This window comes from Lysobacter sp. CCNWLW3 (genome assembly GCF_036697405.1).
In the GTDB taxonomy this organism is placed as follows: domain Bacteria; phylum Pseudomonadota; class Gammaproteobacteria; order Xanthomonadales; family Xanthomonadaceae; genus Lysobacter.
The window spans coordinates 57672-115092 of record NZ_JBAHWA010000010.1; the positions used below are offsets into that span (position 1 = coordinate 57672).

General features: G+C 68.2%; 49 protein-coding genes (2 of these 49 only partly in view). 35 read left to right on the forward strand and 14 right to left on the reverse strand.

Annotated features, from left to right (window positions below; genetic code table 11):
• Positions 1-749: the 3' portion of an MFS transporter gene (locus tag V1318_RS15470; protein ID WP_332940615.1), read on the forward strand. Its footprint begins 1057 nt before the window's first position; the window shows 749 of its 1806 coding nt (coding positions 1058-1806); its start codon lies beyond the left edge, outside the window; it ends in the stop codon at positions 747-749.
• 43 nt (positions 750-792) lie between these two features.
• On the opposite strand, the gene V1318_RS15475 is transcribed toward V1318_RS15470, so the two are convergent.
• Together V1318_RS15475 and V1318_RS15480 are read right to left on the reverse strand one after the other, a co-directional pair.
• Complete coding sequence (locus V1318_RS15475; RefSeq protein WP_332940616.1) at positions 793-1323, reverse strand: MarR family transcriptional regulator; 531 nt, start codon at positions 1321-1323, stop codon at positions 793-795.
• Positions 1324-1462: 139 nt separating this feature from the next.
• Positions 1463-2488 (reverse strand): DUF5694 domain-containing protein, encoded by a 1026-nt coding sequence (locus V1318_RS15480; RefSeq protein ID WP_332940682.1) that lies wholly within the window; start codon positions 2486-2488, stop codon positions 1463-1465.
• Between the two features lie 307 nt (positions 2489-2795).
• Here V1318_RS15480 and V1318_RS15485 point away from each other — a divergent pair, with 307 nt between their 5' ends.
• The 14 genes from V1318_RS15485 to V1318_RS15550 all read left to right on the forward strand — a co-directional run bounded on the left by V1318_RS15485 (position 2796) and on the right by V1318_RS15550 (position 20289).
• Positions 2796-3227, forward strand: coding sequence for a low molecular weight protein-tyrosine-phosphatase (locus V1318_RS15485; protein ID WP_332940617.1), 432 nt, complete (start codon positions 2796-2798; stop codon positions 3225-3227).
• Between the two features lie 270 nt (positions 3228-3497).
• Positions 3498-5288, forward strand: coding sequence for a UDP-N-acetylglucosamine 2-epimerase (locus tag V1318_RS15490; RefSeq protein WP_332940618.1), 1791 nt, complete (start codon positions 3498-3500; stop codon positions 5286-5288).
• Positions 5289-5388: 100 nt separating this feature from the next.
• The gene (locus V1318_RS15495; RefSeq protein WP_332940619.1) at positions 5389-7650 is read left to right on the forward strand and encodes a polysaccharide biosynthesis tyrosine autokinase; all 2262 of its coding nucleotides are present in this window, start codon (positions 5389-5391) and stop codon (positions 7648-7650) included.
• A 2-nt stretch (positions 7651-7652) separates the two neighbouring features.
• Positions 7653-9086 carry an asparagine synthase-related protein gene (locus V1318_RS15500; RefSeq protein ID WP_332940620.1) on the forward strand — a complete coding sequence of 478 codons (1434 nt, stop codon included), beginning with the start codon at positions 7653-7655 and terminating at the stop codon, positions 9084-9086.
• Positions 9067-10164, forward strand: a complete 1098-nt coding sequence (locus V1318_RS15505; RefSeq protein ID WP_332940621.1) for a right-handed parallel beta-helix repeat-containing protein — start codon at positions 9067-9069, stop codon at positions 10162-10164. The genes V1318_RS15500 and V1318_RS15505 overlap by 20 nt, the downstream gene beginning before the upstream one ends.
• 259 nt (positions 10165-10423) lie before the next feature.
• Entirely contained in the window at positions 10424-11623 is a 1200-nt protein-coding gene (locus V1318_RS15510) for a right-handed parallel beta-helix repeat-containing protein (RefSeq protein WP_332940622.1), read from the forward strand.
• A 273-nt stretch (positions 11624-11896) separates the two neighbouring features.
• Positions 11897-13057, forward strand: coding sequence for a glycosyltransferase family 4 protein (locus V1318_RS15515; RefSeq protein ID WP_332940623.1), 1161 nt, complete (start codon positions 11897-11899; stop codon positions 13055-13057).
• 5 nt (positions 13058-13062) lie between these two features.
• Complete coding sequence (locus V1318_RS15520; RefSeq protein WP_332940624.1) at positions 13063-14358, forward strand: polysaccharide biosynthesis C-terminal domain-containing protein; 1296 nt, start codon at positions 13063-13065, stop codon at positions 14356-14358.
• On the forward strand, positions 14355-15512 hold the full coding sequence (locus V1318_RS15525; protein ID WP_332940625.1) for a polysaccharide pyruvyl transferase family protein: 1158 nt from the start codon (positions 14355-14357) through the stop codon (positions 15510-15512). Before V1318_RS15520 ends, V1318_RS15525 begins: the two co-directional genes overlap by 4 nt.
• Positions 15482-16354: a glycosyltransferase family 2 protein gene (locus V1318_RS15530; protein WP_332940626.1), complete on the forward strand. Its 873-nt coding sequence runs from the start codon at positions 15482-15484 to the stop codon at positions 16352-16354. Before V1318_RS15525 ends, V1318_RS15530 begins: the two co-directional genes overlap by 31 nt.
• Positions 16351-17412, forward strand: a complete 1062-nt coding sequence (locus V1318_RS15535; protein ID WP_332940627.1) for an EpsG family protein — start codon at positions 16351-16353, stop codon at positions 17410-17412. The genes V1318_RS15530 and V1318_RS15535 overlap by 4 nt, the downstream gene beginning before the upstream one ends.
• Before the next feature lie 6 nt (positions 17413-17418).
• Positions 17419-18177, forward strand: a complete 759-nt coding sequence (locus V1318_RS15540; RefSeq protein ID WP_332940628.1) for a YdcF family protein — start codon at positions 17419-17421, stop codon at positions 18175-18177.
• A gap of 316 nt (positions 18178-18493) precedes the next feature.
• Positions 18494-19516, forward strand: a complete 1023-nt coding sequence (locus V1318_RS15545; protein WP_332940629.1) for a polysaccharide biosynthesis/export family protein — start codon at positions 18494-18496, stop codon at positions 19514-19516.
• A gap of 143 nt (positions 19517-19659) precedes the next feature.
• On the forward strand, positions 19660-20289 hold the full coding sequence (locus V1318_RS15550; RefSeq protein ID WP_332940630.1) for an NAD-dependent dehydratase: 630 nt from the start codon (positions 19660-19662) through the stop codon (positions 20287-20289).
• Positions 20290-20320: 31 nt separating this feature from the next.
• On the opposite strand, the gene V1318_RS15555 is transcribed toward V1318_RS15550, so the two are convergent.
• Positions 20321-21403, reverse strand: a complete 1083-nt coding sequence (locus V1318_RS15555; RefSeq protein ID WP_332940683.1) for a serine hydrolase domain-containing protein — start codon at positions 21401-21403, stop codon at positions 20321-20323.
• A 66-nt stretch (positions 21404-21469) separates the two neighbouring features.
• Here V1318_RS15555 and V1318_RS15560 point away from each other — a divergent pair, with 66 nt between their 5' ends.
• From V1318_RS15560 to V1318_RS15580, 5 genes are all read left to right on the forward strand, one after another.
• Entirely contained in the window at positions 21470-23716 is a 2247-nt protein-coding gene (locus V1318_RS15560) for a M13 family metallopeptidase (RefSeq protein WP_332940631.1), read from the forward strand.
• Positions 23717-23948: 232 nt separating this feature from the next.
• Positions 23949-24662 (forward strand): DUF3348 domain-containing protein, encoded by a 714-nt coding sequence (locus tag V1318_RS15565; protein WP_332940632.1) that lies wholly within the window; start codon positions 23949-23951, stop codon positions 24660-24662.
• Entirely contained in the window at positions 24643-26739 is a 2097-nt protein-coding gene (locus tag V1318_RS15570) for a DUF802 domain-containing protein (protein WP_332940633.1), read from the forward strand. The genes V1318_RS15565 and V1318_RS15570 overlap by 20 nt, the downstream gene beginning before the upstream one ends.
• Positions 26736-27398 (forward strand): OmpA family protein, encoded by a 663-nt coding sequence (locus V1318_RS15575; protein ID WP_332940634.1) that lies wholly within the window; start codon positions 26736-26738, stop codon positions 27396-27398. The genes V1318_RS15570 and V1318_RS15575 overlap by 4 nt, the downstream gene beginning before the upstream one ends.
• Positions 27388-28035 carry a DUF2894 domain-containing protein gene (locus V1318_RS15580; RefSeq protein ID WP_332940635.1) on the forward strand — a complete coding sequence of 216 codons (648 nt, stop codon included), beginning with the start codon at positions 27388-27390 and terminating at the stop codon, positions 28033-28035. The genes V1318_RS15575 and V1318_RS15580 overlap by 11 nt, the downstream gene beginning before the upstream one ends.
• 42 nt (positions 28036-28077) lie before the next feature.
• On the opposite strand, the gene V1318_RS15585 is transcribed toward V1318_RS15580, so the two are convergent.
• Positions 28078-30942 carry a ThuA domain-containing protein gene (locus tag V1318_RS15585; RefSeq protein WP_332940636.1) on the reverse strand — a complete coding sequence of 955 codons (2865 nt, stop codon included), beginning with the start codon at positions 30940-30942 and terminating at the stop codon, positions 28078-28080.
• A gap of 299 nt (positions 30943-31241) precedes the next feature.
• On the opposite strand from V1318_RS15585, the gene V1318_RS15590 reads away from it, so the two are divergent.
• The 7 genes from V1318_RS15590 (at position 31242) to V1318_RS15620 (ending at position 39140) form a co-directional block, all read left to right on the forward strand.
• The gene (locus V1318_RS15590; protein WP_332940637.1) at positions 31242-31634 is read left to right on the forward strand and encodes a BlaI/MecI/CopY family transcriptional regulator; all 393 of its coding nucleotides are present in this window, start codon (positions 31242-31244) and stop codon (positions 31632-31634) included.
• The gene (locus V1318_RS15595; protein ID WP_332940638.1) at positions 31634-33037 is read left to right on the forward strand and encodes a M56 family metallopeptidase; all 1404 of its coding nucleotides are present in this window, start codon (positions 31634-31636) and stop codon (positions 33035-33037) included. Before V1318_RS15590 ends, V1318_RS15595 begins: the two co-directional genes overlap by 1 nt.
• A gap of 83 nt (positions 33038-33120) precedes the next feature.
• Entirely contained in the window at positions 33121-35151 is a 2031-nt protein-coding gene (locus tag V1318_RS15600) for a serine hydrolase domain-containing protein (protein WP_332940639.1), read from the forward strand.
• Between the two features lie 410 nt (positions 35152-35561).
• Entirely contained in the window at positions 35562-36347 is a 786-nt protein-coding gene (locus V1318_RS15605; protein WP_332940640.1) for a thioredoxin family protein, read from the forward strand.
• Positions 36348-36366: 19 nt separating this feature from the next.
• On the forward strand, positions 36367-37020 hold the full coding sequence (locus V1318_RS15610; RefSeq protein ID WP_332940641.1) for a hypothetical protein: 654 nt from the start codon (positions 36367-36369) through the stop codon (positions 37018-37020).
• Positions 37021-37766: 746 nt separating this feature from the next.
• Positions 37767-38762, forward strand: a complete 996-nt coding sequence (locus V1318_RS15615; protein WP_332940642.1) for a trypsin-like serine protease — start codon at positions 37767-37769, stop codon at positions 38760-38762.
• A gap of 99 nt (positions 38763-38861) precedes the next feature.
• Complete coding sequence (locus V1318_RS15620) at positions 38862-39140, forward strand: hypothetical protein (RefSeq protein ID WP_332940643.1); 279 nt, start codon at positions 38862-38864, stop codon at positions 39138-39140.
• A 34-nt stretch (positions 39141-39174) separates the two neighbouring features.
• Here V1318_RS15620 and V1318_RS15625 read toward each other — a convergent pair whose 3' ends face one another.
• Positions 39175-39687, reverse strand: coding sequence for a lipocalin-like domain-containing protein (locus V1318_RS15625; protein ID WP_332940644.1), 513 nt, complete (start codon positions 39685-39687; stop codon positions 39175-39177).
• A gap of 188 nt (positions 39688-39875) precedes the next feature.
• Complete coding sequence (gene ald / locus V1318_RS15630; RefSeq protein ID WP_332940645.1) at positions 39876-40994, reverse strand: alanine dehydrogenase; 1119 nt, start codon at positions 40992-40994, stop codon at positions 39876-39878.
• A gap of 160 nt (positions 40995-41154) precedes the next feature.
• Between ald and V1318_RS15635 the strand changes: the two genes are divergently transcribed.
• Positions 41155-41613 (forward strand): Lrp/AsnC family transcriptional regulator, encoded by a 459-nt coding sequence (locus tag V1318_RS15635; protein ID WP_332940646.1) that lies wholly within the window; start codon positions 41155-41157, stop codon positions 41611-41613.
• 66 nt (positions 41614-41679) lie between these two features.
• Here the strand turns inward: V1318_RS15635 and V1318_RS15640 are convergent, their stop codons facing one another.
• Positions 41680-43122: a hypothetical protein gene (locus tag V1318_RS15640; protein ID WP_332940647.1), complete on the reverse strand. Its 1443-nt coding sequence runs from the start codon at positions 43120-43122 to the stop codon at positions 41680-41682.
• Between the two features lie 370 nt (positions 43123-43492).
• Entirely contained in the window at positions 43493-44149 is a 657-nt protein-coding gene (locus tag V1318_RS15645) for an O-methyltransferase (protein WP_332940648.1), read from the reverse strand.
• Between the two features lie 89 nt (positions 44150-44238).
• On the opposite strand from V1318_RS15645, the gene V1318_RS15650 reads away from it, so the two are divergent.
• From V1318_RS15650 to V1318_RS15660, 3 genes are all read left to right on the forward strand, one after another.
• Entirely contained in the window at positions 44239-44541 is a 303-nt protein-coding gene (locus V1318_RS15650; RefSeq protein ID WP_332940649.1) for a hypothetical protein, read from the forward strand.
• A 58-nt stretch (positions 44542-44599) separates the two neighbouring features.
• Positions 44600-45232: a TetR family transcriptional regulator gene (locus V1318_RS15655; RefSeq protein WP_332940650.1), complete on the forward strand. Its 633-nt coding sequence runs from the start codon at positions 44600-44602 to the stop codon at positions 45230-45232.
• Between the two features lie 418 nt (positions 45233-45650).
• The gene (locus V1318_RS15660) at positions 45651-46184 is read left to right on the forward strand and encodes a hypothetical protein (RefSeq protein WP_332940651.1); all 534 of its coding nucleotides are present in this window, start codon (positions 45651-45653) and stop codon (positions 46182-46184) included.
• Positions 46185-46535: 351 nt separating this feature from the next.
• On the opposite strand, the gene V1318_RS15665 is transcribed toward V1318_RS15660, so the two are convergent.
• From V1318_RS15665 to V1318_RS15685, 5 genes are all read right to left on the reverse strand, one after another.
• A complete protein-coding gene (locus V1318_RS15665; protein WP_332940652.1) occupies positions 46536-47090 on the reverse strand; it encodes a DUF2058 domain-containing protein in 555 nt (184 codons plus the stop codon).
• Positions 47091-47388: 298 nt separating this feature from the next.
• Entirely contained in the window at positions 47389-48486 is a 1098-nt protein-coding gene (locus tag V1318_RS15670) for an efflux RND transporter periplasmic adaptor subunit (RefSeq protein ID WP_332940653.1), read from the reverse strand.
• A gap of 23 nt (positions 48487-48509) precedes the next feature.
• The gene (locus V1318_RS15675) at positions 48510-51605 is read right to left on the reverse strand and encodes an efflux RND transporter permease subunit (RefSeq protein ID WP_332940654.1); all 3096 of its coding nucleotides are present in this window, start codon (positions 51603-51605) and stop codon (positions 48510-48512) included.
• A gap of 283 nt (positions 51606-51888) precedes the next feature.
• Positions 51889-52746 (reverse strand): LytTR family DNA-binding domain-containing protein, encoded by an 858-nt coding sequence (locus V1318_RS15680; protein WP_332940655.1) that lies wholly within the window; start codon positions 52744-52746, stop codon positions 51889-51891.
• 2 nt (positions 52747-52748) lie between these two features.
• Positions 52749-53831 carry a histidine kinase gene (locus V1318_RS15685; RefSeq protein ID WP_332940656.1) on the reverse strand — a complete coding sequence of 361 codons (1083 nt, stop codon included), beginning with the start codon at positions 53829-53831 and terminating at the stop codon, positions 52749-52751.
• Between the two features lie 415 nt (positions 53832-54246).
• Between V1318_RS15685 and V1318_RS15690 the strand changes: the two genes are divergently transcribed.
• The 3 genes from V1318_RS15690 to V1318_RS15700 all read left to right on the forward strand — a co-directional run bounded on the left by V1318_RS15690 (position 54247) and on the right by V1318_RS15700 (position 55948).
• Complete coding sequence (locus tag V1318_RS15690) at positions 54247-54450, forward strand: hypothetical protein (protein ID WP_332940658.1); 204 nt, start codon at positions 54247-54249, stop codon at positions 54448-54450.
• 181 nt (positions 54451-54631) lie between these two features.
• Complete coding sequence (locus tag V1318_RS15695) at positions 54632-55447, forward strand: hypothetical protein (RefSeq protein ID WP_332940659.1); 816 nt, start codon at positions 54632-54634, stop codon at positions 55445-55447.
• A gap of 30 nt (positions 55448-55477) precedes the next feature.
• Positions 55478-55948 carry a hypothetical protein gene (locus V1318_RS15700; RefSeq protein WP_332940660.1) on the forward strand — a complete coding sequence of 157 codons (471 nt, stop codon included), beginning with the start codon at positions 55478-55480 and terminating at the stop codon, positions 55946-55948.
• A gap of 442 nt (positions 55949-56390) precedes the next feature.
• Here the strand turns inward: V1318_RS15700 and V1318_RS15705 are convergent, their stop codons facing one another.
• Complete coding sequence (locus tag V1318_RS15705) at positions 56391-57284, reverse strand: LysR family transcriptional regulator (RefSeq protein WP_332940661.1); 894 nt, start codon at positions 57282-57284, stop codon at positions 56391-56393.
• Between the two features lie 102 nt (positions 57285-57386).
• Between V1318_RS15705 and V1318_RS15710 the strand changes: the two genes are divergently transcribed.
• Positions 57387-57421, forward strand: the start of a protein-coding gene (locus tag V1318_RS15710; RefSeq protein ID WP_332940662.1) for a nuclear transport factor 2 family protein. 292 nt of this gene lie beyond the right edge of the window; the window shows 35 of its 327 coding nt (coding positions 1-35); the start codon lies at positions 57387-57389; its stop codon lies off the right edge, out of view.

Sequence of the window (57421 nt, forward strand, 5' to 3'; positions counted from 1 at the left end):
TCCTGCTCATGCTCGGCAGCGGCGGCATCGCGCTGTCCCTGCTGGCGGCGGCGCTGCTGTTCGTGCAGGCCGAGCGCGGCCTGCAGGACGTGCGCCAGCCCTTGCAGCAGCAGATCGCCGGCGATGCCTTGTCGCTGCGCTTGGACGCCGCCCAATGGCGGCGCCTGGGCGTGGACCCGGACCTCGAGCCGCAACAGCTGACCGTGGCCTATGCCTACGGCGGTTTCAGCAACGTGCGCTCGCTGCGCAGCGACGCGCTGGGCGACAGCGAGCTGTCGATCCGGCGCCAGGACAGCGTGCAGGCCGACAGCGTCATCGGCGCCTTCTTCCGCCGCATCCACCTCAACCCCTTCCCCGACCCGGCCGCGGCCGCGCAGGCGCCGCTGCGGATCGAACGCGCGAGCATCGGCGCGGTACCGCCGTCCGCGCACGGCTGGGCGGTCGCCGCCTGCATCCTGGTGTTCGTCGCCTTCTTCTCGGTCGGCCCCGGCGTGTGCGTATGGCTGGCACTGTCGGAGCTGATGCCCACGCGCATCCGCTCCAACGGCATGAGCATCGCCCTGCTGATCAACCAGTTCGTGTCCACCGTGATCGCGGCGATCTTCCTGCCCACGGTGGGCCACTACGGCTACGCCAGCATGTTCTTCTTCTGGGCCGGCTGCACCGTGGTCTATTTCCTGGTCGCCGCGTTCTTCCTGCCCGAAACCAAGGGCAAGTCGCTGGAGCAGATCGAAGCGCATTTCCGCTGAGGCGCGGCGCCTCCGGCTCGGGCGGGACGAATCGCCGGTCGCTTCAGCGGTCGTCGGGCATGCGCAGACGCAGCTTGCGCAGCAGCCGCGCGAGCTCGGCGCATTCGCTCTTGCTCAGGCCGGCGACGGCCTGGCTGGCCTGGGCGAAACGGGCCTCGATGGCCCGGTCGATCAGCTTGCGGCCCTTGGCGGTCAGCGCCGCCGCCAATGCGCGGCGGTCGTGCTCCTCCGGGCTGCGCACGATCAGCTCGCGCGCCTCCAGGCGGTTCAGGCAGGCGGTCATGGCGCCGGAGGTCAGCAACACCGAACGCCGCAGCAGGGTCGGGGTGAGCCGGTACGGCGCGCCCGAACGCCGGAGCGTGGCCAACACGTCCAGCTCGGTGTAGCTGAGCTCGGCCTCGCGCAGGCATTCGCCGGCGCCGGCTTCCAGCAAGCGTCCCAGGTGCAGGACACGGCCGACCACCGCCATCGCCGAGGCATCCAGGTCGGGCCGTTCGCGCCGCCAGTCGCGCAGCAACTGATCGACCACGTCTTCGTCGGGCTTGGCTTGCGGGTGCTGGGCGGGTCGCGGCATGCGCCGATTATATCCAGGCGAAGTATCTTTACCTGAAGCTATCAGGACGAAGCCGCCCGATGCGCGTCCGCGACGCTCCCGACGCGGGCGCGACCGGTTTCGGCCTGCGCCCGCGCTCGCGACCCGGGCCGCTGCCGCATCATTTCAGGATCTGCTCCGCGTCGACGATATCCACGCCTTGCATCTGCCCGAGCAGATCGTCGAACCAGGGCTTGTGCGAGCTGCCGACGACGGACAGCACGCGCGCGCCCGGACGTTCGCGGAAGGTCTCGCGGATGTTGGCCACCATGCGCAGGTTGCGGGCTTCCCAGCCGGCGACGTAGAGCCGGCCGTAGCGCTGCGGCGAAGGGTCCTTGAGCGCCGCGCCGAAATCGGCGGCTATCGCCACGCGCATCACATCGGGACGGTTGATGTAGCGATACAGTTCCAGCATGTCGCCGGACTTGCCGATCGCCTCTTCGCGATCGCGCATGGCCTGCGCCGCCGGCGCGCCGGCGCTCCAGGCCTGCTGGACCGCCTTGCCGTAGGCCTCGACGTCGCTCACGTCGACGTTGTCGCCGGTATGGTCGTCGACCGCGTGCACGCGCTGCAGGCCCAGTCGCGCCGCCAGCCGCGCCGCGATCGAGGCGTTCTCGTTGCTGCTTAGCGCCGCCTTCTCCAGCAGCGCCACCAGCGCCTCGTTCAAACCGTCGCCGGCGCGGCGCTCGGACGCGGGCAGCTGCCACCATTGCACCAGCGCCGAGTTACCGTCGCCGGCGGCCATGAACAAGGAGGCCAGGCGGCGCCGTTGCGCGGGCGCGGGCGCCGCGGGCCATTGTTTCAGGGTCTTGTGGACCTCGCCGATCGCCGTGGGCACGTCCAGCCCGGTCGCCGCCCTAACCGCATCCAGCTTGCGGCAGTACGAGCCCGGACCGTCCGGCCCGCCGTAGATCGCCGGGTGCCGCGCCACCAGATCGCATTGCTCGCCGGACAAGGCTTCGATGGTGATGATGTCCGGTTTGAACGCGGCCAGGCGCTCCAGCACCGGCGCCAACGACTCGCGGTCGAAGTTTTCCCGCCCCTGGTTCAGATGCACCGAGCCCAGCACCAGCACCTGCGTGCGCGGTCCCTGCATGCCCCGGTCGAGCGTGGACAGGTCCACCTGCGCCGCCGCCGGCCCCGCCATGCCCAGGCACAATCCCCATACCGCCAATGTTTTACGCACAGTCTTGCTCCTTGTGGCGCCGGCCCGGGAGCGGGCGCGGTGTTGTAGTGTCGTGACTGGCGGCGAGCTCGCCATTCCGGACCGTACGGCCGGTATCGCGCGCAAGCCCCATCGCTCGGATGCGCCGGGATCGCGAATGGATTAAAGCGTGTTCATGAAGATCAAGGCCGTTCGCATGTTCGCGACCGGTCTTTGTTCTCTAATTGGGAATGCGGCCGCCGAACGACCCTAGACCCGAAGCCGGGCGACGCCCGATGGGCCCTGCACCATGTCGCAACGCATCCTGATCGTATGCCGCGGAAATCTCTGCCGCAGCCCCATGGCCGAGGCGTTGATGCGCCACCGCGCATCGGCGCTGGCGGTGACGTCGGCGGGATTGGCCGCGATCGAGGGCAGCGACATGGACCCCGCCGCACGGCGCGCGCTGGCGGCGCATGGACTGGACGCGCAAGCGCACGTCGCGCGCCAGGTCACGCTGGCGGCCATCGAACGCGCCGACCTGGTGCTGGCGATGGAACAACGCCACATCGCCGCCCTGATCGCGCTGTCGCCGGCCGCGCGCGGCAAGGCCTGCCTGCTCTCGCGCTGGAGCGACAAGCTCGACATCGACGACCCCTACGGCCGCTCGCAGGATGCATTCGATCGTTGCTGCGCGATCATCGCATCGTCCGTGGATGCTTGGCTCGCGAAACTGATTTGATGTGATCGCGCTTGCAATTTCCGTTCCCGCAAATTCGACCGCGATCTCGTTCATTGAACTGAACTCAAGCCAAGCGAGCACGCAGATTCACGACGATGAATCTGCGGTCTTCATGAAATCATCAACTTTCGCCGAATAGATTTCGATGCGAATCGATATCGCTCGCGCGCTCTCGCGCTGAATGCGAAGTCGATCCGATGCGGTGGTTGTTGTAGGTGCGCATGCACACGGAACGCAACATCCCGGGACATTCCCATCCGAGGTGCGTGCATGAACGACCACAAGTTGGTAGCCGCCAGCGCCATCGCTTTGGCTGTCACTTTGTTCGCCATCTTCTCCATCCGCCCTTGGGCACGCAGGTTCGGCCTGGTCGACAAGCCCGACGAGCGCAAGCGCCATCGCGGGCATATTCCGTTGATAGGCGGGCTGTGCTTTTTCCTGGGCACGCTGATCGGCCTGGGCTATCTGGGCTATCTCGACCGCTTCGTCACCAGCCTGGTGATCGGCTCGGCGGCGATCGTGATCGCCGGCGCCCTGGACGACGCGCACGACCTCAGCGTGCGCTCGCGCCTGCTGATCGAGGCCGGAGCGACCTTGCTGGTGATCGGCCTGTCCGGCTTCTACGTGCGCGACCTGGGCGACTTCGCGGTGATGGGCGACACTTTCGGCCTCGGCCCCTTCGGCATCCCGTTCACGATCGTCGCCGTGATCGGGCTGATCAACGCCTTCAACATGCTCGACGGCATCGACGGCCTGGCCGCGACCATGGCCATGGCCTGCATCGCCGCGATCCTGCTGTTCAACGGCGCGCACTGGACGGTGCCGGGCGTGCTGGTCCTGCTGCAGGTGATGTTCGCCGCGCTCATTCCCTACCTGTTGGTCAACCTCGGCTGGCCGGACGGGCGCAAGGTGTTCATGGGCGACGCGGGCAGCACCCTGATCGGCTTCGTGCTGGCCTGGAGCCTGATCTACGTGAGCCATCCGCGCATCGCGCGACTGTCGCCGGTGGACGTGATGTGGTGCGCGTCCCTGCCGGTGATGGACACGCTCTCGGTCATGTTCCACCGCATGCGCGCCGGCCGATCGCCGTTCCGTCCCGACCGCCGCCACCTGCATCATCTGCTGATCGGCGCCGGTCTGCGGCCGCGCGCGGTGCTGGTCGCGATCCTGAGCCTGTACGGCGTGCTGGTGCTGCTGGGCTACAGCCTGCGCAAGGCGCCCGAGCCGATCAGCGGCGCGGTCTTCATCGTCTGCCTGATCGCCTACGTGCTCGGTCTGACCACGATCCTGAACCGGCTGCCGCAACGTTCGCCGGCGACCGCCGACACCGGCGCGATGGGCGCGACGGCGACAGCCGCGCCGGCCTCGCTGGCCGCGCCCAACGAGCTGCCCCAGGACCACGCGCCGCCGCTCAAGGCCTTGTGCGTGTTCGCCGATCCGCCCGAATCGGCGCAGATCGGCCCGATCGCGCAGCAACTCGCGCGCGACGAACGCTTCGAACCGACCGTCTGCGTGACCACGCCCGATCCGGCCGATGCGACCGCCCAGGTACTGGACGAGTTCGGCCTGATCGCCGACCTCGCGATCGATCTGCCCACGCCGGCGCGCGACGGTGCGGAGATCGCCGTGTCCGCGCTGGACGGTCTGCAGCGGGTCATGGACGAGGTACAGCCCGACATGGTCCTGGTACCGGGCGATACCTCGGCCTCGCTGTTCGCGACCCTGGCCGCGCATTACCACCACGTGCCCGTGGTGTGCGTGGATTCGGGCCAGTCGGCGCCGGAACTCGCCGCCGCCGACGATTCCGCCCGCGCCATCGCGCTGGCGCTGGCCACCCTGCATCTGGCCAGCGACGACGATGCCGGGCAACTGCTGGTCGAACGCGGCGTTCCTGCCGAACGCGTGCTGGTGACCGGCGATCCGGCCAACGATTTCGACGCGTGCGCGCGCGTCGTCGACGCATTGGCGGGCCTGCGCTCCGCAGCCCACACCGCACCGACCCCGACGTGGGGCGCGGGTTCGCCAATCCCGCCTGAGGCCGACACGGTACGGGCCTCATGAATCGCAATACCGCCACCGCGACCGGACGTGCACGCAGGCGGCGCTTGCCGCCTGCGTCTCCGGGCCGATGCCGGCGCGTCACTTTCAAGGGTGAACAGACATGGCAACGCAACTGATACCCCGAACCGAGCCCATCCAGGCGATTCCCACCATCGCGGCACGCGAGGACGACATCGACCTGCCCAACCTGGTCTCGACCTTGGCCGACCACAAATGGACGATCGCGTTCGGCACCCTGCTGTTCTTCCTGCTCAGCGCGGCCTACGCCATGCTGGCGACGCCCAAGTACGAGGCCAACGCCGTCGTGCAGGTCGAAAGCCGGCCGCCCACCGTGCCCGGCCTGAGCACCAGCAGCGCCTCGCCGATGCCGCCGGTGGTGGACGCGCCGGCCGCGACCGAATCGCAGCTGCTGACCTCGCGCCGCGTGCTGGGCGAGGCCATGACCGAACTGGATCTGGACGTGAGCGCCAAGCCGGTGCGCCTGCCGGTGATCGGCGATCTGATCGCGCGCGCGCAGCAGCGCTTGAATCCCGGCGTGCTGGCCACGCCCTGGCTGGACCTGAAGCAGTACGGCTGGGGCGGCGAGCGCATCGACGTCGCCCACCTGAAACTGCCCGACGAACTGATGGACGTGCCCTTGCAATTGCAGGCCGGCGAGCACGGCCGCTATGCCCTGTTCGGGCCTGACGGCCGCCAGCTGCTGGAAGGCACGGTCGGCAGAACCGCCAGCAACGGCCAGGGCGTGAGCGTAGATCTCAAGACCCTGGTCGCCCAGCCCGGCACCCGTTTCGAGTTGCGCAAGTTCAATCCGATGGCGGTGATCAGCGCGCTCAAGAACGACATCACCGTCGCCGAGCAGGGCCGCAGTTCCGGCGTGATCGCGCTGACCTACGCCCACGAAGACCCGATCCGCGCGCGCGAAGTGCTGGACAAGATCACCCAGGCCTACGTGCGCCAGAACGTCGCGCGCAATTCCGCCGAGGCCGCCAAGCGCCTGCAGTTCGTCAGCAAGCAGTTGCCCAACGTGCGCCGCGAACTGGCCAACGCGCAGGCGGCGTTGAACGCGTTCCAGACCCGTACCCGCACCCTCGATGTCGGCATGCAGAACCAGGCCCTGCTCAACCAGACCGTGGCCCTGGACACCAACATCCGCCAGCTGCAGGTGCAGCTGGCCGACGCCGGCAGCCGCTACACCCCGTCGCACCCCGTGTACGCGGCGCTGGCGCAGCAGATCGCCCGCTTCGAGGGCGAGAAAGGGCGCCTGCAGGGCCAGATCAGCCAGCTGCCGGACACCCAGCAGGGCCTGTTCCGTCTGAACCGCGATGTCGAGGTCATCAACCAGACCTATGCCAACCTGCTCGACCAGGAGCAACAGCTCAACATCGCGCGCGCCAGCGCGGTCGGCAACGCCCGCATCATCGACCCGGCCGACGTCAATCTGGACAGTCCGGCCTGGCCCAAGCCGATGCTGATCCTGGCCGCCGGCACCGCCCTGGGCGGCGTGCTGATGGTCGCGCTGGTGCTGCTGCGCCAGACCTTCCGGCGCGGCGTGGAGGACCCCATCGACATCGAGCTGCTGGGCCTGCCGGTGTACGCCTCGATTCCGTTCAGCGCGCGCGGCCGCCAGATCGCGACCCAGCCCGGCCGCAGCCGCCGCGACGGCCGCCAGCGCTTGCTCGCGCTGCGATCGCCGTCCGACCTGGCAATGGAGGCGCTGCGCACCCTGCGCACCAGCCTGCATTTCGCCCGCATGGAGATGAAGAACAACGTGCTGATGATCGCCGCGCCCAGTCCCGGCGTCGGCAAGACCTTCGTCTGCGCCAACCTCGCCGTCACCATGGCCCAGGCCGGCCAGAGCGTATTGCTGATCGACGCCGACATGCGCCGCGGCACCCTGCACCAGGCGGTGGGCGTGCGCTCCGAGGGCGGCCTGTCGGAGCTGATCTCCGGACAGATCACGCCCGAAGACGCGGTGCGCAAGGTGCCGGGCACCGAGCGCATGTCGTTCATTTCGCGCGGCGCGGTGCCGCCCAACCCTTCCGAACTGCTGATGCGGCCGCGTTTCGCCGAGTTGCTGAAGCAGATGGCGCGCGACTACGACGTGGTGGTGATCGATACCCCGCCGGTGCTGGCCGTGACCGACGCCGCGGTCATCGGCCACCACGTCGGCACCTGCCTGATGGTGGTGCGCTGGGGCCTCAACCAGCAGCGCGAGATCGCGCTGGCCAAGCAGCGCCTGGAGCAGAACGGCGTCGACGTGCGCGGCGCGATCTTCAACGCGGTCGAGAAGCGCGGTTCCGGGCAGTACGCCTACAGCTACTACGACTACCGCGCGGTGCACGAAGCGGCGGCGAGGCGCTGAGCATGCGTCTGCAGATCACCATGTCGCCCTACTACGGCACGCCCGATTTCTCGGCCCTGGCCGGCGCGGAGCCGGCGAGGCTGGACCCGGTGTCGGTGGCGGACCTGTTGCGCAACGCCTTCGTGTATCCGCCCTACTCGATCTACGAGGGCGTGCGCCTGGTCACCTTCGGCTTCTGTCCGCACGAGGACATGCATGCCGAACCGAACTTCCGCTTCAAGTTCCGCAATGCCGGCGAGGTGCCGGAGCGGGCGGGCGTCGAACAGGACTGGGTGGGCGTGTACCACCGCCTGCTGTGCCAGGCCGTAAGCCGGCGCTGCGCCGACATGCGCGCGCCCTGGCTGCTGCAAAGCGGCGGCAAGGACTCGACCACCCTGGCCATCGCGATCGCGCAGGCGCGTCCGGATACCGTATGCATCACCTATCTCGGCGGCCGCGAGGAGGACGAAGTCGCTTCGGCCGCGCAGGTGGCGCGTGCGCTGGGCCTGCGCCACCACGCCCTGGTCTGCGACCCCGGCCGCGCCTACGACCGCTATCTGGATCTGGTTCCGCGCATGCCGCTGCTGACGGCCGACTTCGCCCTGCTGTCTTATGCCGACCTGGGCACCGAGATCGCCGGCCTGGGCGGCGACGGCGTCATAGACGGCCTCGGCGCCGACAGCTATTTCGGCACCCCGATGAGTACGCGCCAACATCTGCTGTCCGGCCTGGCGCGGGAGTTGCGGCTGCCACCCGTACTGTCCGAACTGCCCCTGGTGTCCCGCAGTTTCCGCCTGTGCTATCTGCTCAGCACTCTGCAGATGAATCCGGTGGAACGGGTGTTTCCCGGCTCGCGCTTCAGCGACGAGGAGGTCGACGCCCTGTTCGGGCGCGAGGTCTCGCGGCAGTCGCGCGAACGCCTGCAGTTGTTCGCGCGCGAGATCGGCTCGGCCACCAGCGCCTGGGAGTGGCGCGACATGTCGACTTCGATCGCGGGCTCCGCCGGCGCCTTCGCCAAGGGCCTGTACGTGGCCGAGGCGCTGGGCCTGGGGGCCGCCTATCCGCTGTGCGATCGCGATCTGCGCGAATGGATCCACCATGAAGTGCCGCGCTATCAGAAGGTCGATCCGGCCACCCAGCTCAACAAGCTGCTGATCCGGCGCCATATCGCGACCCGCTTCCCGCAGCTGCCCTATGTCGAGCGCAAGGGCTCGTTCCGCTTCGACCTGCGCGGCCTGGCGCGCCAGCGCTACGACCGGGTGCGCGACTACGCCGAACGCGCGCGCGATTTTCTGCCCGGCGCGACGGCCTGGCTGGACCGCAACCGCGGCCGCCTCGGCAACAAGTACTACGCGTCCAAGTTCTATCTGCTGGCCGTGGTCCTGCCCTGGCTGGACCGGCACGCCGCCAGCGCCGCCGGCCAGCCGCGAGCGCGTCATGCGCCGGCGTGGAACTGAGCACGACGGCCGGCGCCGGGCGCTGCTGCGCGCCGGCCTGACCGCGCTGGTGGGCGCGATCGCGCCGCACGCGGGCGCGGTTGCGGCCCGCGGCGGCACGCGCATCGACGTGCGCGCGCACGGCGCGCGCGGCGACGGCCGCCACGACGACACCGCCGCCTTCCAGTCGGCGATCGACGCCCTGCCCGCAAGCGGCGGAACGGTGGTGGTGCCGGCCGGCGACTACCGCATCGATCCGCAACGCAGCGTCCGCCTGCGCAGCCGCATGCATCTGGCCATGGAAGCCGGAACGCGCCTGCTGGCGATCCCGAATGCCGCCGCGCGCGCCTACGTGCTCAGCCTGATCGGCATCGACGGGGTCGAGGTCTCCGGCGGCCGCATCGTCGGCGATCGCGACACCCATCTGGGCACTACCGGCGAATGGGGACATGGCGTGATGGTGCGCGGCTCGTCCTCGGTGACCCTGCGCGAACTGCACATCTCGCGCTGCTGGGGCGACGGCATCTCCATCGGCGGCGACAAGGCCGCCGGCGGGCGCATCACGCCCAGCAGCGACGTCCTGATCGCCAACGTGCGTTGCGTCGGCAACCGCCGCCAGGGCCTGACCATCGGCCGTTCGCGCCGGGTGCGGGTGCGCGACAGCGAGTTCGCCGACACCGGCGGCACCCTGCCCGGCTGCGGCATCGACATCGAACCCGACGCCGGCGACAGCGCCCGCGACGCGGTGATCAGCGGTTGTCTCATCCACGGCAACCAAGGGGCCGGCGTCCAGATCTACAAGCGCAGCGCCGGCATCGTCCTGCGCGGCTGCACCATCGAGGCCAATCGCGGCCACGGAGTGTTGGTCATAGGCGCCAGCGATTGCAGCGTCGTCGACAACCGCATCCGCCGCAACGCGCTGGGCGGGCTCAGCCTGCGCCCGGGCAGCAACGGCGTGGTGGTTAGCCTGAACGAGTTCGTCGCCAACGGGCCGGCGCGCGCGCACGCCGGCAAGGACGGCCCGCGCGCGCGCCAGCTGTCGGTGGCACCGGAAGCACGTGCGATCCGCATCGACGACGACAACCGCTATGCGGAATGAGCGCGATTCCGCGCAAACGCCCGTATGCACCGGCGCGGCGATCCACAGTCATAAACTTGAATGCGCGGCAGCCTGAACGATTCATCGCTCAATGTTTGCGCGCGCGCACAGATAGCGAAATTCACGATTCCGGTTCAGACGCGCTGCGCTAGATTTGCGCCAGTCACGAACATGATCGTGACGTGATGGCGCGCGAGCGCATCGCCAACGCAGCTCTCCGAACAAGCTCTCTGAACAGGGGTCATCCCAGGAACCGATAGTGAACGAAGCCCACTCCGGCGGCGTCGCCGCGCCGCGCCGCGATTTTCTCCGCAAGTCCCTGCTCCTCGCCGTCCCCGGCATTCTCTCCTTCTCCTATCTTCCGCGCGCCCTGGCCGCGATCGGCAGCACACCGGACGCCACCTACACGCCGCCCACGCGGGCGCGCGGCGCCGCGGTCCTGAACGTGCGCGACCACGGGGTGTACGGCGACGGCGACCATGACGACACCACCGCGTTCCAGGCCGTGATCGACGCGCTGCCCGCCGACGGCGGCACCGTCTACGTTCCGGCCGGCAACTACATCATCGACCCGACCCGCAATCTGCGCCTGCGCAGCAAGATGCACCTGCAGCTGGCCGACGGCGCCAAGCTGCTGGCCAAGCGCAACAGCGCCGATCGCGCCTACGTCGTCATGGTCTACAAGGTCAGCGACGTGGAGATTTCCGGCGGCCAGATCGTCGGCGACCGCGACAACCACCTGGGCACCACCGGCGAATGGGGCCACGGCATCATGGTGCGCGGGTCCTCGCGCGTCACGATCCGCGACATCCGCATTTCCCGCTGCTGGGGCGACGGCATCTCGGTCGGCGGCGCGATCGTCACCGGCCTGCCCACGGTGATCTCGCAGGGCGTGGTGATCGCCAATGCGGTGTGCACCGGCAATCGCCGCCAGGGCCTGTCGATCGGCCGCTCCAGCGAGGTCAAGGTCTACGATTCGGAGTTCAGCGACAATGTCGGCATCGCGCCGGGTTGCGGCATCGACATCGAGCCCGACGCCAACGACCTGGGCACCACCACCACGGTGCACGTCGAGAACTGCCTGATCAAGGGCAACCAGGGCAACGGCATCCAGGTCTACAAGCGCGTCAAGGGCGTCACCATCAAGCGCTGCACGATCGAGTACAACGGCGGCTACGGGATCCTGACCATCGCTCCGGTCAGCGGTTACATCGCGCTCAACCGCATCGCCCACAACTATCTGATGGGCGTCATGCTGCGCTCGGCGACCACGTCCTATCAGGTCAGCGGCAACGTGTTCCGCAACAACCACACCCGCATGCACGGGGTGAACACCACCGACCTGCCGCTGGTGTCCATGACCGGCCTGGTCGGCGGCAACAACGGCAACGGCGCCCATATCCAGGCCACCACCGACTGCATCGACCTGCGCGTGACGACGAACTCGTACGCCAAATGAACGCGGATGCGCGCAGGGCCGGCGACAATGCCGGCCCTGCGCCTCATGAACGCGGATCGATGCCCGTAATTCATACAGCGATGCGACAAACGGTGTGGTTTCCCTCCATCGTTGCGCACCGTCGCGCATTCGTTCACTCGATGCACGGGAACGTGAGCGTGTTGTAAAAATCCGTGCCAGCGAGTGTGGCTACAATCGAACCACCTTCGTTGATCCGACCCGGTCGCCGCATCGCCCACCCCGTTCCATCGCGATGCACGACCGCGATTTTCTATGCGTATCGTTTTCTTCGCCAACACGGACTGGTACCTCTACAACTTTCGTCTTCCGATGGCGCTGCAGCTGCAGCAGCGCGGCGCCGAAGTGGTGATGCTCTCGCCGCCGGGCGAGTTCGGCGATCGTTTCCGACAGCACGGCCTGCGCTGGCTGACCCTGCCGATGGACCGGGTCAGCCTGAACCCCCTGCGCGAACTGTGGACCCTGCAGCGCCTGTTCGCCCTGCTGCGCGCCGAACAGCCCGACCTGCTGCATAACTTCACCGTCAAATGCGCGATCTACGGCGGTATCGCCGCGCGCGCGGCGCGGGTACCGGCGATCGTGCACGCGGTGGCCGGCATGGGCTTCGTCTACGCCAGCGACCGCATCAAGGCGCGCCTGCTGCGTCCGGTGGTCGGCGGATTGATGCGCGGCGTATTGGGCAAGGGCCATTCGCGGGTGATCCTGCAGAACCCCGACGACGCCCAAACCATGGCCGAGGCCGGCCTGGTGCCGGAGGACCGGATCCGCCTGATCCTGGGCTCCGGCGTGGACACCGAGCGTTTCCGGCCGGCGCGCGACGATGCACCGCGGCCCCTGCGGGTGCTGCTGGCGGCGCGCCTGGTGCGCGAGAAGGGCGTGCACGAGTTCGTCGCCGCCGCGCGACTGCTGCGCGAGCAAGGGCGCAGCATCGAATTCCTGCTGGCCGGCACGCCGGACGCCGGCAATCCCAGTTCGGTGGCGCAGGAGGAAGTGGAGGCCTGGCATCGCGAGGGCGTGCTGCGCTGGCTGGGTCATGTCGAGGACATGCCGGCGCTGCTCAACTCCGTCGACGTGATGACCCTGCCCAGCTACTACCGCGAAGGCGTGCCGCGCTGCCTGCTAGAAGGCGCCGCCTGCGGCCTGGCCCTGATCACCACCGACATGCCCGGCTGCCGCGAGATCGTCAGCGAGCACGGCCAGGACGGTTTGCGGGTGCGTCCGCGCGACGCTGCCTCGCTGGCCGCACTGCTGGCGCGCTTGGACGACGATCGCGCGCTGCTGCGCCAACTGGGCGCGAACGCGCGCGCGCGCGCGGTCCGCGATTTCGACGAACGCAGCGTGATCAGCAAGACCTTCGAGGTATACGACGAACTCCTGGGCCGCGTGCCCCATGAAGCCGTGGCCGAACCGCGGTGAGCCGCATGCTGCCGCACTCCTGGCGCTCCGCCGCGGCGGCGATCACCGTGCTGTGGCTGGCCACGCTGGCCGCGGCCGGCATGATCTTCCTGTCCCAGACCTTGCTGGCGCGCCGATTGGGCCCCAGCGATTACGGCCTGTTCGCCTCTTCGCTGGCGACGGTCAGCATGCTCGCGCCGCTGGCCGGCTTCGGCCTGTCGCAGTTCCGGCTCAAGGCCTACGGCAGCGAGGGCTGGTCCGCCGACCGCTGGCTGCGGCCGGCGCTGCGCTTCTCGTTGCTGAGCACGATGCTGGCCTGGTTCCTGCTCGCGGCCTGGGCCTTGTACGCTCCCGGCATCGATACCGCCACGCGCGCGGCCTTGTGGGCGCTGCTGCCGGTGGTGGTGGGGCTGCTCGCCGTCGATCTGGTCGGCAGCAAGCTGCGCCTGGAGGAGCGCCATCGCATGCTCGCGGCCTGGCAGCTGCTGATGCCGGGCGGGCGCCTGCTGGTCGCGGCGCTGGCGTTCGCCGCGGTCTCGGTGTCGGCGACGGCGGTGGCGCTGGGCTATGGCCTGGTGGCGGCGCTGGTGGCGGTGCTGGCGGCGCCGCAATTGTGGGCGCTGTGGCAGGGCCGGATCGACCTCAAGGGTCACGGGCCCCGCCCCCAGGCCGCGTCCGTGCAGGACATCCCCAGCGTCGCCCAACTCAGCGCCCAGGCCTGGGCCTACGGTCTGGCGGCGGTGCTGTATCCGATCTTCTTCCAGATCAGCACGGTCTTGCTGAAGTACCTGGGCAGCGACGCCCAGGCCGGGCACTACGGCGTCGCCCTGGCGGTCATGACCGCGGTCTATCTGCTGCCGGCCACGATCTACCAGAAGTTTCTGCTCTCGCGCCTGCATCGCTGGGCCGCGCACGACCAGCCGAAATTCTGGCGCGTCTATCGCCTCGGCAACCGCTGCATGGCCGCGGCCGGCGCCGCGATCGGCCTGGCGCTGGCGGCGCTGGCGCCCTGGCTGGTGCCTGCCTTGTTCGGCCCCGCCTATGTCGGCGTCGCCGCGGTGCTGATGGTCCTGGCGATCTGCACGCCGATCCGTTTCCTGTCCACCTCGGTCGGATCGGTCCTGCTCACCGAGCGTCATATGCGCTATCGCGTGCTCGCCATGCTGGCCGCCACCGCGGCCGCGGTGGCCCTGAACGCCGCGGCCGTGCCGCACTACGGCGAGCTCGGCGCCGCCTGGGCTACGGTGATCGCGGAAAGTCTGCTCCTGCTTTCGATGTGGCTGGGCGCGCGCCGCGTGATGGCCAAGGCGGCGAACGCATGAGCCGGCCGCTGAGCGTCGCCCTGAGCGGCTACTACGGCATGCGCAACTTCGGCGACGATCTGTTCGGCCTGCTGTGCGCGGCCGCGGCGCGCCGGTTCTGGGGCGCCGATCCGGTCCTGATCGGCCCGCCCCTGCTCGGCGCGCACGCGCGCAGCACTTGGCCGCGGCCCCTGCCGCCGGCGCTGTACGGTGCCGGCGGCCCAGCCGGCAAGCTCAGCCGCCTGCTGGGGTTCGCCGGCGGGCTGCGCGCCTGCGACCTGCTGGTCATGGGCGGCGGTTCGGTGATCAACGCCCGCGAATCGTTCCGCAAGCCGCTGATGCTGGCAGCGCAACGGCGCGGGCGCGCGCAGCTGGCGGCCATCGGCGTCTCGATCGGACCGTTCGCGAATCGCGCCGAGCAGACCATCGCCGCCGACTACGTGCGCAGCTTCGCCTACCTGGCGGTACGCGACCGCCGCTCGCACGCGCTGGCGCTGGAGATGGGTCTGGAGCGCATCGTCCACCACGGCCGCGATCTGGCCGGCCTGCTGCCGCATCTGGCGCCGGTCGCGGCCCGCCGCGGCGATCGCGCCGCACCGGTGATCGGCATCGCGCCCTGCCATTTCCACGCCCGTCCCGACCACCCCGCGCCGGCGCCGCAGGCCTGGCAGGACGCGGCGATCGCGGCGCTCGCGCATTGCGCGAGCGAACGCGCGCTGGCCGTGACCGTGTTCAGCCTCAACGGCCATCCGCGCCATGGCGATGCGGAACTGGCCCTGCGCATGCAATCGCAGTTGCACGACCGCGGCGTGGTCGCCACTGCGCAGCTGTACGCGGGCGGCGATCCGCTCGCCATGGTCGACGCGATCGCCGACTGCGACGCCTTCGTCAGTGCGCGCCTGCACGGCGCGATCGTCGCCTATCTGTGCGGCGTGCCGTTCACGATCGTGGACTACCACCCCAAGTGCCGCGATTTCGCCGACGACATCGGCCTGCCGTCGGCGCTGCGCATCACCGCTGACGAACATGACTACGCGGCATGCCTGCGCGCGCTGTCGACGATGCTGAACGAAACCGGTATCGAGCCCGCCGTTTCACCGAACTTATACGCGCAGCAAGCGCCTCGTATATTCCAATGTGCACCATGGTCGACGACTGCGCCCTCGACGCCATGAACGTGAACAGCTCGCCCGCGCGCGCGATCGCGCCGGTCAGCGTGATCGTTCCCTGCTACCGCTGCGCCGACACCATCGCCGAGGCCGTGGCCTCGGTCGCCGCGCAGAGCCTGGCGGTGGCCGAGGTCGTCCTGGTCGACGATTGCAGCGGCGACGGCACGCTGGAACGGCTGCACGCGTTGGCCGCGCGCTATCCCGAAGGCTGGCTGCAGGTGCTCGCCCTATCGGAGAACGCGGGGCCGTCGCGTGCGCGCAACGCCGGCTGGGCTCGCGCCAGCCAGCCCTATGTCGCGTTCCTGGATGCGGACGACACCTGGGCGCGCAACAAGATCGAGCTGCAGATGCAGGTACTGCGCCAGGACCCGGACATCGCCCTGATCGCGCACCGCATGCAGGTCCGCGACCGTCGCGCGCCCACGCCTCCGCCGGTGGACCGCGCGCGTGCGACCGTCGTCGGCCGCCGCCGCATGCTGCTGAACAATCCGTTCCCGACCGCCTCGGTGATCCTGCGCCGCGACTTGCCGTTCCGTTTCGACGAACGCTTCCGTCGCGTCGAGGACTTCCTGCTCTGGGCCCAGATCGCGCTCTCCGGCTACCGCTGCGTCAAGCTCGACCGCACCCTGGCGTTCTGGCACAAACCGACCTTCGGCGCTGGCGGCCTCAGCGAGGATCTTCGCGCCATGCACGCCGCCGGCCGCGAGGTCCGGCGCGAGTTGCTGCGACAGGGTCTGGTGAGCCTGCCCGAACACTGCTTCGCGCGTGCGCTGGGCTACCTGCGCCGCGGCCGCCAGCGCCTGCGCCTGGCCTGGCGGCGCGCGACCGAACCCGGGCTGCGGACATGAGTGTCATGCCGGACATCCTGGCCGCCGGCGAGCGCCCGCGGCGCGGCGCCGACGTCGCCGCCAAAACGGTGCTGAGCGTCCTGCTGCTGGCGATGGTGGCCGCGTTCGGCTGCTGGCTGGTCGGCACGCGCGCACCCGACATCGGCACCGACACCAACACCTACGCCGGCTTCTTCGAAGCGCTGGGCCAGGGCGGCATGGAAACGCGCCTGGAGCCGGGCTTCGTCTACCTCAGCTACCTGCTGTGGAAGCTCGACGTGGGCATCACCGGTTATCAGGCCGCACTGTTCGCCCTGATGCTGCTCACGGTGGTGATATCCAGCCATCGCTACTTCGCCTACCTGGGCGACCGCCGCGGCTACCTGACCTTCCTCGGCGTCGCGGTCATGCTGTTGTTCGTCTCGCCCATGTTCGTCAACGCCACCATCAACGCGGTGCGCCAGGGCCTGGCCGCGCTGCTGGTGTTCACCGCTCTGCTGTCGTTCCGCGAACGCAAGTGGCTGCACTTCCTGCTCTACGGCGCGGCCGCCAGCAGCCTGCACCTGTCGTCGCTGCTGTATCTGTTGTTCGCGCCCCTGCTGTTGCTGAGCGCGCGCAGCCAGCGCCTGGCCGCGGTGGCCGCGTTCGCGCTCTACGTCAGCGGCGCCTCGTTGCTGTTGGTGAAGGCCACGCTGCCGGCGCTGTACGAGCTGGTGATGTCCTATACCGCCAACCGCTACTACCGCTCCGGCGTGCGTATCGATTTCGCCGTGTTTTCGATCTTCTGGTACCTGCTGCCGCATCTGCTCTCGCCGCTGGTGCGCGCGGAAGTGCGCGATAAGATCAAGGACAGCGCCGGCATTTATCTGGTCATGATGCTGCCGTTCTTCGCCATCGGCTGGGGCTATTTCTCCAACCGCTACCTGCTGCCGGCATGGCTGTCGCTGTCCCTGATCCTGGCCGCGATGCTGTTCCACAGCCGCCTGTCGCTGCTGCGCCACCCGCTGTTGCTCCGATTCGGACTGATCGCGTCCTGCGCGGTGTTCTATTACTACGTCACCCACGAGATCGTGATCTGAGGGCCGATGATGCTGGCATCGCTGCAAAGAATGGCCGTCGCGCTGACCTACCCGCCCACCCTGAGCCTGGGCCTGACGGTGCTGGCGGCGCTGCTGATGATCCGCTATCGCAAGGCCGGCCTGCTGACCCTGTGCGCGGCGCTGGGCTGGTCCGCGCTGTGGTCGGTGCCGATCGCCTCGGATTGGCTGCGCCACCAGTTGGAGAAGCGCTATCCGGTGCTGGACACCGCGGCCTTGCCGCAGGCGGACGCCGTCGTCGTGCTCGGCGGCGGCAGCCGTTATGCCTGGTTGGACCAAGCCAACGTGCGGCCGGAAACGCTGCAGAGCAGCCGCTTGGCCGCCGGCGCCCGTGCCTGGCATGCCGGGCGGGCGCCGCGCATCGTATTGTCCGGCGGCGGCGGCGAAGGCGGCGGCAGCGAAGCGCGCATGATGGCCAGCGCGATCGCCAGGCTGGGCGTGCCCTCGTCGGCGCTGTTGCTGGAAGAACGCAGTCGCAATACCCGCGACAACGCCTACTACACCGCCGAGCTGGTCGAGCGCTTCCGCATGCGCCGCGTGCTCCTGGTCACCTCCTCGCTGCATATGCCGCGCGCGATCGCGCAGTTCCGCCAGCAGGGCATAGACGCGGTCGCGGTGCCGGTGCCCGAACTCGCGCGGCGATCCAACTGGCGCGAACGCTGGCTGCCTTCGCGCAGCGCGCTGTGGCGCAGCGGCCGCGCGTTCAAGGAATACGCCGCCTTGTTGTCGGTACGCTTATGGACCTGAATGCCTACACGGATATGAATCGGGCTTTCGCACGCGCCGCAGCGCGCGCATGCGCGTTCACGATGAATCCGTCCGCACCGGCGGCGGCGGCCGTCACGCCTTTTACGCGAATGCCCACTTAGGATCTTTTCACTGACGTGCGCAGCGGGAACGCTGAGCGCCATCGAAGTCGGCACGTTGGCATGGACGCGCACCCGGCATCGGCGATGCCGGCCACTGCCGCGAACATGAGGACCAGACCTTGAAGACCATCCTTTGCGCTTGTTCGGCGATCGTGCTTTCGATCGCATCCGCGGGCTGCGTGCCCGGCCAACAAATGTCGAGGAGCTCGGCCCACGAGGCCGAAGCCGTCGCCGGCAGCGACGTCAGGATGGTGCCGATCACCCAGGAACTGGTAACGGCGAACGCGCGGCCCCCGGCCAAGTTACCGCCGGAACTGCTGAACGTGCGCAAGGAGGACTACAAGATCCACCCCGGCGACACCCTGCTGGTCACGGTATGGGAGCACCCGGAGCTCACCGCTCCCGCCGGCAACCAGCAGCAGGCCGTCACCAACGGACGCCTGGTGCAGCCCGACGGCAGCTTCTTCTATCCCTACGCCGGCAAGATCAACGTCGCCGGCATGACCGTGCAGGCCCTGCGCGACACCTTGAGCGCAAGCCTGGGCAAATACCTGCGCAACCCGCAGCTGGACGTCAACGTGGTCGGATTCGGCAGCCGCGTTTCGCTGCAGGGCGCCTTCGTCGATACTGCGCCGCAGGAACTGACCACGGTGCCGCTGACGCTGTCGCAGGCGATCGGCCGCGCGCGCATCAATGTCGAAACCGCCGACCTGGCGGGTTTCACCCTGACCCGCGACGGCCGCAGCTATGCGCTCGATCTCGACGCCCTCAATCGCGACGGATCGGTGGCGCCCGATATCGTGCTGCGCCCGGGCGATCATCTGTTCCTGCCGTTCAACGACCGCAAGGAGGTCTACGTGGTCGGCGAGGTGCTGCGCCCGCAGGCGCTGACCTTCAAGACCACCGACATGAGCCTGACCCAGGCCCTGGGCCGCAGCGGCGGCCTCAATCCCGTGACCTCCAAGGGCGAGGCGGTGTACGTGATCCGCGGCATCGAGGCGATGCAGAACACGCCGGCCACGGTCTATCACCTCGACGCCAAATCGCCGGCCGCGTTCGCCCTGGGCGATCGCTTCTCGCTGCGCCCGGGCGACGTGGTCTGGGTCGGCCCGGCCGGCGTCACCCGTTGGAACCGCTTCCTGTCGCAGCTGCTTCCGCTGTCGGGCATCATCAGCAACGCCGCCTCGGCGCAGTACAACCTCGATCGCGGTAATTGATCCGGCACCAATGCGGCAGCGGGGCGGCCGACGGCGGCCGGGCCGCGCAGCTCGCGGCGCCGGACCGCGCGTTCGGCGTCGCGACGTGCCACCATCCGGCGATCCATCGCCACGAGCCCAGAGCTCAGTGTGAGTTGCCGCGCATGAAACTGCTGCTCGTCGGCTCGACCGGATTGGTCGGCCGCCACCTGCTCGCACTCGCCCTGGCGCATCCCGGGGTCGAAACCGTGGTCGCGCCGGTGCGTCGGCCCGCGTCGGCTCAGCCCAAGCTGCTCGCGCCGCTCGTGGATTTCGAGGCGCTGCCGGCCGACGCGGCGTGGTGGCGGGTCGATGCCGCGATCTGCACGCTGGGCACGACGATGCGCGTCGCCGGTTCCCGTGAGGCCTTCCGCCGGGTCGATCACGATTACCCGCTGGCGGTGGCCAAGCTCGCCCGCCGTCATCAGGTACCGACCTTCGTTTTGAACTCCGCCGTCGGCGCGGATCCCAATTCGCTGTTCTTCTACAACCGGGTGAAAGGCGAACTGGAGCGCGACCTGGGCGAGCTGGGCTTCCGCTCGCTGACGCTGGTGCGCCCCGGCCTGATCGGCGGGCAACGCGAGGAACATCGCGGCGGCGAACGCGCCGCGCTGCTGGCGCTGGGCCTGATGGGCCCGCTGCTGCCGCGCGCCTGGCGGATCAATCCCGCGCAGCGCATCGCCCAGGCCCTGCTCGACGCCGCGCTCGCCTCCGCTCCCGGCGCGCACGTCGTGAGTTCCGACCGATTGATCTAAGTCGTCAGGACGTTGCCGCGTCCGCGTCGCTTCATCGCTTGGCCGCATTCGGCGCGGGCCGGTAGATGTCGGCGATCTCGGGAATGAAGCGCTCCGGATTGGCGCCGACCAGATTGGTCAGCACCACGATGGCCAGCCCATCGTCCGGATACACCACGAACGCCGCGCGCGCGCCGCCGATGCCCGCCACCTGCCGATGCGGCGGCGGCGCCAGCACCGGCCAGCCGGCCGCCCAGGCGCCGTCGGCGCCGCTGTTCAACTTTTCCGGCGTCCACATGCCGCGAACGCCGGTCGCGCTGATCAACTTGTCGTCCGACAGCGCGATGATCCAGGCCGCCAGTTCGTCGGCCGTGGTCTGGATGCCGCCGCCGGCCCACAGACTGGGCGGAATGTCGTAGAACCAACGCGACAAACGATTGGCGTCGTTCTCGGCGATCGTCCCGCGCGGAAAGTAGCTGTACATGGTGGCCGCATGGGGGACCAGATCGTAGCTGTCGCCGAAGGTCGTCAGGCGCATGCCGGCCACCGCGAACTGGCGTTGCCTGAGGTAACGCTCGTAGGTCATCTTGCTCTGCTGGGCGATGATCCGCGACAACAGGCCGTAGTTGGTCTGGTTGTAGATGAAGCGCTCGCCGGTGGGCGCATCCATCGGCCGGTCCCGGATCGCCTTCCAGGCCTCCGGCTCGGACAGGCCGTCGACCATGCCTTCGGGGCCGACGACATCGGGCAGGCCGGAAGTGTGCGCGAGCAGCTGACGCACGCGAACCGCCCGCCACGCCTGCGGCAGATCGTCGAGGTAGCGCGACACCGGCGCCTCCAGATCGACCAGGCCGGCCTCGGCCAACTGGGTCATGGCGACGCCGGTGAAGCTCTTGGTCGCCGAGTTGATCGGAAACAAGGTGGTATTCGTCACCGGGACGGCGTTCTCGACGTTGGCCAGGCCATAGCTTTCGGACAGGACCAGGCGCCGGTCCCGGACCACCGCGATCTGCAGGCCGGGTATGCGCTGGTCCTGCATGATTTGCCGCACGTAGCGTCTGGCTCGTTCGTTGGCATCGTCCAGAGCGCTCGCGGCGGCACCGAATGCGGGCAGAGACAGCAAAGCAGCGACCATCGTCGCCATGACGCGCGGTTTTCCGGACAGCATGAAACTTCCCCAGGCGAAGTCGCCTATGACGTGATGGTCGATGCCGTAACGCGCATTGCCGCGCCGGCCCCGAAACAGGGATGCGCCGCAAGCGCGAAGGGTTTAAGCGCGAAACCCGAAATCGTCCTGGCGCAGATGGCGCGGCGGCACTGGCAATTATTGCGATGTGTATTACCGTGCGGGCTGACCATTCGATCGAGCGGCTGGATGACGGACTCCGAAATGCTTCTCGGCCGTGGCTTCGCCCGTCGGCGCGTGTGCGCGGGCATCGCGCTCCTGCCCTTGGTCGCGGCGAGCCGCGGCAGCTTCGCCGCCGCCGATGCGCCTCCCGCCTGGGGCGTCGACCTGGCCGGCATCGGCAGCAAACACGCAGCCGGCGACGACTTCTTCTCTTACGTGAATCAAGCCTGGCTCGACACCGCCGTGCGGCCCGCAGGCTACGCGCACTATGGCGAGTTGAACGCGATGTTCCTGCGTACCGAAACGCGGATCAAGGCGATCATCCAAGCCGAAGCCAAGTCCACGGCGGGCAGCAGCAAGTTGGCCGATCTCTATCAAAGCTACGTCGATGTGGATGCCATCGATAAGGCCGGCCTGGCCCCCATCCGGCGCGATCTGGATTCGATCCTGTCAGGAACGACCCATGCCGACGTGGCGCGCCGGATGGCGCACCCGCTGTCCCACACCATCGTGGGCTGCTACGTGTTCCTGGACGCCGGAAATACGCGCCGCAGCCTCCTGCACCTCGATCAGCAGGTGGCGAGCGGGCGTGTCGTGGGCTTGCCCGACAAACGCCATTACGACATCGCGAACGAAAAGTTCGCGAGCCAGCGCTCGGCCTATCTCGACTACATCGCGGCCACGATGGAACGCGCCGGAATCGCCGACGGTCGCGCGCGCGCCGCCGCGGTGCTGGCGCTGGAAGCGAAACTGGCCGACGCGCAGTGGAACCCCGAGCAACTGCGCGATCGCAAGTTGAACTACCACCTGATGGCGCTGGCCGAACTGCTGGACTATGCGCCCGGTTTTCCCTGGGAGACGTTCATAGAGGCCGCAGGCTATCCCCCGGCCGAGACCGTGGTCCTGAACACCGACACCGCGATCCGCGCTTGCGCCGCCATCTTCGCCCAGACGCCGGTGGAGACCTGGAACTCCTACCTGGCCTTCCACTGGATCCACAATCACGCGCATTTGCTGCCCACGCCCTTTCAGGATGCGAGCTTCCAGTTCTACGGCACGGCCCTGGCGGGCCTGAAAACCCGCCGTTCGCGCGCGGAGCGCGGCATACAGTTCGTCAGCCAGAACCTTCCGGAATTGGTGGGCGCGCGCTACGTCCGGCAATTCTTCACCCCGGCCGACCGCGCCGCGGTCGCCTCGATGATCCCCTATATGAAACAGGCCTTCCGGGCCCGTATCGCGCAGGCCGGCTGGCTGGACCCCGCGACGCGCCGCACCGCGCTGGCCAAGATCGACAGGATGCAGCTGCGCCTGGGCTATCCCGACGACCTGCGCGACTATGCCGAAGTCGAAATTCTGCCGAACGACCCTATCGGCAATCTGCATCGCCTCAAGGCCGCCCAGATCGAGCTGGATGCCCAGCACCTCGCCCATCCGCAACGCGCCTACCGCTGGCATCTGCCGCCGCAATCGGTCGATGGCAGCTTCAGCCCTCAACTCAATGCCGTCACGTTTCCCGCGGCGCTGCTGCAGGCGCCGGCCTTCAGTATCGCCGCCGACAGCGCGGTGAACTTCGGCGCGATCGGCGCCGTCCTGGGCCACGAAATGGCGCACGGCTTCGACGACCAGGGCTCCCGCTTCGACGACCAGGGCAATCTGCGCGACTGGTGGTCGCCGGCGACGCGCGCCGCATTCGATGCCAGGACCGAAGTCCTGGTGAACCAGTACTCCGCATACGAACCCCTGCCCGGCGCGCATCTGGACGGGCGCCGCAGCCTGGGCGAAAACCTGGCCGATCTGGTCGGCGTGACGGTGGCCTTGGACGCGTACCGCCTGTATGCCGCCGCGAACGGGATCGACATCCAAGCGGTACGCGACGGCTACCACGGCGAACAGCGCTTCTTCCTGGGATGGGCGCAGCTGTGGCGATCGCTCGACAACGAAAGCTCGTTGCGCGCCGATATCGATCAGGCCTACCACTCGCCGTCGAAGTACCGGGTCAACGGTGTGGTGCGCAATCTGCAAGCCTGGTACGACGCCTTCAAGATCGACGCGCAGGCGCAGCTGTTCCTGGCGCCGGAGCAGCGCGCGTCGGTCTGGTGACCGGGCGGCCGCGCGAGCGCCGTATGCTTTTGCTACGCACTCCCTCCACGCGCGCTGATGCCAGGCGACTGCGGGCCCGCACCGGATTGATGGGCGTGCGGATCGCAGAACGGCGCAGCTGAACGGCCGTTTAGGTTCGCGTCCCGCCGGCCCTGGGCATGGCCGCAGGGGTCGCCAGCGCCCTGCGCCCCTCCCCAGCCTGTAAACTGGTCGTTTTTTGGCCAGTCGTACTTTGGAAGCTCTACAACGGACGCCCGTCCGTGGCCCGACGTTCATTCGCCTGCTCGCTCGCCTCACGGACGTCGACGTACCCCCTCCCAGCGCTTCGCTGTCCGATCGCCTGAGCGATTGGATCGACTGGACCCGCGCCGTCGCGCTGTCACGGGTGCTGGACGGCGCCGCGCCGGCGGCGGGCCCGGGCGGACCGGCGTTCGATGGCGCGGAAGAAGCCGCCTACGCGGCCACGCGCGCGGCGCTGAGCGCCACCATCGCCGGCTGCCTCGAGCTGCCCGCGACCGGAACGCCGGAGGCCGAAGCCGAGTACGCGCCCTTCCGTCAGCACTACCTCGCCAGCCAGCGGGCCATGCTGACGGCCACGGGCCGCCTGCGCGGACGCCTGCGCGACATGCTGGCCGGCCGATCGGCGCCGCAGGCCCGGCTGGCCGACCTGGACGCGCTCATGGAAGTGGTGCTGAGCCCGCGCGAGCAAACGCTGCTGGCGGCGGTGCCCGACCTGCTCGGCGCGCATTTCGAACGTCTGCGCCTGGCCGCGCAGCCGGCCTGCGACGACGCGCTCCTGCGCTCCAACGCCTGGCTGGACGTATTTCGCAGGGACATGCAAGGCGTGCTGCTCGCCGAACTGGATGTCCGTTTTCTACCGTTGGAAGGCCTGCTCGCAGCGCTTCGCCCCCACCCCCAGGGACGTCATGTTCAGACATACGCTTGATCTCGTTGTGTTCTTACTCGGCCTGGCGGCGGTGTGCTGGATCGGCGCCGGCTATCTCGGATCGAACCCGCTCGGGCTGGCCGTCACCTTGCTGATCGCCGCCGGCTACATCGCCGGCGGACTGGAACTGCTGCGCTACCGGCAGGCCACGGCCACGCTGGAACGCGGCCTGGCCGCGCTGTCCGCGCCGCCTTCCAGCCTGGAAGACTGGCTCGCCCAGCTCGACCCGTCCCTGCGCAACGCGGTGCGCCAGCGCGTCGAAGGCCAGCGCCTGCCGCTGCCGGGACCGGCGCTCACGCCCTACCTGGTCGGCCTGCTGGTGCTGCTGGGCATGCTGGGCACCCTGCTGGGCATGATGGCGATGCTGCGCGGCACCGGCATGGCGTTGGAAACCGCGACCGACCTGCAGGCGATCCGCGATTCCCTGGCCGCGCCGGTGAAGGGTTTGGGCTTCGCCTTCGGCACCTCGATCGCGGGCGTGGCGACCTCGGCGATGCTGGGCCTGCTGTCGGCGCTGCGCCGGCGCGAGCGCCTGCGCGCGGTGCAGACGCTGGACGCGAAGATCGCGGGCAGCCTGCACGCTTACTCGCTCGCGCATCGCCGCGAGGAAAGCCTGCGCCTGCTGCAACGCCAGACCGATCTGATGCCGGCCTTGATCGACCGCCTGCAGACCATGATGGCGGCGATCGAACAACACAGCCTGGGCGCGAACGAGCGCCAGCTCGCCAATCAGGACGCCTTCCATCGCCAGACCCAGGCCGTCTTCGCGCAACTGGCCGCGTCGGTGGAGCGGTCCCTGCAGAAGAGCGTCTCCGACAGCGTGCGCGTGGCCAGCGAAGCCTTGCAGCCGGTCATGCAGGCGACGATGACGGCGATGGCGCAGGAGACCGCCGCGCTGCGCGACACCGTCGGCCTGGCCGTGGAACGGCAGTTGCAGGGTTGGTCGCAGGGCCTGGAAACCACCACCGCCAGCGTGGCGGACCTGTGGAGCCGCTCGCTGGCCCAGCAGCAGCAGTCCAACGAAAGCCTCAACCGCGATCTGCGCGAGGCCCTGGATCGGTTCGGCGCCGGCTTCGAACAGCGTTCGCTCAACCTGGTGGACGGCGTCGCCGCGCGTCTGGACACCACCGCCGGCCAGGTGGCGCAGGCCTGGGCGCAGGCGCTGGCGCAGCAGCAGGACGTCAATGCCGGCCTGGCCGAGCGCAACCAGGACGCGCTGACCGCGGCGGCCGCCGCGTTCGAACAGCACTCGGCCTCGTTGCTGCGCGCCGTGGACCAGTCGCATGGCGAACTGAAGACCGCGCTGGCCGCGCAGGACCAGCAACGCCTGCACGCCTGGACCGAATCGCTGAGCGCGATGAGCGCCGCGCTGCGCGAGGATTGGGCGCAGGCCGGCGCCGACAGCGCCGATCGCCAGCAAGGCATCTGCGACAGCCTCGCCCGCACCGCCGACGAGATCGGCGCGCGCACCCAGGCGCACGCCAGCGCCACCATCGCCGAGATTTCGCGACTGGTGGACACCGCCTCGGAGGCGCCCAAGGCCGCGGCCGAGGTCATCGGCGAGCTGCGCCATAACCTGTCCGAGAGCATGGCCCGCGACACCGCGGTGCTGGCGGAACGCACCCAGCTGATGGCGACCCTGGAAACCCTGCTGGCGGCGGTGAACCACGCCTCCACGCAGCAGCGCGCCGCCATCGACGCCCTGGTCGCGACCTCGGCGGACCTGCTGGATCGGGTCGGCAGCCGCTTCGCCGGCCACATCGAGGCCGAAACCGGCAAGCTCGACGCGGTCGCGCAGCAAGTCAGCGTGGGCGCGGTCGAAGTCGCCAGCCTGGGCGAGGCCTTCGGCGCGGCGGCGCGCGTGTTCGGCGACGCCAACGACAAGCTCGCCGATCGCCTGCAGGGCATCGAGGATGCGCTGGCCAAATCGATCGCGCGCAGCGACGAGCAACTGGCCTATTACGTCGCGCAGGCGCGCGAGGTGGTCGACCTGAGCCTGCTCGCGCAGAAGCAGATCGTCGAGGACCTGCAGCGCCTGTCTGGCGCGCGCGCGGCCGCGGCGGCCGAGGCGGCATGAGCGCGGACCTGCACGCCGAGGTCGACGGCGAGGCCGACGCCTCGGTCTCGGTCTGGGCCGCCTTCGGCGACCTGATGTCGGTGCTGCTGGGCGCGTTCGTGCTGATCCTGGTCGGCGTGATCGCAGTGCAGTTGCAGCTGGAGATCAAGCTCAAGCAGGAAATCGCGCAGCGCAAGATCGAGACCCAGCGCCGCCAGAGCCTGGAGCAGGCCCTGGCCGGCCCGCTGGCCGCGGGGCGGATCACCCTGATCGACGGACGCATCGGCATACGCGGCAGCGTGCTGTTCGCCCTGAACTCCGACCAGTTGCAGCCCGAAGGCAGGGAACTGCTCAAGAGCCTGGCGCGCCCGCTCGCGGGCTACCTGCGCGCGCGCGACGAAGTGCTGATGGTCAGCGGCTTCACCGACGACCGCCAGGTCAGCGACGGCAATCCGCAGTTCGCCGACAACTGGGAACTGTCGGCGCAGCGCGCGCTGACCGTGACCCGCGTGCTGATCGCCGAAGGCGTGCGCGCGGACTCGGTGTTCGCGGCCGCGTTCGGCGCCCAGCAGCCGGTGAGCCCCAACACCGACGAGGCCGGACGCGCCAGCAACCGCCGCGTGGAAATGGCGCCGGTGCCGCGCCTGAAGCGCACCGTCGTGCCGAGCCATGCGCGCTGAGCCGCCGCCCGATCACGCGATCCTCGACGCCTGGCGCGAACAGGGCGCCGATCGTCTGGACCCCTACGCCTTCCATTGCATGCAGGCCCTGCGCCGGCGCGCGGCCGAGCGCGACGGCGCCACCCGGCGCGCGCTGGAAGAAAAACTGACCGAGCGTATCCAGGCCTATGCCGAAGCGCTGGCACGCGGCGCGCATGTAACCGCAACACCCGCCCGCGATGCCTGCCGCGCCCGCGGCCCGCTGGGCGAACTGGCGGCCGAGCTTGGCGCGCGCTCCGCCCAGCGCGGCAAGGCAAGCGACGGCGCCGCGGCATCGTCCGCGCTGCCGGAACTGGGCATGCTCGAAGACTTCCGCAAGCTCTGGACCGAAGTGCGCAGCGACAGTCAGCTGCGGCGTTCGCTGCAGCCTTCGCCGCAAGGCACCGGCCCGCTCAACTCCAGCAGCCTGGTGCACCGCTCGCTGAAGCTGATGCGCGAACTGTCGCCGGGCTATCTGCAGCAGTTCCTGTCCTACCTCGACGCCCTGTCGTGGCTGGAGCAGATGAAGGACGGCGGCGTTCTGGCGGCGCAGGAGCCGGCGCCGCGCGAGCTCGGCAAGGTGCGTACGCGCGCCAAGCCGCGCAAGCGCCGCGAATAGATCGCGGCCCCTGCGCCGGCCGCCGCATCGGGGCGGGCGGACTCACCGCCGGCGCAGGTAGTCGGCCAGCTGCGCGATCTGCTCAGCGCTCAGGCCGGCGGCCTGCGGCCGCATCGCGCCCTGGCTCAAGGCCTGCACGATGCGCTCGCGCGGATGGCCGGCGATCACCTCGCGCGGCGGGATATTGCCCACCGCGTGGTCGTGGCAGAGCGCGCAACGCTGGCGGTAGATCGCGTCCGCGGCCAGGCCCGCCATGGCGCCGGATGGCACCGAGGGCGGCGCTTGCGTGGCGGGCGTGGATGGCAGCCGCGCCCGCGCAGCCTGACGACGGCCGCCCAAGCCGAAAGCCTGGATGCGGTCGGTGCCGACGAACACCTGCCCGCCGCCGAACGCGGGCTGGTTGTACTTGCCGCTGGTGTGCAGCTCACCGGGCGCGCTGCGCCACAGCAATTCCAGGCTCGCGGCATCCAGTGCGTACAGCACCGGCCGCGGCGCGTCGGCGCCGCTCAACCGGGCCGAGCGCGGCGCGTTCTCGTCCAGCACCCAGACGATGGCGTGCTCCGGTCCCAGGCTGGTGACCACCGGCGAGCCGGGATTGCCCATCACCAGCGAGCGCTGGCGCCGGTCTATCCTCAGGAACGGCGTCCGGCCCTCGCCTCGCACCACCTGCAAACGGACCAGGGAAGGCGGCACGCTGTCCGCCGAGCCGGGCGCGCGCTTGCTGTTGCCGGTGACGAACAGGTAGTCCACGCCGCGGCGGTCGCGGAAGGTCGCCGGCACCGAGCGCGAACGCGCCAGGTCCAGGGCCGCGTCCTGCTCCGAGTAGGGGCCGAACACGTTCAAAGGACCGCGCGTGCCGAACTGCGGCTGCGCCTGCGGCGGCAGCAAGGACCGGTCTTGCGACGCATCGTCGGAACAGGGCTGGCGCCGCTCCAGTCCACCGGGCATGCGCTCACGATCGAGCAGATAGACATTGCCCTGCTTGCCGCCCACCGCGAGCAGGCGCCGGGCATCGCCGCTCGCCGCATCCGGCAACAGCACCGCGCCCCCGGAGCCCAGATCGATGTCCATCTTCGCGCTGCGGCAATAATTGAACGGCGTGTAGGTGCCGCGCAGCACGAAACCTCCTGCGCCGGGCGGCGCCAGTTTCAGCACCGACTGGGTCCAATCGTGGTCGCTGTCCTGGTAGCCCTCGAAGCCGCTGCCGGTGACCACGTACACCTGGCCGTCGGCATCGACCGCGGGGCCGCCCGCGCCCCAGATGCCGCCGCTGCCGCGGTGCGGCATCGCCACCGCGGCGAAGGCGCTGCTGAGTTTGGCCTGGCGCGTGTCCACCGCCACCAGCCAGCCGGTCTCGGACTCGCCGAACACCACATACAGCTGCTCGCCGTCCGGCGACAGGTTCAGCGCGCCGCGCTGGACGCGGAAATCGAAACGCCGCTTCGGCGCCACGCGTTGCGGGCCCGCGTTGGCGTTCAAGGCATTGAAGCGCTCTTCGTCCAATCGCACCGGCCAGCCCGGCAGCACCGCACCGCTGCCGATATCCAGGGCATAGGCCTGCCAGCGCGATTTCGGATCGCAGTGGGTCGCGTACAAACGCCCGCGCTCGGCGTCGATCACCGGCGTGCTGAGGATGCCGGTGGCGACGCCGTCCAGCGGCGCTGGCTGCAGATGGCAGGGCGCGCCCAGGCGGGTGCGCCACAGAATGCGGCCGGCGGCGATGTCGCCGCGCCGCGCCGCGGCGATGGCGTAGACGTAGCCGGCATTGCTGGCGGCGAACACGACCGGGAAAGTTTCGCCGCGCAACGGCCCCTGGCTCAGGGTGAGGCTGGGCAGATACAGCGGCGAGGCGTACAGGCGCGCGGGCTGCCCGTCCGCGCCGTCCAGCGGCAGCGATTGCCAGACCTCGCCGAAGCCGGCCTCGTCGACGTTCTCCGGCCTCAGCACGGTTTCGTCCCGGCGCCAGCCCGAGCGCGCCGCGTCGACATGGAAGCTGACGCGCGCGGGACCGTTCGCCGCAACCGCCTTGATCGGCGGCGGCGGCCGCTCGACGGCGCGCAAGGCGGCGCCGCCCATTCCCTCGCGCGGGACGTCCAAGCCGGCCGACCACGTGATCGCGTTGAGCAACAGGCCGGCCAGCTGCGGCTGATCCAGTGCGCTCAGGTAATGCGCGCCGCTGAAGACGAAGCCGCGACCGCCGCCCTCGCGTTCGAAGGCCCAGGCCACGGTGGCGTCTTCGGCGCGATCCTCGAGCAGGTGGCGGCCCGCGCGGAACTGCGGATGCAGGCGGGTCTTGAGCACAGGCGTGCGCGTGCCGCCTCCCGCGGCGAAACGGAAGCTGGGATAGAACTCGTCGCGATAGGCGAACGCGGACACGCCGCGCGCCGGCGCTGCGTCCGCATCGGCCGGCGCCAGGCTCGCCCATTGCGTACTGCGATCGAACATGCCCTCGCGCACGCCGCCCAGCCAGCGCGGCAGCCCCAGGTCCTCGCCCACCGGCGCGGTCGAGGATTGATGCAACGCGACCAGACCGACGCCGCGCTGCATCAAGGCCTCGAAGCGATGGCGGCGTTGCGGATCGCGCAGCGGATGACGATCCAGGCCGTCGAAATACCAGACCACGGTGTCGGCCGCGTCCAGCGCACGCGGATCCTGCGGCCAACCGTCGGGATAAGCGACCACGCGCAAAGCCGCATGCGCCTTCGGCGTGGCCTCGATCAGGGCCTGCAGCTTGCGCACGCCCTGCGGATAGTCGTGCCGGCCCGGCCCTTCGCTGGCGGCGCCGCCGATGATGACCACGGTGCGCTGCGGCGGCGCACAGGCCGATAGCCAAACGCAGAGCAACAGCGCGCCTGCCTGCCGGCAAGCTCGCCAGCGCGCGGCGATGCGGAGCTTGCGAACGCTCATCGACGCCTCCCACGGCGGCACCGGGCCTGCACGCATGCTAGTCCCGCACGACGCGGCGAGGCGGCGCGCGCGCCTATGTTCAATCGACAGTTTTTGTTTGCACCGCAGGGCGGCGCATACGAACGCATCGATGCGACCTGTCGATGCGGCCTGGAGCAGGACCGCCACGGCGGTTCGCTTGCGATCGCGCGGCGAACGAACCGCGGACGGCCACGGCGACCACGACTAATTACATAGTTGACAACCCATGCCGGCGCCCATAGGCTGGCTTCAACTAAGGAATTAGTGGCAATCCGCGTATGGCCAGACCCCCCTCCCCGTCGGTGACCGAGGCAGAGCAGGCCATCCTGGAAGTCCTGTGGGAGCTGGGCGAAGCCTCCGTGCGCGAGGTCGCCGACCGCCTGGCGCAGCACAAGCCCGTCGCCTACACCACCGTGCTGACCATGCTCGGCATCCTGCACAAGAAGGACCTGGTGACGTTCCGGCAGGAGGGCCGCGCCTTCATCTATCGGCCGGCGTTGACCAAGGCGGAGGTCAGGCAGCGCGCGCTCAGCAATCTGATGACGCAGTTGTTCGACGGCTCGCCGGAAGCGCTGGCCTTGCATCTGATCGAAAACCACGACGTGGACCCGGGCAAGATCGAGGCCCTGCGCGACAAGATCCGGCGCGCCAAGGGCAAGGGGCAGGCGTGATGACGGACCTGGCGTTCCGGCTGCTGAACTACGCGCTCGAGCATGTGCTGCTCTGTCTGGTCGTCGTACCGCTGGCCTACGCCGCGATCCGGATACGGACGATCGCGCCGGAGAAACACGCCGCGCTGCTGCTGGCGGCGTTCGCGGTGGTGATCGTCGGCCCGGCGATTTCGCTGCCGCCGAAGCCAACGGCGCCGCTCGAGCGCGCGCTCGCCCAGGCCGCGGACGCGCGCGGCGCGGGCGGGCGATCGAGTGCCGATGCAGGATCGCTGCTCGCGCCTGCCGATCGCGCCGACCGGCATGGCGCGATGACGCTCGCGCCCGAGCCCGCCCTGCTGCTGCTCGCGCTGTGGCTGACCGGCGCGGGCTGGCGCCTGCTCCGTCTGGCGACGGCGCAGCGCGCCCTGCGCCGAATATTGGCCGCGTCGCAGCGCTCGCACGAACTCGAGGCGGCCTATCGCCAGCTGATTCCCGCAGGCGTCGAAATCCATGTATCGCCGTCGTTCGGGCCCGCCGCCATCGGGATCGCGCGGCCCAGGATCGTCCTGCCCCAGGCGATGGCGAATTCGCTGCCCGCGGCTTCGCTGCGTGCGGTCGTGCTGCACGAGGCCAGCCATATCCGGCGCAAGGATCTGCCGGTCCTGCTGAGCCAGCGGTTGATCGAAGCGCTGTTCTGGTGGAACCCCCTGCTGCGCTCGCTGGCCGCCGCCTGCGACAGCGCGCGCGAAATCGCCTGCGACCTGGGCGCCTCGCGCGCCTACGGCTCGTCGGCCGACTATGCGGAGGCGCTGCTGGTGTCGATCGAGCGCCTGGCGCCCGCCGCGCATCGCGCAGCGCCGGCCTTATGCGCCACCGCGGCGCTGAGCACGCTGGACCAGCGCATCGACGCCATCATCGAAGGGCCGCGTTCGCCCGGATGGACGGCCAGGGCGACGCTGCTGGGCGTTGGCGCGATGCTCGCGGCGCTGTGGATCGCCACGGATGCGGTGGCACCGCGCATCGCCTTGCGGCATCCCGTCGCGAGCGCCTCACAGGCAGGCACCGGCGCGACGCCAACGCCCGCGCTGGCAGCGAGTTCGAAGCAGGCCGTAGACGCGCCGGCGCCGCCGCCTTCGCAGCAGGAACAGGAAGCCTTGCTTGCCCTGCACGACGATTACTCCCGGTTCCTGTACGACATGCACGACCGCTACTCGCAAACCCTGTATCAGCTGACCGACGCGCACACCCGGGACCTTTCCGCGCTAGCGGACGCGCCGGACGGGGACGATAGCGATCGGCGGCTGGCGCGGCTGAACCAGGACTACGAGCGCATGCGCGCCGACGCCGAGTCCCGCTTCCGCACCGCGACGGCGCTGGCGCAGACGAAGTTCCTCCATGCACGCAAAGCGCTGGGCCATCCGTAAGCGATAGCCCGGCCGCGGCAACGAACACGCGGGCGCAGACCGTGCCCGCAGCGCATCAACCCTCCAAGCTCAGGGGTTCAAGCATGAAGCGTAGTCATTGGTGGCCCCTGGCCGCCCTGGGATTGCTGTTGCCGTACGCAGCCGATACGGCCGCGTTCGATCGCGCCGCGGCGCCACCGCGGGCCGAAGTGCTGCAGGAAGACGCCTGGCGACGGACCGTCTCGGGCGTGCGCCACATCGTTCCGGCCGGATGGAGCGCGAGCGCCGACGGCCCGGCCGTCGTCATGAAAACGCCGAGCGACGACGCCGCGATCGCGATCGTGGACGTCGCGGCCCAGACCGCCGATCAAGCGGTCGCGCTGGCTTGGCAACGGTATCGCCCCGGCTTCGAGCCGCAGCTGCGCGACGCCGCGGACCGGCCTTCGCGCAACGGTTGGGCGCTGGTGCGCAGCTACAACTACACGCACGCCGGCGAGCCGGCGCGGGTCCTGCGCGCGCAGGTGCTGCACGAAGGCGATACCTGGATCGTGGCGATCATGGACCTGCCCGCGCAGGCGATGGACCGGCGCGAACCCCAGCTCACGCGCGTGCTGTCCAGCCTGCGCGCCAAGACCTATGTGCCCGAAACGCTGGCGGGAAAGAAAGCCAACGAGCTGGACGCGCACCGGATCGCGGCGCTGCTGCGGTTCCTCGACGAAGCGCGCACCGGCCTCGGTATACCCGGGGTGGCCCTGGGCGTCGTGCAGAACGGCCAGATCAAATACTCCGGCGGCCTCGGCATCCGCAGGCTGGGCAGCCAGGAGAAGGTTGATGCATCCACCCGCTTCCTGACCGCCTCCGTCACCAAGCCCATGACCTCGCTGATGCTGGCCAAGCTGGTCGACATGGGCAAACTGGATTGGGACGATCCCGCCGAACGCCTGTTGCCGGCCTTCAAGCTCGGCGACGCGGAACGGGCGAAGTCGATCCGGGTCCGGCATCTGCTGTGCGCCTGCACGGGCATTCCCGCGCAGGACATGGAATGGATACTCTCGGGCGACGAGATGGGCCCGGAGGACGTGCTCGGCGTGCTGGGCGGCATCGAACCCACCGCCGCCATCGGCGAGCTGTATCAGTACTCCAACCTGATGGCGGTCGCGGGCGGTTATCTCGGCGGCCATGTGGCCCACCGCGACCTGCCCTTGGGCGCGGCCTACGACCGCACGATGCAGGAGCTGGTGTTCGATCCGCTGGGCATGGGCTCGACCACCTTCGATTTCGCGGTTGCGCAAGCCGGCAATCATGCCGCCCCGCACGGCACCACCATCGACGGCGACATCGCGGTGTCGTCGATGGGCTACAACCTGGCCTCGATCCCGATGCGTCCGGACGGCGGCGCCTGGAGCAACATCCGCGACATGAGCCGCTACCTGCAGATGGAACTGTCGTCCGGACAGCTTCCGCGGGGCGGCCGCTACATCGGCGCGCAGGCGTTGCGGGAACGCTGGAAGGCGCAGGTGGCGCGCGGCGGCGTGGACCAGTGGTACGGCATGGGCCTGAAGACCGACCGCCGGTTGGGCGTGCTGCAGGTGATGCACGGCGGCAGCATGGCCGGCTATCAGGCCGAGATCTACTGGCTGCCGGAGAGCGATGCCGGCTACGTCCTGCTGATGAACGCCGATGCGGGGGCGCAGTTGCGCAGCGTCTTTTCCGATCGCTTCCTGGAGATCCTGTTCGATACCGACCGCCGCGCCGCCGCGACCTTGAAGGCCTTGCCGGAGCGTTTGAAGCGCGAGCGCGAAGCGCATCGCGCCGAGCTGCAGGTACCGCCGAGCGCGACCGTGCTGGCGACGCTGGCGCCCGTCTATTCGCACCCGACGCTGGGCACGATCCGCATCGTCAGGGAGGGGCCCAGGACCTGGTTCGATTTCGGCGGCTGGCGCAGCGAGATGGCCTTGGATACCTCCGACGCGGACACCGTGTTCGAAACGATCTCGCCCAGCGTCGCGGGCTTCCGTTTCAGTCCGACGGCGGCCGACGGCCAGCGCGCGCTGGTCCTGAACGATGGCCAGAGGACCTACCGCTTCCTCGAAGGCGACCGCACTTCCTCGCGCAGCGGCGGGAACGCGGAGTAAGGGGCCTTACGCCACAGATCCGCGGCCCCGCGTCGATAGGCGAGCGGCCCGCCGGCGCCTGCGCCCAGGCCAGCGACGGGCCGAAACCAGGCTATTTCCGGCCTTCGCATTCGCGACAATCCTGTTACTCCCGGCCGCGCCGATAGCTGAGTACATTGCTTCCACGGCGCCGCCGCTGGCGCCATCGGGATCAGGATCATGGGCCGAACCGTCGGCACGGCCGACTGAGCATCGGCGGACGTCGCCGGACGACGCCCTGTTCGGCCCGCCCGAGCGCCGAGTCCATACCGCGCCCCGCAAGCGCTCCGCCCTCCCTCCGGCCTGCGGACCGGAGACGGGCGAGCCTTGCCCGCCCGCCGCCGATCCCGCGTCCGCACACCACCACCGACCATCGGGTCGAGGAGCACCGCATGAACGCCGCACTTGCCGAAACCCATCTCGTCGATCATCCCGTCGTAACCAGAGAACATTGGCTGGCCGCGCGCAAGACGCTGCTGGCGCACGAGAAGGAGCTCACCCGCCTGCAGGACCGGATCGCGCGCGAACGCCGCGCATTGCCATGGGTGCGCGTGGAAAAGGAGTATCTGTTCGATACCGCCGAAGGCCCGCGCCGGCTCGTCGACTTGTTCGAGGGCCGCCGCCAGTTGCTGGTGCAGCACTTCATGTTCGCGCCGGGCTGGGAGCAGGGCTGCAAAAGTTGCTCCTACATGGCCGACCACAACGACGGCGCCAACCTCCATCTCGCCCAGCGCGACGTGACCCTACTGGTCGTATCGCGTGCGCCGCTGTCCGATATCCAGCGCTTTCGCGAACGCATGGGTTGGCGCTTCAAGTGGGTGTCCTCGTACGCGACCGACTTCAACCGCGACTTCGGCGTCAATTTCACCGCCGACGAGGTCGCCAACGGCCAAGCCGATTACAACTATACGATCCAACGCTTCCCGCACGAGGAAGCGCCCGGAATCAGCGTGTTCTATCGCGACGATGCCGGCCAGGTCTTCCACACCTATTCGCGCTACGGCCGTGGCGTGGAAATCATGATGCATACCTACGCCTTGCTGGAGCTCACGCCCAAGGGCCGCGACGAAGACGGCTTGGACTATCCGATGGCCTGGGTGCGCCATCACGACCGCTACGCGTCGGAGGCGCCGGCGAAGGCACCGGCGGCCGCCGCCTGTTGCGCGTCGCAGTCCTGACCGGCCGCGGGCGCGCGTCGTGAGCGACCTGTGGCCATGGTTGGCGGTCGCCGGGCTGGGCACGCTGCACGGCCTGAGCCCGACCAGCGGCTGGATGTTCGCGGCCGCCTGGGGCCTGGGCTCGCACGACCGCTCGCGGGTGCGGCTTGCGCTGCTGCCCATCGCGATCGGACACAGCGCCTCGGTGGCGATCGTGGTGCTCGCGGTTGCGCAAGGCACGCTCGTCGACCGCGGCCGGGTGCAGGCGCTTGCGGGCGCCCTGCTCATCGCCGTGGCGTGCTACCGCTGGCTGCGCGGCCCCGCGTCCGATGCGCACCGGCGCGGCGTCGCCGGCCTTCGCGCGCCCGCGCATGCCGGTCACGCCGGCATCGCGCTGTGGTCCTGCCTGATGGCCACCGTGCATGGCGCCGGGCTGATGCTGGTTCCGGCGCTGGCGCCGCTGTGCATGTCGGACACGCCGGCGCGCGAGATCACGGCGTCCGGTTCGTTGGCCCTGGCCCTGGCCGCGGTCGCGCTGCACCTGGCCGCCATGCTGGTCACCACCGGCGCCATCGCCGCCGGCGTGTGCCGCAGCGTCGCCAAGTTCCCGACCCTGCTGAGCGCGGGCGCGCGGCGTTCGCTCTGGACCGTCGCCTTGGCCGCTGCAGGCCTGCTGTTGATGACACTGCGCTAGCGCGGGCGCCGTAGCGATGTCGTGCGCGGGCAGGTTGCGTTTCTCCGCGGCTTAACAAGTTTTGTCGGGTCTTCCGACATGAAGACCATGACAGTCGACCTTCAAAGAAATTAAAAGTATTCGCGCCGATCGGACGCAGCGGCGCATCGTTAGCGCGGCCTACACGACGCCAAGCGAACCACTGCGCTGCACGTTTGAGCATTTGTGAGAGGCATCACGACGGAAACATCCTTTTGAGCGTAATTATTCGCGCCGGAAACGGAGTTTCTCTTCGCTACTTGGGCAAGGCCGGCAGACGGGTTATCGATCAGCCTTCCCTGCGGACATGGAGGTCGCTATGCGCATCAACGCAAGCGCGTGCCCGATATTCTCTGCGGCCAACCGTCTTTCGGCCGTACCTGCCCTTTACGAGTTCAGGCCTCCTCCGCGGCGCGCCGCGCCTGCGCATCCCTGATCGCAGCGAGCGCGGCTGAGCCTTCGGCATCAGCGGCGAAAAACGCGGCATCGCGCATGCCGCGAAGGCCGTGTGCGCAATGACATTCGGATCCGAACATGCAAACAGCGGAGCGTCGTGAGACGCGCTGCGAGCGCGGCCAGGGATGGCCGCGTCGGCGAAACGGGCGCCCCCTGCCCGTCTCGTCGGAGCCGGTCCGCCCCCTGTACGGACTGCTCCAGGTCGAGAGAATGCAGGATGCGCTTTCTCGACTGCCCGCTAAAGGACTACCCCACCAACAACGGAGCTTGTTATGAAAACGCTAGTCGCGCTGAGTTTGGTGCTGTTGATTTCGGTCCCGGCGATGGAGACGGCGCAAGCCAAGGAGCCTTCATTCCGGAAGTTGAACGAGAAAGCCAGGTTCATCCATGGCGACAACCTGGTGACGCGCGCGTTGCCGGAGATGGGCATCGCCACCGACGCCCGCCTGCAGACGCCGCGACAGAAGGCGGCCGGATTGAGCACCGTCATGGTCACTCGCAACGGCGACCAGTACGAGTCCACGATGGATCCGGAAGACGTCGCCATCTTCGAGCAGGCCATCAGCGACCTGGAAATGATCGGCCGCACCTCCACCACGATGACCACTCCGCCCAAGCTTCCGCTGCGCTTCGGCAGCGCCCTGGTCGGCCCCACCGTCGTCATCGGCCCGGACAACCGGGTGCAGGTGACCAACACCGTGGCTTCGCCGTACTGGCACATCGGCCGCATTGCGATAGGCTGCACCGGCACCCTGATCACCCCGAAGCACGTGCTCACCGCGGGACACTGCGTGTCCAACGGTTCCGGCACCTGGTACTCCAGCCTGAACTTCACCACCGCCCAGAACGGCAGTTACCAGCCCTGGGGCACGACCAGTTGGGCCCGCGCCGTCACCACGACGGCATGGCACAACAGCGCCGACAGCAACTACGACTACGCGCTGATCGTACTCAGCTCGGCGCCGCACGGCGGCAATTCCGGCTGGGGCGTCTATTCCGGCGGCACGCATACCATCAGCGGCTATCCGGGCGATAAGCCCCTCGGCACGATGTGGACCCACTCCGGAACGGTGTCGACCAGCGGTTCTTACCGCCTTTGCTACACCATCGACACCTTCGGCGGAAACAGCGGCAGCGGCATCGCCAGCGACGGCGGCGTCAACGTCCGCGGTATCCACACCACCGGCTCGCCCACCCAGAACTGCGGCACCCGGCTGACCAGTACCGTCTACAACACGCTGCAGAACTGGATCGCCACGTACCCCTGACGGTCCAGCGAGTATTGAGCTACTGCAACAGCTGCGTGGCGCGCCGCGACATGGCGCGCCACGCTCTTGGCCCCATCGTCCAAACCCAAGGCGGCGAGCATGAGAATCGCATTCATCCTGGCACTGATGCTGTCGGCCAGCTGCAATCCCGGCAACAAACAAGCCGAGGCGGATCACGAGCCCTTGGAGAGCGCCCTGATCGTAGGCAGCGCCGAATCCCCGGACCCCGTGCTGGCCAGGGTGATGGCACTGGAGAAGAGCGGAGTGGTGAAGGATGTCGTCGTCCAGGAATCCTTTCCCGTGCAGATCCGCCTGCGTGCGCCCAGGAAGGTGATCGAAGAGCTCAAGCGGATGCCGAGAACCGGCGAACTGCGTTAGGCGGCCATGGTCGCATCGATCCTGCCGAAGTGGCCTAACGCACCCGCTTCAGCTGCCGCAAGAAATGCACGCCATCGCTATCGCCTTCGATGGTGAGCACATCTCCCTCGACCCGAAAAGGTCGCGGCTGGTCGGTTCCGGTATAGCTGGGCATCAGGCTGCCCTCCACCCGATGCACGACAACGCCTTTCTTGGCGTCGACCTCGTACGTGCCGAAGTAGGCGACGAAGCCGTCGTAGGCGGCGCGCACTTCCGCGTCGCTGCCCTTGGCGTCGTCGCCCGAGGCGAACGGCGGCACCGCGGGCGTGCGCATGATCTGCACGCTCAGATGGCCGGTGGCGTCGTAGACGATGTAGCCCTTGGGATGCTCACCGTAGGGATGGACGAGCTTGCCGGACTTGATGTCGGTATCGGTGATGCGCTCGACGCGCCAGGTACCCACCAGCGATGCGGGCTTGTCGGCCGCGCGCGACGGCAGGCTGATCGCTAGCGCCAGCAGCGCGGAAAGAACGGCGCAGGCGGCGGGGAAGACACGTGCGATGTTCATGCGGGTACCGCGTGGTGGTGTTGGGCCCTACACCTTATCAGCGCCCTGGCACCCGCTCCTGGAACACTGTGAGCGATGGATCGGAACGAAGCTGCCGGTGCTCGTCCCTGACAGCGAGGACGGTGCGTCCTACGCGAGACGGGGCGGCGCAACACCGCCGCCCCTTTCGTGGATCCGACTTCCGTCGCTTACAGACCGATCGCGGTTTCCGCGGTCACGTAAGGCAGGTTGTGGGCCAGGGCGACCGGTTCGCAGGTCACGTGGCCTTCGGACACGTTGAGGCCGTTACGCAGATGGACGTCGCGCGTCAGCGCTTCCTTCCAGCCGTGGTTGGCCAGCGCCAGGGTGAACGGCAGGGTCACGCTGTTGAGCGCGAAGGTCGAGGTGCGGGCGACCGCGCCGGGCATGTTGGCCACGCAGTAGTGCACGACGCCGTCGACCACGTAGGTGGGCGCGGCATGGGTGGTGGCGTGCGAGGTTTCGACGCAACCGCCCTGGTCGATGGCCACGTCGACGATGACCGAGCCCGGCTTCATGGTGCGGACCATATCGTGCGTGACCAGCTTGGGCGCGGCGGCGCCCGGCACCAGCACGGTACCGATCAGCAGGTCGGCGCGGCGCACCAGCTCTTCGATGGCCGAACGGGTCGAGAACACGGTCGAGATGGACGTGCCGAACTGGGTGGCCAGACGCTTGAGCGCATCGGCGGAACGATCCACCACGGTGACCTGGGCGCCCATGCCGACGGCGATCGTCGCCGCATGCGTACCGGACACGCCGCCGCCGAGGATGACCACTTCGGCCGCCGGCACGCCAGGCACGCCGCCCAACAGCACGCCGCGGCCGCCCTGCGCCTTCTCCAGCGCGTGCGCGCCGACCTGCGGCGCCAGGCGACCGGCGACTTCCGACATCGGAGTCAGCAGCGGCAGCGAACCGTTGGCGGCGGTCACGGTCTCGTACGCGATGCAGATCGCGCCGGAGGCGATCAGGTCGTTGGTCTGCGCGGCATCGGGCGCCAGGTGCAGATAGGTGAACAGGATCTGGCCCGGGCGCAGCTTGGCGCGCTCCTCGGCCAGCGGTTCCTTCACCTTCACGATCATTTCGGCGTCGGCGAAGATCTGGTCGGCACCGTCCACGATCACGGCGCCCGCGGCGACGTAGTCGGCATCGGCCAGCCCGGCGCCCAGACCGGCGCCCGCCTGCACCATCACCTGGTGGCCGTGGTGCACCAACTCCTGCACGGACGAGGGAACGAGACCTACGCGGTACTCGTGGTTCTTGATTTCCTTCGGGACACCAATGCGCATGGTCTGCTCTCGCCGTTGATCTGGCCCCGGCTCGTCCGGCGCCTTGTGGGGAGGCAGTATGGACGAGCAAACATGCACTTATTCGCCAATTTCGTTGCCTGGCAGCCGTCAATGCCGCACTATTAGCCAATATTTTGTCTATTCATCGAATAATATGCTAATGAAATTGGACGCCCGCGATCGCGCCATCCTGCGCCTGCTTCAGGAGGACGGGCGCCTGACCAATGCCGACGTGGCCCAGCAGATCAACCTGTCGCCCTCGGCCTGCCTGCGGCGCGTCAAATTGCTGGAGGAGCGCGGCCTGATCGCGCGCTACGTGATGCTGCTGGACGAGAAAGTGGTGGGCCTGCCCGGCACCGCATTCGTGCTGGTGACGCTGGACCAGCAGGGGCGCGCCTCGCTGGACGCGTTCGAGGCGGAGATCCAGCAGCACCCCGAAGTCACCGAGTGCTGCCTGCTCGCCGGCACGGCCGACTACATGGTGCGCGTGGCCTACGCCGACTCCGCCGACTTCGAGCGCATCCATACCGAGATCCTGACCCAGCTGCCGGGCGTGGTGCGGGTGCAGTCGACGCTGGCGCTGCGCACGGTCAAGAAGACCACCGCGCTGCCGGTGTGAGGCCGTCCGCGGCCGCCGACGCAGGTCGCCGGCGCCAGCAGGCACCGGCGGCCGCGCGACGGACGCTCAGCTGATCGCGATCGCCAGCGTCAGCACCGCCAAACGATTGACGTAGGCCGACATCAGGTCGGCGTTGCCGTTGCCGTTGTTCTGCGGAGTGAACGCGTCGCAGGCGCCAGGAGGCGATGGCGAGCCGAAGCTAGGATTCACCAGCGCGTCGGCCATGGCGAGGATCGCCGGCTTGTACGCGGTCAGCAGCGCCGGCTCGGCCCGATAGGCCTGCAGCAGATAGCGCAGGTAGGCGCCCACGCCGGTCTGGTAATCGCCGTAGTCGCTGCCCGGCGGCGTCACGTTGTACGGGTCCGCGGCTCCCACCTCCAGCCAGGGCAGCGGGAAACTGCCGCTGACCGAACCGTAAGTGCGCGCGCGGAAATAGTTGGCGAAGGTGCCCTTGATGAGATCCGGGTACAGGCCGCACACCGGCGGCGGCGAGGCCTTGTAGATCGCATTCGCCTCGCGCAGGGCGCCGATCAGCAGGCCCTGGTCGCCGCTCCACGTCATGTCCTTGTTGTACGAGGAATCCCAGTAGATCTCGTTGTTCACCGCATGGAAGCTGGACACGCGCTCGCGCACCAAGGACCCGCCCTGCGAGCCCTGCTGCCCCGTCAGCAACAGCGACTGCAGCGGGTCCGCCGTCTTCAGCATCCACAGCTGCCACCAGGCGATCTGATCCTCCCAGGCCTGGTTGCAGGCCGCGAGGTTGAAACTCACCCCACTGAAGTACGGCGCTAAATCCGGCCGCTTCGCGGCCTGGGACAAGCGCAGGCTCAGCAGCGCATAGACGGCGTTGGTGACGGTATTCTGGATCGGATTGAGGACGTCGCCGCCGCCGCTGTTGTACTCGGGCGACGGAATGGGGTGCTCGGTGGCGGTGAAGGGCGAGTTCCAAATGCCGCCGGGCGAGTAGCGCGGACGCAGCTTGGCCTGCATGTCCGGCGTCACGCCCGGCCAGGTCTGATTGATGTAAACCCAGCAATTGGGCGCACCGGTGTTGTTGCCGTGGGTGCTGGCGAAGCTAGCCCACCCCGGCGGATCGAGGTAGGGATAGGCCCCCTGCGGCCCCGACACCGTCGACCAACCCGCGCCGTACATGTAGCACCAGGAATTGATCGCGATCTTGAGGAAGTCGTAGCGGTGCTTGGCCGCGAAGCCCAACTCGGCCGCGCGCAAGGCCGCGATGCCGATCCAGCCGAAGTCGTCCCACCAATTGCCTTTCTTGGTCGGATCCAAGGCGCTCAACGCGTCGTCCCCGTAATCCGCGCTATCGATACCGCTGACGACGAAGTAATCGAGCAGGCTGTCGAAAGCGCAGGCGGTCCGCCAGACATTGCCGGCGGAGTTCCACAGCGGGGTAATCTGTTTGAAGAGTGCAGCGGCTTCGGCCAGATAGGCCGCTTTATCGGCCGGCACGCCTTGTTGCGTGGCACGGCCATCCTGAGTGTCGTTCATGGCTTCATCCTTGAGCTGGGTGATAGGGAGCTGCGATCTGTGCTGCTCTTGGTGCGCAGGCAGCATAGCCCCATGCAAGCCCACGAACTCGACGACCTAGCCGTTCTCTACGACGCACGGCCATGTTCGTCGGCCCGGGCGGTACGGCGGCCGATGGCCCCGACCTCGTCACCGGGCATCCGCCGACGCCCGAGGGCGCCATCGGCCTTCGCCGCCTACAAGCAGCCCCGACACAGTCGCCCCTTCACGCATTGCGGCCGCCGTCAGCGCCGGTGCTGACGGCGGCATGGGCTCTCTGCCGCTCAGTCGGACACTGAGTGCAGCATGGGCGGTCCCGCCTTAGATGGACCGCACCCCGATCGCCGGTTCCTCAGACGACCCGCATCGACAGTTCGACATCGTCGGCGAAAGGAACGGATAGATAGCCGGACGCCGGCGAACGCACATGCGCCAGATATTCCGGGCTGAAGTCGGCGTTGTCCGCGACGATCAACGCGCCCGGCCGCAAACGGTCTTCCACCAGCGCCAGCACCTCGGCATACAGCGACTTGGCGCCGTCCAGCAGCAGCAGGTCGATCGAGTCGGGCAGATCCGACGCCAGGCTCTGCAGCGCATCGCCCGCACGCACCTCCACCAGGTCGACGAACCCGGCCTCGGCGATGTGCTGCCTCGCGCGCGCGACCTTGGACGGCTCGAACTCCGTGGTGAGAACGCGGCCGCCGCCGTTGTCGCGAACGGCCGCCGCCAGGTGCAAGGTCGAAATCCCGAAAGAGGTTCCGAACTCGACGACGCTGCGGGCTCCGGACGTGCGCGCCAGCACGTAAAGCAGACGACCGGTCTCGCGCGAAACCGGCAGCCAGAGATCCTTGAACCGCTCGTAGAAATCGACGTACTCGGTCTTGCTCAACATCAGGCGCTGGAGCTCGTCCTGCGACATCTGGGCGGCCTCCGGACTGCTGGCCGCATCCGCTTCGTTGAAGAGCCGATCGAGCAAGGGAGCAAGGGGTGCAACAGAAAGGGTGTTCATGGGCTTTATCCGTCTTGTGCGAGTGAAATCTCGTGCCGGCACACAATACGAATAATTCGTCGTTTTTCGTACTCGCATTGGCTTCCGCCATGCTCAACCCGACGCGAAACGCCTGGATTTCCGGCACTTTCGCCCAAGAACGGCCGATTGAACCGAACGCTTTCCGCGCATCGACCCGCCATCGTTCGCATTTCATGAGCACCGAACCCCGCTTCATCGCAGCAGAGCGGCTACTGAGCCACTGGCTGTACCGTTCGGCATCGCGAGCTTGCTTCCGCCGCAAGTGGAGCACCGCGACGAGCTCCACGACGGCCTACGTTGCCGGGCAAGAGTTCGTCATCGGCCACCAGATGGCGACTGACGGCAGCAGCGTCGGCGTGTCAGGACTCTGACCAGGGCCTATGATGCGACCCGTTCGTCATACCCATTGCGCGCACAGAAGGGCCGACCATGGCAGACCGCAAAGCCCCCAGGATCTCCTCGCGCAAGCAGCCCAAGCAGGCCCGATCGAACCAGCTGGTCGCCGCGATCCTGGAGGCGGCCGCCCAGGTCCTGGCCGCGGAGGGCGCGCAACGCTTCACCACCGCCCGCGTGGCCGAACGCGCCGGCGTCAGCATCGGATCGCTGTACCAGTACTTCCCCAACAAGGCCGCCATCCTCTTCCGCCTGCAAAGCGACGAGTGGCGGCAGACGTCCGACCTGCTCGGCCTCATCCTGAAAGACACCGCCCAGCCGCCGCAGGAACGGCTGCGCACCCTGGTCCACGCCTTCGTCCGCTCCGAATGCGAGGAAGCCCAGATGCGGGTCGCCCTCAACGACGCCGCCCCGCTCTACCGCAACGCGCCCGAAGCCAAGGAAGTACGCGCCGCGGGCAACCGCACCCTCCAGGCCTTCATGCGGGAAGTTCTGCCGAACACCCCCAGCGCCACCCGCCTGCGCGCAGGCGGCCTGATCAGCACGACGCTCAGCACCGTGGGCAAACAATTTTCCGAATCGCCGCGGACCCAGGCGGAGATCAAGGCCTATGCGGACGCGATGTCCGACATGTTTCTGGCCTATATCGAGCGCATCAAGCGGTCGTGAAATCGTTCCACCCAGGCGATGCCGGCACCGTCTCCGCCGCCCCCTTTTCCTCTGGGCTGGTGAAGTATTAAAGCTGGGGTGCGCGATCAGAAATGGACCTGGCCCTTTTACGCAAGCTCGGCCGAGGTTAGCCAAGCCCTGGCGCCTGACGGCCTCCTCTCGTTTGATCGCCGAGCCGACGCGGGGTTACCATGCCCGCGCGATCGCATTGATCGCCGTCTGTGTTCGTTGCCGCGGACCCGTTTCAGTGGCTCGCGACGTCTCTCACCCGTATCCACGCCGCCGGTCGCTCGTGCGACCCAATACTGCGCGCGATCACGAGGGGCGACGGCCTGGGCACGGACTTCGCTACCGACGGGCCGCGCGAGGCCGCGGCCTCCGGCATCGGAAGCATTCACCTCATTGAAAGGACATCGTTTTGAACAAGTTTCGCCATCTCGTACTGCTCGGTTTGCTTGCGCTGTTCGCCGCCGCCTGCTCCAGCGGTGGCCGCAGCACCATGACTCCCGACGAATACCTGCTGCACAACGTCTCGGCCTGGAACGGTGCGACCGAGTACATCAATCGCTGGCTCGGCGGCGAGCAGGGCGAGGCATTCACCCAGTCGCTGCAGGAACACAAGAACATGAAGCAGTACGCAGGCCCGCTGGGCCATGCGCGCGCCGAACTGGCGCAGGTGCTGATCCAGGTGCAGACCTTCCCGCCGCCGGAAGATGCGGTCGCACTGCGCGACATGACCGCGACCTACCTCAAGACCGCTGACAGCATCTACGAGACGATGCAGAAAGTCGCCGCGTTGCCGGACGGCTTCAGCGGCGAGCAGTTCGCGCCTTTGGGTAGCGAGCTCGAGCGCCTGGGCAAGGACCTGGAAACCCAGATGAGCCGCTTGAACGACGCCCAGAGTGCCTACGCAAAGAAGCATGGCATCCAGTTGCAGCAGTCCGGCGGCTGAGCGCTACGCCGATGACAAGCAAGGCCGGCTGCCGCGAGGCGCCGGCCTTTTTCATGCGGTGCGGCCGGCGCGCGCGCCAGGCAGCCGCAATACCGCCTGCCCGGTTCTGCTGGCGGCGAGCGCCTCGGCCGGCAATTGCATGTCGATCAGGTTTTGACTCACACCCCATCCTTAGCGGCCTGTGAGATCACACTGATCTCACGGCCAGCCCGCGCAGATCAGGACGATGCTCGCGAGCGTTGTCATGCGGATCGCGAAGCGTTCTGGGCAAGCGTGAAAGTTCGTGCTCCGCGCGTGACTCGCCGACAAAGCGCTCCGACTTCGGGCTCCAACCCCGGATCTCGGCGCCGATTACCAAACCAGGTCGTCGGGCACCTGGAACTGCGCGTAGTACGCATCGTCTTCGGCCGTCGTCGCGGTGGAACCGGCGTCGGTGGCCAGCCCGTGATCGAGCACGATCATGCTGGCATCGCGTTCGCGGACCTTGTCCGCCGCCGCGCGCGGCAGCAGCTCGTAGCGCTCGTCCACGCAGGCGATCACGAGCACGCCGGAGGACAACTTCTTGCGCAGGTCCTCATCGACCAGCACGCTGCGAATGACGCCGCCGGCGGTGAAGCGGTACTCGCTCTCGCCCGAACGCGGCACTTTCCGGTCCTCGATGATCTGCCGCGCCTGCGCGCGCAGTTCGGCGATGCGTGCCTGTGCCTTGCGCTCGGCCGCCAGCGCGCGGTCCCGCTCGGCCTTTTCGGCCCGCGCCCGCTCCGCCTCCAACTGGACCTCGCTGGGCCCGGACGCCCCCTTGGCGTGCCGCGCTTTGTTCTGCTCGCGCGCCACCTCGGCCACCTTGGACTTTTTGACCAGCCCTGCCTTGAGCAGCTGTTCCTGTAGCGGATTCGCCTTTGCCATGCCGCAGCTTCTTACCGGGGATTTCTGGCCATCATACCCCTGTCCCCGCCCCCTTCCCTCTGTGCTGGTGGAGTACCAGAACCGGGTACCCAATTGGAAATGAAGCAGACCCTCTTTTTACGGTACGGCTCAATCAAGGACTACCGTAGCAACCCGTAGCCATGGCCCCAGCCCCAAGGCCGTCGACTTCAATCGTGATCGGCTGCGCGCCGTGCCAACTAAGATCGACGAGCGAGCCTCGGAGTGCGTAAGCGATGCGTCGCCCGCATATCGAACCGCTTACACAGGTCCCCTTACGCTAGCGCAGCGCCACCCAGCTCGCAGCTTCCTGCACGGTCACCGTCTGTCCTGGCTCCACCCGCTCGCCGCCGCGCACGATCAGGCGATCGCCGGGCCTCACCTCGCCGCTGATCTCGACCAGATCGCCGACTTCGGTGCCGGTCCGCACCGGCAGGCGCTCGGCCTTGTTGTCGGCGCCTACGCGCAGCACGAAGCTGCCTTCGCGACGCAGGATCACCGCGTCGCGCCGCGCCGCCACGGTCACGCGCGGCGTGGCGCTGGGCATGCCCACTTCCACCGCCGTCCCGACCGGCAGTTCGCGCGCATCCATCGCAATGCGCAATTCGAGCTGACGCGAGGCCTCGTCGCCCACCGGCACGAACGCGCTGATCGGATGGGTGCGCTCCCGACCGTCCACCCGCACCAGCACCGGCATGCCGACGGCGAGGTAGCGGGCCAGGTCCACCGGCGCGCGCACGCGCACTTCCTGCGCCGAGGTGTCGACCAGCCGGGCAACCGCTGCGCCGCTGGCCACGTATTCGCCCAGTTGCACCTGGCGCTCGGCGACCACGCCGGAGAACGGCGCACGCACGGTCATCTGCGCGCGCTGGTGCCGCGTTTGCGCCAGCAGCGCCTGCGAACGCGCACGGTCCTGCATCAGCACATCGCGCTCGGCGCGCAGTTGCTCGTACTGAGCGCGCGCGATGTTCTGCTGCGCGGCCAGTTGCGCGTAGCGCTGCTCCTGTCGCGTGGCCAGATCGAGTTGGGCCTGGATGCGCGCCAGCTCCGCCTGCCCTTCCTGCTCGCGCAGGCGCAGGGCCGAGTCGTCGAGCACCGCCAGAGGCTCGCCGGCACGCACTTGCTGGCCGACCTCGGCCACGCGCACCACGCGGCCATTTTGTTCGCTGGCCACGCGCGCATCCCGACGGCTGATGACGCCGCCGGGCGCCCAGCGGCGCGGCGCCAGTTCGGTGCTCACCGCGGCCGCCACACCGACTACCGCTGGCGGCGCGTCGGGCTTGGCGGGAGCGCTCGCGTCGGCGTCGTAGTCCCACAGCGGGACGAACAATGCGGCCGCGAGCGCCGCGGCGATCAGTGTCTTGTACAAGGTGCGCATGGCGTACTCCGTGGGGAAGGAGGTCAGGACAGGGGGGCGGGCAGCGCGTCATCCGCGGCGGCGTCGCGGATGCGCACGGGACGGCGGGCCTCGGCCAGACGCAGCAGTGCGGGCACCAGCACCACCGTGAAGACCAGGCTGAGGGCGACACCGCCGACCGATACCGCGGCCAAGCCGCGGTAGATCACGGCGCCGGGGCCGGGGTTGATCGCCATCGGCAACGCGCCCAGCACGCCGGTCAGCGCGGCGATCAGGATCGGACGCAGGCGCTGACCCAGTGCCTGCTGCAGCGCCGTCTCCAGCGACGCGCCGGCCGCCTGTGCGTCGCGGGTCTGCGCGACCAGCAGGATCGCGTTGTTGATGACCATGCCCAGCAGCATGATGAAGCCGATCATGGACAGCAGATCCAGCGTCTGCCCCGCGATCAGATCCAGCGCGAGCAAGCCGAGAACGCCGCCGAGCACGGCCATCGGCAAGGTCGCCATGACGAATGCGCTGTCGCGCAGCGAACGGAACATCGCGGCCATCAGCAGGAACAGCACGACCAGTGCCATCGCGAAGTTCGAGCCCATGGTGCGCACGACCTGGCCCAGGCGGTCGGCGCTGCCGGAGATGCGGATTGCGGCATCGGCGGGCAGGGCGTCGCGCAGTGCCGGCACCACGTCCTGGTTGACGATGTCCAGCGCCTCCTCCAGCGACATCGCCGGCGGCGGGTCCACCGTCAGGGTCACGGTGCGGCGGCGATCGATGCGGCGCAACTGATTGGGCGCGAGCACCGTGTCCACCCGCGCCAGCTCGCCCAGGCTCAACAAACCGCCCTGCGGCGTGGCCAAGGGCGCGGCCCCGAGACGGCTGAAGTCTTCCTCGCGATTGCTGCGCAGGATGATCGCAAGGCGGCGGTCGCCATCGAAGTGCTCGCCCAGCCATTGGCCGTCGCCCAGCGTGCGCACGACGGTGCCCAGCTCCGGCCGCCGCCAGCCCACTTCGGCCAGACGGCGGTCGTCAGCGGTGATGCGCAGCTCCGGGGCGCCCGCATCGGCGTTGGGCCAGGCCTGGACGTTTGCGCCGGGGAACAGTTCGGTCAAGCGCTTGCGTCCGGTTTCCGCCGCGCGCGCGAGCGCGTCGCCATCGCCGTGCTGCAGGTGGATCTGGATCGCCCGCGCCGAGCCGCCGAAGCTGCCGAACAACTCGCCCTCGCCGGCGAAGGCGCGGGTGTCGGGGAAACCGACCACGATCTCGTCGCGCACGATGCGCTCGAGCTCGCCGATATCGTCCGGGTCGACCACGCGTGCGCCGATGGTGCCGCCGCCGGGCCAGACGTTGATGTACCAGTTGCTCAGCTGCGGTGGCTTCTCCCCGTCCATGTACGGCCGCATGCGCTGCAGGATCGTGGGCACGATCTCGCGATTGACGCGCTCCGGGCTCATGCCCGGCGGAAAATTGAACACGGCGTCCACCGCCGCGCGCTTGACCGGCGGCAGGTAGTCGATCTGCGGCAACAGGGCGAAGGTGAGCAGTATCGGCGCCACTACCAGCGCACCGACCCAAGCCCACTGGCGGCGGCGGCCGGTCGTCGTGCGCAGGGCCCATTCGCTGACCCGGGCCCAGTAGCGATGCTGTTGCGGGTTCTGCTTGCCGACGCGCAGCCAGTTGCCGGCGGCCGCCGGCAGCACGGTGAACGCGATCAGCAACGAGATACCGACCGCGATCGAGATCGTGAGCGCCAGGTCGGCGAACAACTGCCCCTCCACGTCCTCCATGAAGATCACCGGCAGGAACACGGCCACGGTCGTGAGCGTGGAAGCGAACAGCGCACCGCCGACCTGGCGGGTGCCTTCCAGCGCGGCGCGGCCGGCGGGCATGCCCTCTTCGCGCAGGCGCACGATGTTCTCGGCCACGACCACGGCCGCGTCCATCACCATGCCCACGGCGAACGCCAGGCCTGCGAGCGAAATCACGTTGAGGCTGCGCCCGGTCAGCTGCAGCACGATGAAGGTGGCCAGCAGCGAGATCGGAATCGCGCAGGCGATCAGGGTGGTGGCGCGCACGTCGCGCAGGAACCACCACAGGCAGCCGATCGCCAGCAGCACGCCCGCGAACAGGTTGCCCGACAGCAGGCCCACGGCGCGGTTGATGAACACCGAGGCATCGAAGCTCTGACGTATGTCCAGACCCAGCGGCTTGAGCTCCTTCTCGCGCACCTGCTCGACCACCGCCTTCACTTCGTTCAGCGTGTCCAGGACATTGGCGCCGTTCTCGCGCAGGATGCGCAAGCCGATCGCGGGGTTGCCGTTCTGATAGGCGAAGAAACGCTGCTCCGGTCGCTTCACTTCCACCTGCGCCACATCGCCCAGGCGCACCGGACGGCCGTCGCGCCAGGCCAGGATCAGCTCGCCCAAGGCCTCGGGGGAATAGCGGCCGGCGAAGCGCATCACGTATTCGCGACGGCCGGCCTCGACGACGCCGCCGGACACGTCGGTGGCGCGCGCGGCCACTGCGGCGACCTCGGGGATCTGGATGCCCATGGCCGCGGCACGCTCCAGATTCAGGGTGATCGTCAATTCCTCCGGCGCGCCGCCGTTGATCTCCACCCCGGCCACGCCCTCCACCGCGGACAGGCGCGGCACGATGCGGTCCTCGATCATCTGCCGATAGTCGAGGATGTTGCCGGGCGTGCCCGGCAGCTTCTGCACGAAGAAGTAGGTCAGCGAATTGTTGGCGTTGTCCGCGCCGGCCTGCACCACCGGCGGCGTCGCGTCGCGCGGCAAGGGCTGCAGGCGGTTCATGCGCGCCAGCACTTCCACCAGCATCGCATCCATGTCGCTGCCGACGGCGAAGGTCAGGCTGATCTGGCTGTTTCCGGCCTGCACGTTGGACGCGATTTCCTCCAGGCCAGGCAGGCCCTGCATCACCGCCTCGATCGGTTCGACGATCTCCGATTCCATCTCTTGCGGCGATGCCGCGCGCCAACCGGTCTGGATCGACATCTGCGGACGCTCGATGTCCGGGAACAGTTGCAGCGGCAGGTCGAGCAGGCTCATCAACCCGAAGGCGCAGACCATCACCACGGCGACGGCGACGGCGGCGGGATTGCGCAAGGAGGCTTCGGTGATCTTCATGGCGCATTCGTCGGCAGGCAGGCCGGCGCACGATGCGCCGCGCCCGCGAACACGCTATGGGCCGGAAGTCACAGTCTGCGACCAGTGGTTGCGGTGGTGCGACCAAGCGTTCGTCGCATCCGATACGCGCTATCGGCGCCCTGGCTGCAAGCACCGCGACGCGCGGGCACTGCTCGGCCCTCCGCGCTCACGGCCCGATACTGTTCGCAAGAATCGCACGCATGCCGTTTGGCTCCCGCCAGCGCGGGAGCGCGGGCGCGGGCACGCGCCAAAGCGGCACGCGTCAGATCAGCAGGGCCACTTTTTCCCGATGCGTGCGCGACAGTTTCAGCTCCTGCCCGCAGTCCAGCCGGATGAAGCCTTCGCCGTTGGTATGGGGGCGCAATTCCACCACCCGCCTGGCATTGACGATGGTGGAGCGATGGATCCGCGGAAAGCGCTGCGGGTCCAACTGCTTCTCAAGCTCGCGCATGGTCCCGCGCAGAATCAAGGTTTCGCCGTCGGTGTGGATGCACATGTAATCGCCGGCCGCATCGATCCAGCGGATGCTGCCCAGGTCGATACGCACCGTGCGGCCTCCGTCGCGCACCGCCAGCTTGTTGTCGTTGCGCAGCTGCTCGATGGCGTCCGGGCGCAGCGCTTCGTCCAGGCCCAGCGGCTCCCGGCCGCTGAGTTCGCCCAGCAGGCCCAGCAGGTGCGCGCAGTGGCCGCTGGCATCGCGCTGGGTCCGTGCGTAGCGCACACGCGCCAGCGCCTGCGCCAGGCGGCCTTCGTCCACGGGCTTGAGCAGATAGTCGGTGGCGGAGGCCTCGAAGGCGCGGATCGCGTAATGATCGTAGGCGGTGACGAACACCACCAGCGGCATCTCCGCCGCGGGTATATGGCGCAGGGCCTCGAAGCCGTCGACCCCCGGCATCTGCACGTCCAGAAACATCAGGTCCGGGCGCTGCAGGTGCACCGCGGCGATGGCCGCGGCACCGTCGCCGTACTGGCCCACCACCTCCACGTCCGCGTGCTCGCTCAGCCGCAGCTCAAGACCGCGGCGCGCCAGCGGCTCGTCGTCGACGATGATGGTACGCAGCCGGGCCTGGGCCAGCCGGTCTTCCCGCTCGACTGCCTGATGGCGAACGCCGTTATCCATGACTACTCCCCGGCGCCCTTGGTTTCGAACGGCAGTCGCAGTTCCACCTCGATGCCGCAGCGGCGATTGCGAACCATGAAGCCGCCGCTTTCGCCGTACAGCACGGCCAGGCGCTCGCGCGTATTGCGCAAGCCGACGCCCTTGCCCGGGGGCAGCTCGCCGTTCTCGAGCGCGCCGCAACCGGGGCCGTCGTCGATGACCCGCAGCACTAGGTGCTCGCCTTCGTGCTGCGCCTCGATCCGCAACAGCCCGCCTTCGACCCGCTTGGCCACCGCGTATTTGATCGCGTTCTCCACCAGCGGCTGCAACAACATGCTCGGCAGCAATGCGCGCCAGCACTCCTCTTCTATGTCGGTCTCGACGCGCAGCCGCTCGGTGAAGCGCATCTTCTCTATGTCCAGGTACAAGGTCAGCGCGTCCAGCTCCTGACGCAGAGTGACCCGCTGCATCGGATCGCTGTCCAGCGAGTGCCGCAGGAACGAGGACAGGCCCTGCACCATGCGATTCGCGGTGGGGTTTTCCCGATCCAGGATCAGGGTCGAGATGGCGTTGAGCGTGTTGAACAGGAAATGCGGGTTGAGCTGATAGCGCAACATCTTCAGCTGCGCCTGATGGGCCATGGTGCGCGAGGCCAGCGCGCGCCGCGTCTGGTCCTGCAGCTGGTGGTAGTACTTGATCCCCATGTACAGCCCGACCCAGGCCAGCACCACGTAGATATAGCCCAGCGCATAGGCGACGTAGGCGGCGTTGTTCGTCGGCGCGCAGGTGTCGCAGAACTCGATCATGACCCGCCGCGTGATCAGGTCAATCACCGCCGAGCTGGCCAGGATCGGCACCACCATCACCGCCAGCAGGCGCCGGGGCGACAGCGACCAGGCACTGCGCAGCAGATAGCGCAAGCCCAGGGTGACCAGCGAGCCGGTGACGGTGGCCGTCAGCGGCACCACCCAGTAGCCCGCCGGCTTGCCGTAGGCCACCGACTGCAGATAGCCCAGGCTGAAATAGGCAGCCCAGCCGCCCAGATGCAGCAACCAAAACAGGCGCTCGCGCGGCAGATCGAAGGGACGGGATGCGGTGATGGCCATGGGTGCCGGGAGCGCGCTGACGCAGATGCGTGGATGCTAACCCCAGAAGCGGGGATCCCGGCAACGGCTCGTCGGGCGATTCGAACGGCTCGGCGATTCCGCCCGGCGTTCGGCCCTGGCCCCGGTTGCGGCAAGGAAGGCCCATCGGGAGCGACGGACTATCGGGGCCCGATATGGGAGCAGGCCGCTCTTTATGGCATCCGGCCAGCGCGTCTCGTGAAGTGCACTCTGACCCCCATTCCTTACCCCCATTCCTTTGAGGATTAACCCGACCCACCTTCGGCCTACTGGTTGGGCGTTGCTGGCCCCAGAAACACGACAGCCCGATGATTGCCAGTGCCTGGGATGAGTGGTCGGGCCTTGAAGGCCGCGGCCAGTCATCTACTATCGTTCCACCATCAAGGAGGATCGCGCCATGTGGGCAGACGTTGCTGGTTACCTGATCGACCCACGCCAGATTGCGGCGTTAGGGCCTGTTCACCCGAGCGGCTCAGGCAATGCCGTCGGATCTACCTTCGAGATCGTCACGCTGGGCGGGCATGTCGTGCTGCCCAAGTTCCCGGACTCGGCCGCAGCCACCGCTGCGCGGAACGCGCTCAAGGGAAGATTACCGAGCTAGGCTCGGATACGCGAAAGCCCGCGATCGCTCGCAAGGCTTCATTTAGAAGTGAACCTGACGCCTGTTCCGAATACGCTATTCGAAATAGTTGGTTTCAAAGGACGCACACGATCGTAGACAGCAACAGACGTGATGCAATCTCAATATTCACATCAAATGGAGATTGGTGATGAGGACCGTCATGATCGCACTCGCGGCGACCCTGCTCTCCGCCGGGTGCGGCGAGCGCACCCTGGACGCGCCAGCGAAGTCCGATATGACGCCGCGCCCTGCATCGCCCGCCGTCGCAGCGCCACCGCCCAAGGGCTCGGCCGCCATCGGAATCAAAGCGGCGATGGACAAATGCTATGCGAACGAAGACGCCGAGGTGCAGGACACTTGCGTACGCGCCTTGGAAAACGCCCAGTTCGCGCTGACCGACGGCCGCGCCAGCCGCGACGGCCTCAATCTCTGCTTCAAGACCAACGCGCCCACGCCGGTATGCCTGGAAGACAGGCCGGCGCGCGGCATGGACAGCGAGCGCGACTTCACCGAATACCGATACCTGGGACGCTTGCCTGGACCGCCCCTGTATGTGGTGGAGCGGTGGCAGTATCAGGGAAGCGACGTGACACTGATCGACGCCGACACCGGCGCGGTCAGCGAGGTCGGCGCCGTGCCGGTGGCCTCGCCCGACGGCGTGCGCATCGCCGTCGCATCGACCGTCCTGGACCCATCGGCCGATGAGTCGGATCAGGTGATCTACCGCCTTGCCTCGGCGCTCACGATCTTTCGTTACAGCAATGGCAAGCTTCTGCAGGAGTTCAAACTCGAGGCGCCGGACGACTGGGGGCCGGGCGAACCGCGCTGGCTCGACGCCCAGCGCCTGGAGGTGCCGATAATGCAGATCATCGATGCTAGCGACCATGCCGTGTTGCAAGCAACGGGAATTCGGACATACGAATTGCGCGATGGCCGTTGGCACGAGGCCTCAGCAAAGCCGATTCCGGCGAACTGAAGCCCAAGCGAACCGGCCCATGGAGACATCATGCGTATCAAAAACTGGCTCACCATCGTCCTGATCTCGTCACTGTTTTCCGGGTTAGCCGCGGCCGCACCTCCTGGAGCGCCATCCACTAAGGAGCTGAGCCTGGCCGGCTTGAAGATCGGCGACCCGCTGACCCTGGTGCGCAAGAAGCTCGGCAAACCCGACAGCACGATAGGCTCGCCTGGCGATCACGACTACAAACTGATCTATCGTGGCTTGCGCATTGAGATGATCGAACCGGGTCAGGTACTCACGCTCGAATCCACATCCCCAAGCTACTGCACACCTTCGGGCCTATGCCCGGGCCAACCGCTGGACGAAGCACGAAAACGCTGGGGCCCAGGGGATATCTACGCTGAGGACAGCAGCGGCACCTTGAACTACAGCGTCGGCGATGATTCGTGCTTCTTCCAGATCACCCCCGACGCATCGCAGGAACTCATCCAGAGCGTGGCCTTCGGTTGCCCCTGAAGCGTTAGCGACCGGTTTGTGGGGCGCCGTAGCTCGGCTTCACTCCGTCTGACCTTGCCAGCCAACGGGTTTTCCGGATGCGTGAACCTTACGAAGCGATCAAACGATTGCAGATCCGTTGCAGGCGCACAGGAAGGTGAGCGATGAGCTCAACTGTATGTCCGATCAGGTGGATCGCGCTGATCGGCTACCAGAAGGGTCAGTCGATCTCCCTGCCTGCCGGTGAGCTAGCATTGGTCTGACCTGACACGGACGAGCAACATGGAACGCAGTATCGAGGCGCTACCAAGAAATGGGGTCAGGTTCAAATTCCTGAGCCCTACCTGGCGGACCACATGCGAACCGGCGCCATTCTGCCTGGAGCCATCCTCATTTAGTCAGACCGGAAAGGTCGCCAGACATCATGAAGCTCAAGCAAAGCTTTGCAGAGCCGCTCGAACGGTTATCGATCTAGCAGACAGTCGATGAACGCACCGAGGAGAGCTGGTCGATGCTGCCTGCTCGGATAGTAGAGAAACAACCCCGGTCGCGAAATCGACCAGTCCGCGAGGACCTGGACCAGCCGCCCCTGGGCCAAAAGCTCGCCCACGCCATCTCGCTCAAAGTGATAGGCAATGCCGACGCCGTTCAGCGCAGCAGCGATGCCGATGTCGGCATGATTGGTGACGACGGGGCCGTCTACCGCGACTTCGAGTCGTTGCCCTCGTTTCTCGAACTCCCAGCGATAGTGCCTGCCGTCCATCTGGAGCCGCCAGTTGATGCACGTGTGGTTATGCAAATCGGCAGGCGACTTAGGTATTCCTCGACTCGCGAGATAGTCTGGGGACGCTACGGCAACCATGTTCAGGTCCGGCGTGAGGCGAACGGCCACCATGTCGTTCTCGAGCCGGTTGCCTACGCGGATGCCCGCGTCAAAGCGGCCAACCACGATATCAGCCAGCGCGTCGTCAACCACGATGTCGAGAACCACGTCAGGGTGTGCTTGATGGAAGCGTGAAAGCCGGGGTGCAATGACGGTTCTCGCTGCGATCCCCAGCGTGTTGATGCGCAGCGTGCCGCTCATCTGCCCCGTCGCCTCACTGGCTTCAGCGACTGCAGCAGCCATCTCACGAAACAGCGGCGCTATGCGCCTGTAGAGCAGTTCGCCACTTGCCGATGGCGCGACGCTTCGAGTCGTGCGATTCAGAAGGCGAGCGCCGATGCGGCCTTCGAGCTGCCGGATAGTCTGGCTGAGTGCCGACGGCGACAGACCCAGATGCTCTGCAGCTCGGGCAAAGCTCTGGCGCTCCACCACGGCCACGAAGGCCTTTAGCTCAGCAAAGTCGGATCCGCGCATTCTGTATTAATTTCAACACAGCCCATCCAGATTATAGAGCATTCATTAAATTCACGTCGGCGCGCATCCTGAGGCCGTCAATGATCCCATGGAGCCGACAATATGAACGCCTTGACCCTTCCTGAGCCAATTGCCGC

What these genes read in the sequence shown, in the direction of transcription:
- V1318_RS15475 (WP_332940616.1), bottom strand. Translation starts at nt 1,323, where the DNA reads ATGCCGCGACCCGCCCAGCACCCGCAAGCCAAGCCCGACGAAGACGTG.
- V1318_RS15480 (WP_332940682.1), bottom strand. Translation starts at nt 2,488, where the DNA reads ATGGCGGGGCCGGCGGCGGCGCAGGTGGACCTGTCCACGCTCGACCGG.
- V1318_RS15485 (WP_332940617.1), top strand. Translation starts at nt 2,796, where the DNA reads ATGTCGCAACGCATCCTGATCGTATGCCGCGGAAATCTCTGCCGCAGC.
- V1318_RS15490 (WP_332940618.1), top strand. Translation starts at nt 3,498, where the DNA reads ATGAACGACCACAAGTTGGTAGCCGCCAGCGCCATCGCTTTGGCTGTC.
- V1318_RS15495 (WP_332940619.1), top strand. Translation starts at nt 5,389, where the DNA reads ATGGCAACGCAACTGATACCCCGAACCGAGCCCATCCAGGCGATTCCC.
- V1318_RS15500 (WP_332940620.1), top strand. Translation starts at nt 7,653, where the DNA reads ATGCGTCTGCAGATCACCATGTCGCCCTACTACGGCACGCCCGATTTC.
- V1318_RS15505 (WP_332940621.1), top strand. Translation starts at nt 9,067, where the DNA reads ATGCGCCGGCGTGGAACTGAGCACGACGGCCGGCGCCGGGCGCTGCTG.
- V1318_RS15515 (WP_332940623.1), top strand. Translation starts at nt 11,897, where the DNA reads ATGCGTATCGTTTTCTTCGCCAACACGGACTGGTACCTCTACAACTTT.
- V1318_RS15520 (WP_332940624.1), top strand. Translation starts at nt 13,063, where the DNA reads ATGCTGCCGCACTCCTGGCGCTCCGCCGCGGCGGCGATCACCGTGCTG.
- V1318_RS15525 (WP_332940625.1), top strand. Translation starts at nt 14,355, where the DNA reads ATGAGCCGGCCGCTGAGCGTCGCCCTGAGCGGCTACTACGGCATGCGC.
- V1318_RS15530 (WP_332940626.1), top strand. Translation starts at nt 15,482, where the DNA reads ATGGTCGACGACTGCGCCCTCGACGCCATGAACGTGAACAGCTCGCCC.
- V1318_RS15535 (WP_332940627.1), top strand. Translation starts at nt 16,351, where the DNA reads ATGAGTGTCATGCCGGACATCCTGGCCGCCGGCGAGCGCCCGCGGCGC.
- V1318_RS15540 (WP_332940628.1), top strand. Translation starts at nt 17,419, where the DNA reads ATGATGCTGGCATCGCTGCAAAGAATGGCCGTCGCGCTGACCTACCCG.
- V1318_RS15545 (WP_332940629.1), top strand. Translation starts at nt 18,494, where the DNA reads ATGTCGAGGAGCTCGGCCCACGAGGCCGAAGCCGTCGCCGGCAGCGAC.
- V1318_RS15550 (WP_332940630.1), top strand. Translation starts at nt 19,660, where the DNA reads ATGAAACTGCTGCTCGTCGGCTCGACCGGATTGGTCGGCCGCCACCTG.
- V1318_RS15555 (WP_332940683.1), bottom strand. Translation starts at nt 21,403, where the DNA reads ATGGTCGCTGCTTTGCTGTCTCTGCCCGCATTCGGTGCCGCCGCGAGC.
- V1318_RS15560 (WP_332940631.1), top strand. Translation starts at nt 21,470, where the DNA reads ATGGTCGATGCCGTAACGCGCATTGCCGCGCCGGCCCCGAAACAGGGA.
- V1318_RS15570 (WP_332940633.1), top strand. Translation starts at nt 24,643, where the DNA reads ATGTTCAGACATACGCTTGATCTCGTTGTGTTCTTACTCGGCCTGGCG.
- V1318_RS15575 (WP_332940634.1), top strand. Translation starts at nt 26,736, where the DNA reads ATGAGCGCGGACCTGCACGCCGAGGTCGACGGCGAGGCCGACGCCTCG.
- V1318_RS15580 (WP_332940635.1), top strand. Translation starts at nt 27,388, where the DNA reads ATGCGCGCTGAGCCGCCGCCCGATCACGCGATCCTCGACGCCTGGCGC.
- V1318_RS15585 (WP_332940636.1), bottom strand. Translation starts at nt 30,942, where the DNA reads ATGAGCGTTCGCAAGCTCCGCATCGCCGCGCGCTGGCGAGCTTGCCGG.
- V1318_RS15590 (WP_332940637.1), top strand. Translation starts at nt 31,242, where the DNA reads ATGGCCAGACCCCCCTCCCCGTCGGTGACCGAGGCAGAGCAGGCCATC.
- V1318_RS15595 (WP_332940638.1), top strand. Translation starts at nt 31,634, where the DNA reads ATGACGGACCTGGCGTTCCGGCTGCTGAACTACGCGCTCGAGCATGTG.
- V1318_RS15600 (WP_332940639.1), top strand. Translation starts at nt 33,121, where the DNA reads ATGAAGCGTAGTCATTGGTGGCCCCTGGCCGCCCTGGGATTGCTGTTG.
- V1318_RS15605 (WP_332940640.1), top strand. Translation starts at nt 35,562, where the DNA reads ATGAACGCCGCACTTGCCGAAACCCATCTCGTCGATCATCCCGTCGTA.
- V1318_RS15615 (WP_332940642.1), top strand. Translation starts at nt 37,767, where the DNA reads ATGAAAACGCTAGTCGCGCTGAGTTTGGTGCTGTTGATTTCGGTCCCG.
- V1318_RS15620 (WP_332940643.1), top strand. Translation starts at nt 38,862, where the DNA reads ATGAGAATCGCATTCATCCTGGCACTGATGCTGTCGGCCAGCTGCAAT.
- V1318_RS15625 (WP_332940644.1), bottom strand. Translation starts at nt 39,687, where the DNA reads ATGAACATCGCACGTGTCTTCCCCGCCGCCTGCGCCGTTCTTTCCGCG.
- ald (WP_332940645.1), bottom strand. Translation starts at nt 40,994, where the DNA reads ATGCGCATTGGTGTCCCGAAGGAAATCAAGAACCACGAGTACCGCGTA.
- V1318_RS15635 (WP_332940646.1), top strand. Translation starts at nt 41,155, where the DNA reads ATGAAATTGGACGCCCGCGATCGCGCCATCCTGCGCCTGCTTCAGGAG.
- V1318_RS15640 (WP_332940647.1), bottom strand. Translation starts at nt 43,122, where the DNA reads ATGAACGACACTCAGGATGGCCGTGCCACGCAACAAGGCGTGCCGGCC.
- V1318_RS15645 (WP_332940648.1), bottom strand. Translation starts at nt 44,149, where the DNA reads ATGAACACCCTTTCTGTTGCACCCCTTGCTCCCTTGCTCGATCGGCTC.
- V1318_RS15650 (WP_332940649.1), top strand. Translation starts at nt 44,239, where the DNA reads ATGCTCAACCCGACGCGAAACGCCTGGATTTCCGGCACTTTCGCCCAA.
- V1318_RS15655 (WP_332940650.1), top strand. Translation starts at nt 44,600, where the DNA reads ATGGCAGACCGCAAAGCCCCCAGGATCTCCTCGCGCAAGCAGCCCAAG.
- V1318_RS15665 (WP_332940652.1), bottom strand. Translation starts at nt 47,090, where the DNA reads ATGGCAAAGGCGAATCCGCTACAGGAACAGCTGCTCAAGGCAGGGCTG.
- V1318_RS15670 (WP_332940653.1), bottom strand. Translation starts at nt 48,486, where the DNA reads ATGCGCACCTTGTACAAGACACTGATCGCCGCGGCGCTCGCGGCCGCA.
- V1318_RS15675 (WP_332940654.1), bottom strand. Translation starts at nt 51,605, where the DNA reads ATGAAGATCACCGAAGCCTCCTTGCGCAATCCCGCCGCCGTCGCCGTC.
- V1318_RS15680 (WP_332940655.1), bottom strand. Translation starts at nt 52,746, where the DNA reads ATGGATAACGGCGTTCGCCATCAGGCAGTCGAGCGGGAAGACCGGCTG.
- V1318_RS15685 (WP_332940656.1), bottom strand. Translation starts at nt 53,831, where the DNA reads ATGGCCATCACCGCATCCCGTCCCTTCGATCTGCCGCGCGAGCGCCTG.
- V1318_RS15690 (WP_332940658.1), top strand. Translation starts at nt 54,247, where the DNA reads ATGTGGGCAGACGTTGCTGGTTACCTGATCGACCCACGCCAGATTGCG.
- V1318_RS15695 (WP_332940659.1), top strand. Translation starts at nt 54,632, where the DNA reads ATGATCGCACTCGCGGCGACCCTGCTCTCCGCCGGGTGCGGCGAGCGC.
- V1318_RS15700 (WP_332940660.1), top strand. Translation starts at nt 55,478, where the DNA reads ATGCGTATCAAAAACTGGCTCACCATCGTCCTGATCTCGTCACTGTTT.
- V1318_RS15705 (WP_332940661.1), bottom strand. Translation starts at nt 57,284, where the DNA reads ATGCGCGGATCCGACTTTGCTGAGCTAAAGGCCTTCGTGGCCGTGGTG.